At 70.6% G+C, this 56,474-nt stretch carries 51 protein-coding genes (2 of these 51 only partly in view); 31 read left to right on the top strand and 20 right to left on the bottom strand.

All coding sequences use genetic code 11. From position 1 onward, the window contains the following. The 4 genes from Q9R47_RS07510 to rarD form a co-directional block, all read left to right on the top strand. Positions 1-567 carry the final stretch of an AAA family ATPase gene (locus Q9R47_RS07510; protein ID WP_311232583.1) on the top strand. Its footprint begins 639 nt before the window's first position, so the window shows 567 of its 1,206 coding nt (coding positions 640-1,206); the start codon falls outside the window, past its left edge; its stop codon occupies positions 565-567. Then, the gene (locus Q9R47_RS07515; RefSeq protein WP_311232584.1) at positions 564-1,157 is read left to right on the top strand and encodes a DUF4276 family protein; all 594 of its coding nucleotides are present in this window, start codon (positions 564-566) and stop codon (positions 1,155-1,157) included. Before Q9R47_RS07510 ends, Q9R47_RS07515 begins: the two co-directional genes overlap by 4 nt. An 89-nt stretch (positions 1,158-1,246) precedes the next feature. Continuing rightward, complete coding sequence (locus tag Q9R47_RS07520) at positions 1,247-2,347, top strand: HPP family protein (protein WP_311232585.1); 1,101 nt, start codon at positions 1,247-1,249, stop codon at positions 2,345-2,347. A gap of 166 nt (positions 2,348-2,513) precedes the next feature. Beyond that, complete coding sequence (gene rarD, locus Q9R47_RS07525; protein ID WP_311232586.1) at positions 2,514-3,389, top strand: EamA family transporter RarD; 876 nt, start codon at positions 2,514-2,516, stop codon at positions 3,387-3,389. Between the two features lie 106 nt (positions 3,390-3,495). Here the strand turns inward: rarD and Q9R47_RS07530 are convergent, their stop codons facing one another. Then, positions 3,496-3,978, bottom strand: a complete 483-nt coding sequence (locus tag Q9R47_RS07530) for a YqaA family protein (RefSeq protein ID WP_311232587.1) — start codon at positions 3,976-3,978, stop codon at positions 3,496-3,498. Between the two features lie 261 nt (positions 3,979-4,239). Here Q9R47_RS07530 and Q9R47_RS07535 point away from each other — a divergent pair, with 261 nt between their 5' ends. The 4 genes from Q9R47_RS07535 (at position 4,240) to purH (ending at position 8,672) form a co-directional block, all read left to right on the top strand. Continuing rightward, positions 4,240-5,538, top strand: coding sequence for a GGDEF domain-containing protein (locus tag Q9R47_RS07535; RefSeq protein WP_311232588.1), 1,299 nt, complete (start codon positions 4,240-4,242; stop codon positions 5,536-5,538). Between the two features lie 136 nt (positions 5,539-5,674). After that, positions 5,675-6,736: a tRNA dihydrouridine synthase DusB gene (dusB, locus tag Q9R47_RS07540; RefSeq protein ID WP_311232589.1), complete on the top strand. Its 1,062-nt coding sequence runs from the start codon at positions 5,675-5,677 to the stop codon at positions 6,734-6,736. After that, positions 6,733-6,966 (top strand): helix-turn-helix domain-containing protein, encoded by a 234-nt coding sequence (locus tag Q9R47_RS07545; protein WP_311232590.1) that lies wholly within the window; start codon positions 6,733-6,735, stop codon positions 6,964-6,966. The genes dusB and Q9R47_RS07545 overlap by 4 nt, the downstream gene beginning before the upstream one ends. Before the next feature lie 104 nt (positions 6,967-7,070). Next, positions 7,071-8,672 carry a bifunctional phosphoribosylaminoimidazolecarboxamide formyltransferase/IMP cyclohydrolase gene (gene purH, locus Q9R47_RS07550; RefSeq protein ID WP_311232591.1) on the top strand — a complete coding sequence of 534 codons (1,602 nt, stop codon included), beginning with the start codon at positions 7,071-7,073 and terminating at the stop codon, positions 8,670-8,672. An 81-nt stretch (positions 8,673-8,753) separates the two neighbouring features. Here the strand turns inward: purH and hemL are convergent, their stop codons facing one another. Then, the gene (gene hemL / locus Q9R47_RS07555) at positions 8,754-10,067 is read right to left on the bottom strand and encodes a glutamate-1-semialdehyde 2,1-aminomutase (protein WP_311232592.1); all 1,314 of its coding nucleotides are present in this window, start codon (positions 10,065-10,067) and stop codon (positions 8,754-8,756) included. Next, positions 10,051-11,019, bottom strand: coding sequence for a bifunctional hydroxymethylpyrimidine kinase/phosphomethylpyrimidine kinase (locus tag Q9R47_RS07560; RefSeq protein WP_311232593.1), 969 nt, complete (start codon positions 11,017-11,019; stop codon positions 10,051-10,053). The genes hemL and Q9R47_RS07560 overlap by 17 nt, the downstream gene beginning before the upstream one ends. A gap of 94 nt (positions 11,020-11,113) precedes the next feature. Here Q9R47_RS07560 and Q9R47_RS07565 point away from each other — a divergent pair, with 94 nt between their 5' ends. From Q9R47_RS07565 to Q9R47_RS07590, 6 genes are read left to right on the top strand one after another with little or no spacing between them, the layout of a single operon-like run. Next, positions 11,114-11,287: a rubredoxin gene (locus Q9R47_RS07565; RefSeq protein WP_164566641.1), complete on the top strand. Its 174-nt coding sequence runs from the start codon at positions 11,114-11,116 to the stop codon at positions 11,285-11,287. 38 nt (positions 11,288-11,325) lie between these two features. Then, a complete protein-coding gene (locus Q9R47_RS07570) occupies positions 11,326-11,736 on the top strand; it encodes a response regulator (RefSeq protein WP_311232594.1) in 411 nt (136 codons plus the stop codon). Next, positions 11,736-12,101, top strand: a complete 366-nt coding sequence (locus Q9R47_RS07575; protein WP_011794058.1) for a PleD family two-component system response regulator — start codon at positions 11,736-11,738, stop codon at positions 12,099-12,101. Before Q9R47_RS07570 ends, Q9R47_RS07575 begins: the two co-directional genes overlap by 1 nt. 13 nt (positions 12,102-12,114) lie before the next feature. Beyond that, positions 12,115-12,642: a chemotaxis protein CheW gene (locus Q9R47_RS07580; RefSeq protein ID WP_311232595.1), complete on the top strand. Its 528-nt coding sequence runs from the start codon at positions 12,115-12,117 to the stop codon at positions 12,640-12,642. Positions 12,643-12,672: 30 nt separating this feature from the next. Next, positions 12,673-14,901, top strand: coding sequence for a methyl-accepting chemotaxis protein (locus Q9R47_RS07585; protein WP_311232596.1), 2,229 nt, complete (start codon positions 12,673-12,675; stop codon positions 14,899-14,901). 60 nt (positions 14,902-14,961) lie between these two features. Next, positions 14,962-21,801 (top strand): Hpt domain-containing protein, encoded by a 6,840-nt coding sequence (locus tag Q9R47_RS07590; RefSeq protein ID WP_311232597.1) that lies wholly within the window; start codon positions 14,962-14,964, stop codon positions 21,799-21,801. A 79-nt stretch (positions 21,802-21,880) separates the two neighbouring features. Here the strand turns inward: Q9R47_RS07590 and Q9R47_RS07595 are convergent, their stop codons facing one another. Next, positions 21,881-23,392, bottom strand: coding sequence for a deoxyribodipyrimidine photo-lyase (locus Q9R47_RS07595; RefSeq protein ID WP_311232598.1), 1,512 nt, complete (start codon positions 23,390-23,392; stop codon positions 21,881-21,883). 21 nt (positions 23,393-23,413) lie between these two features. Here Q9R47_RS07595 and Q9R47_RS07600 point away from each other — a divergent pair, with 21 nt between their 5' ends. Genes Q9R47_RS07600 through Q9R47_RS07625 form a run of 6 tightly spaced genes read left to right on the top strand, consistent with a single transcriptional unit; the run spans position 23,414 to position 28,045 of the window. Next, a complete protein-coding gene (locus tag Q9R47_RS07600) occupies positions 23,414-24,064 on the top strand; it encodes a YqgE/AlgH family protein (protein WP_311232599.1) in 651 nt (216 codons plus the stop codon). Beyond that, the gene (gene ruvX, locus Q9R47_RS07605; RefSeq protein ID WP_311232600.1) at positions 24,061-24,522 is read left to right on the top strand and encodes a Holliday junction resolvase RuvX; all 462 of its coding nucleotides are present in this window, start codon (positions 24,061-24,063) and stop codon (positions 24,520-24,522) included. The genes Q9R47_RS07600 and ruvX overlap by 4 nt, the downstream gene beginning before the upstream one ends. Continuing rightward, positions 24,519-25,043 (top strand): bifunctional pyr operon transcriptional regulator/uracil phosphoribosyltransferase PyrR, encoded by a 525-nt coding sequence (pyrR, locus tag Q9R47_RS07610; protein WP_311232601.1) that lies wholly within the window; start codon positions 24,519-24,521, stop codon positions 25,041-25,043. Before ruvX ends, pyrR begins: the two co-directional genes overlap by 4 nt. A 4-nt stretch (positions 25,044-25,047) precedes the next feature. Then, complete coding sequence (locus Q9R47_RS07615) at positions 25,048-26,010, top strand: aspartate carbamoyltransferase catalytic subunit (RefSeq protein WP_311232602.1); 963 nt, start codon at positions 25,048-25,050, stop codon at positions 26,008-26,010. Positions 26,011-26,012: 2 nt separating this feature from the next. After that, the gene (locus Q9R47_RS07620) at positions 26,013-27,308 is read left to right on the top strand and encodes a dihydroorotase (protein WP_311232603.1); all 1,296 of its coding nucleotides are present in this window, start codon (positions 26,013-26,015) and stop codon (positions 27,306-27,308) included. Beyond that, complete coding sequence (locus Q9R47_RS07625) at positions 27,308-28,045, top strand: lysophospholipid acyltransferase family protein (RefSeq protein ID WP_311232604.1); 738 nt, start codon at positions 27,308-27,310, stop codon at positions 28,043-28,045. The genes Q9R47_RS07620 and Q9R47_RS07625 overlap by 1 nt, the downstream gene beginning before the upstream one ends. Positions 28,046-28,093: 48 nt before the next feature. Here the strand turns inward: Q9R47_RS07625 and Q9R47_RS07630 are convergent, their stop codons facing one another. Beyond that, positions 28,094-29,158 (bottom strand): ABC transporter ATP-binding protein, encoded by a 1,065-nt coding sequence (locus Q9R47_RS07630; RefSeq protein WP_311232605.1) that lies wholly within the window; start codon positions 29,156-29,158, stop codon positions 28,094-28,096. 132 nt (positions 29,159-29,290) lie between these two features. Here Q9R47_RS07630 and Q9R47_RS07635 point away from each other — a divergent pair, with 132 nt between their 5' ends. Beyond that, positions 29,291-30,922 carry an ABC transporter permease gene (locus Q9R47_RS07635; protein WP_404977115.1) on the top strand — a complete coding sequence of 544 codons (1,632 nt, stop codon included), beginning with the start codon at positions 29,291-29,293 and terminating at the stop codon, positions 30,920-30,922. Positions 30,923-30,983: 61 nt separating this feature from the next. Here the strand turns inward: Q9R47_RS07635 and Q9R47_RS07640 are convergent, their stop codons facing one another. The 10 genes from Q9R47_RS07640 to gspG form a co-directional block, all read right to left on the bottom strand. Next, positions 30,984-32,345: an ATPase, T2SS/T4P/T4SS family gene (locus tag Q9R47_RS07640; protein ID WP_311232607.1), complete on the bottom strand. Its 1,362-nt coding sequence runs from the start codon at positions 32,343-32,345 to the stop codon at positions 30,984-30,986. A gap of 34 nt (positions 32,346-32,379) precedes the next feature. Further along, complete coding sequence (gspD, locus tag Q9R47_RS07645) at positions 32,380-34,827, bottom strand: type II secretion system secretin GspD (protein WP_311232608.1); 2,448 nt, start codon at positions 34,825-34,827, stop codon at positions 32,380-32,382. Between the two features lie 5 nt (positions 34,828-34,832). Continuing rightward, positions 34,833-35,648 (bottom strand): type II secretion system protein N, encoded by an 816-nt coding sequence (gspN, locus tag Q9R47_RS07650; protein ID WP_404977116.1) that lies wholly within the window; start codon positions 35,646-35,648, stop codon positions 34,833-34,835. 69 nt (positions 35,649-35,717) lie between these two features. Continuing rightward, positions 35,718-36,365, bottom strand: a complete 648-nt coding sequence (gene gspM / locus Q9R47_RS07655) for a type II secretion system protein GspM (protein WP_311232609.1) — start codon at positions 36,363-36,365, stop codon at positions 35,718-35,720. Next, entirely contained in the window at positions 36,362-37,639 is a 1,278-nt protein-coding gene (gene gspL, locus Q9R47_RS07660) for a type II secretion system protein GspL (RefSeq protein WP_311232610.1), read from the bottom strand. Before gspL ends, gspM begins: the two co-directional genes overlap by 4 nt. A 64-nt stretch (positions 37,640-37,703) precedes the next feature. Then, the gene (gene gspK / locus Q9R47_RS07665; protein ID WP_311232611.1) at positions 37,704-38,798 is read right to left on the bottom strand and encodes a type II secretion system minor pseudopilin GspK; all 1,095 of its coding nucleotides are present in this window, start codon (positions 38,796-38,798) and stop codon (positions 37,704-37,706) included. Next, on the bottom strand, positions 38,795-39,520 hold the full coding sequence (locus Q9R47_RS07670; protein ID WP_311232721.1) for a prepilin-type N-terminal cleavage/methylation domain-containing protein: 726 nt from the start codon (positions 39,518-39,520) through the stop codon (positions 38,795-38,797). The genes gspK and Q9R47_RS07670 overlap by 4 nt, the downstream gene beginning before the upstream one ends. 2 nt (positions 39,521-39,522) lie before the next feature. Further along, positions 39,523-39,897, bottom strand: a complete 375-nt coding sequence (gspI, locus tag Q9R47_RS07675) for a type II secretion system minor pseudopilin GspI (RefSeq protein ID WP_311232612.1) — start codon at positions 39,895-39,897, stop codon at positions 39,523-39,525. Continuing rightward, the gene (locus Q9R47_RS07680; protein ID WP_311232613.1) at positions 39,894-40,361 is read right to left on the bottom strand and encodes a prepilin-type N-terminal cleavage/methylation domain-containing protein; all 468 of its coding nucleotides are present in this window, start codon (positions 40,359-40,361) and stop codon (positions 39,894-39,896) included. The genes gspI and Q9R47_RS07680 overlap by 4 nt, the downstream gene beginning before the upstream one ends. Beyond that, positions 40,336-40,824 (bottom strand): type II secretion system major pseudopilin GspG, encoded by a 489-nt coding sequence (gene gspG, locus Q9R47_RS07685; protein WP_311232614.1) that lies wholly within the window; start codon positions 40,822-40,824, stop codon positions 40,336-40,338. The genes Q9R47_RS07680 and gspG overlap by 26 nt, the downstream gene beginning before the upstream one ends. Positions 40,825-40,847: 23 nt before the next feature. On the opposite strand from gspG, the gene Q9R47_RS07690 reads away from it, so the two are divergent. Further along, on the top strand, positions 40,848-41,291 hold the full coding sequence (locus Q9R47_RS07690; RefSeq protein WP_311232615.1) for a type II secretion system protein N: 444 nt from the start codon (positions 40,848-40,850) through the stop codon (positions 41,289-41,291). Positions 41,292-41,335: 44 nt separating this feature from the next. Here Q9R47_RS07690 and Q9R47_RS07695 read toward each other — a convergent pair whose 3' ends face one another. The 3 genes from Q9R47_RS07695 to ilvA all read right to left on the bottom strand — a co-directional run bounded on the left by Q9R47_RS07695 (position 41,336) and on the right by ilvA (position 44,413). After that, on the bottom strand, positions 41,336-41,938 hold the full coding sequence (locus Q9R47_RS07695; RefSeq protein WP_311232616.1) for a histidine phosphatase family protein: 603 nt from the start codon (positions 41,936-41,938) through the stop codon (positions 41,336-41,338). Beyond that, entirely contained in the window at positions 41,935-42,747 is an 813-nt protein-coding gene (cobS, locus tag Q9R47_RS07700) for an adenosylcobinamide-GDP ribazoletransferase (protein ID WP_311232617.1), read from the bottom strand. The genes Q9R47_RS07695 and cobS overlap by 4 nt, the downstream gene beginning before the upstream one ends. Positions 42,748-42,820: 73 nt before the next feature. Further along, the gene (gene ilvA, locus Q9R47_RS07705) at positions 42,821-44,413 is read right to left on the bottom strand and encodes a threonine ammonia-lyase, biosynthetic (RefSeq protein WP_311232618.1); all 1,593 of its coding nucleotides are present in this window, start codon (positions 44,411-44,413) and stop codon (positions 42,821-42,823) included. A gap of 343 nt (positions 44,414-44,756) precedes the next feature. Between ilvA and Q9R47_RS07710 the strand changes: the two genes are divergently transcribed. Further along, positions 44,757-45,206, top strand: a complete 450-nt coding sequence (locus tag Q9R47_RS07710) for an OsmC family protein (RefSeq protein WP_311232619.1) — start codon at positions 44,757-44,759, stop codon at positions 45,204-45,206. 75 nt (positions 45,207-45,281) lie between these two features. Here Q9R47_RS07710 and coq7 read toward each other — a convergent pair whose 3' ends face one another. Next, positions 45,282-45,899 carry a 2-polyprenyl-3-methyl-6-methoxy-1,4-benzoquinone monooxygenase gene (coq7, locus tag Q9R47_RS07715; RefSeq protein WP_311232620.1) on the bottom strand — a complete coding sequence of 206 codons (618 nt, stop codon included), beginning with the start codon at positions 45,897-45,899 and terminating at the stop codon, positions 45,282-45,284. A 297-nt stretch (positions 45,900-46,196) separates the two neighbouring features. On the opposite strand from coq7, the gene Q9R47_RS07720 reads away from it, so the two are divergent. The 8 genes from Q9R47_RS07720 to Q9R47_RS07755 all read left to right on the top strand — a co-directional run bounded on the left by Q9R47_RS07720 (position 46,197) and on the right by Q9R47_RS07755 (position 56,087). Beyond that, the gene (locus tag Q9R47_RS07720; RefSeq protein ID WP_311232621.1) at positions 46,197-47,270 is read left to right on the top strand and encodes a porin; all 1,074 of its coding nucleotides are present in this window, start codon (positions 46,197-46,199) and stop codon (positions 47,268-47,270) included. Between the two features lie 191 nt (positions 47,271-47,461). Then, a complete protein-coding gene (locus Q9R47_RS07725; RefSeq protein ID WP_311232622.1) occupies positions 47,462-48,586 on the top strand; it encodes a porin in 1,125 nt (374 codons plus the stop codon). Between the two features lie 206 nt (positions 48,587-48,792). Next, positions 48,793-49,770 (top strand): ABC transporter permease, encoded by a 978-nt coding sequence (locus Q9R47_RS07730; RefSeq protein WP_311232623.1) that lies wholly within the window; start codon positions 48,793-48,795, stop codon positions 49,768-49,770. Between the two features lie 204 nt (positions 49,771-49,974). Then, entirely contained in the window at positions 49,975-51,228 is a 1,254-nt protein-coding gene (locus tag Q9R47_RS07735) for a M20 aminoacylase family protein (protein WP_311232624.1), read from the top strand. A 45-nt stretch (positions 51,229-51,273) separates the two neighbouring features. Further along, positions 51,274-52,857 (top strand): ABC transporter substrate-binding protein, encoded by a 1,584-nt coding sequence (locus Q9R47_RS07740; RefSeq protein ID WP_311232625.1) that lies wholly within the window; start codon positions 51,274-51,276, stop codon positions 52,855-52,857. Positions 52,858-52,924: 67 nt separating this feature from the next. Then, on the top strand, positions 52,925-53,836 hold the full coding sequence (locus tag Q9R47_RS07745; RefSeq protein WP_311232626.1) for an ABC transporter permease: 912 nt from the start codon (positions 52,925-52,927) through the stop codon (positions 53,834-53,836). Between the two features lie 179 nt (positions 53,837-54,015). Then, on the top strand, positions 54,016-55,014 hold the full coding sequence (locus Q9R47_RS07750) for an ABC transporter ATP-binding protein (RefSeq protein WP_311232627.1): 999 nt from the start codon (positions 54,016-54,018) through the stop codon (positions 55,012-55,014). After that, the gene (locus tag Q9R47_RS07755) at positions 55,011-56,087 is read left to right on the top strand and encodes a dipeptide ABC transporter ATP-binding protein (protein ID WP_311232628.1); all 1,077 of its coding nucleotides are present in this window, start codon (positions 55,011-55,013) and stop codon (positions 56,085-56,087) included. Before Q9R47_RS07750 ends, Q9R47_RS07755 begins: the two co-directional genes overlap by 4 nt. Before the next feature lie 4 nt (positions 56,088-56,091). Here Q9R47_RS07755 and Q9R47_RS07760 read toward each other — a convergent pair whose 3' ends face one another. Then, on the bottom strand, positions 56,092-56,474 hold the 3' portion of the coding sequence (locus Q9R47_RS07760; protein WP_311232722.1) for a DoxX family protein. It continues 13 nt past the right edge of the window; only the last 383 of its 396 coding nucleotides appear in the window; its start codon lies beyond the right edge, outside the window; the stop codon is at positions 56,092-56,094.

Below are 56,474 nucleotides of genomic sequence, written 5' to 3' on the forward strand. Positions count from 1 at the left end.
CGTGTAGAAATGATTCGCGAATACCTGCAGTCCGTCGTGCCTATGGTACATGGTATGGAGCGCAAATCTGTCGGTCCTATGGAGACTTTAGAGTTCCGCCAAGATATGGCAGGATCTAAATATCCTTGGAAGTTTTTGGCGCAAAACATGTCCGACGGAACGCTGCGTGCATTGGGCGTTCTCACCGCGTTGTTGCAAAGCAATGTCGACTACTCGCCAACATTAATCGGAATTGAAGAGCCCGAGACGGCGTTGCATCCCGCTGCTAGTGCGGCGCTGCGTGAAGTCCTTACACATGCTGCGCAAACTACGCAGGTCCTGGTAACCAGTCACAGCCCCGACTTGCTCGACCATCGCGGGATCGACGCCAACACTATTCTTGCCGTGATATCTGAAGGTGGTGAAACAAAAATCGCACCATTGGATGAAGCGGCTCGAAGCATGTTGAAGGATCATCTCTTTTCGCCTGGCGAATTGCTTCGCATGAACCAATTGGCGCCGGACCGCACGGTCATCGACAGCCAGGAAACAGAGCAAATTGACCTCTTCGGTGAGACAAGGTCATGATTCCCATTGCCTCAATCGTGGAGGGTGACAGTGAGGTAGTTGCCTTACCCGTCCTTTTAAGACGGCTTGCTGGAGAACTGGTGCCTGCAGTTACTGTGCAGCCTCTTCCCCCCATTCGGGTCCGCCGGGATCGTTTCATCCAGCGCGAGGACGAGTTCCGTAAGCAGTTACTCCTGGCCGCAGCGAAAAGTGGCGAGCAGGGATGGATTCTGATTGTTCTCGATTCCGATGATGACTGCCCGGCGCATCTCGGTCCGCAGTTGCTGGCGCGAGCACAGAAACATGTACCTCACCGCAGGATCTCCGTCGTTCTGGCCAACCGCGAATTCGAAGCCTGGTTCATGGCCGCGGCGCATTCTCTGCAGGGTGCGCGGGGGTTTTCCGTGGCAGTCGATGAACCGATCGACGCGGAAGCTCCGCGCGATGCCAAAGGCTGGATGAGGAAGCATATGGCAGGTGGCGTCTATAGGGAAATACTGGACCAGCCAGCATTCGCTGCTCGTATCGACTTGCAACTGGCCCAGGAAAAAAGTCGCTCATTTCGCAAGCTGTGCAAGGAATGGCAGACCCACGTGCAAATGCGCCAGTGAGCAGTAAGGAGGATGCGGCCTCCGCAAACATTCGGCATTCCATCCGAGACCACCTGCGCCGAGCCGCGCGCGCCCTCCGTCCCGCACCCATGCACGTGGACGGCCGCGAGCGCCTGCGCATGGCCGCGGGCGCGCTGCTCGGCGTGCTGCTGGCCGGTTGGCTGAGCCGCTGGGTGGGCGGCCACTGGGGCATTTCGCCCTGGCTGGTCGCACCGATCGGCGCGAGCGCGGTGCTGGTGTTCGGGGTGCCGGCAAGCCCGCTGGCGCAGCCCTGGCCGGTGGTGGGCGGCAATACCCTGTCCACCCTGGTGGGCGTGGCCTGCGCGGCGCTGGTGCCCGATCCGGCCGTGGCGGGGGCGATGGCCGTGGCGCTGGCGATCGCGCTCATGGTGCCGCTGCGCTGCCTGCACCCGCCGGGCGGTGCGGCCGCGCTGTTCGTGGTGATGGCGCATGGCGCGAAGCCGCAATTCGCGCTGTTCCCGGTGCTCACCAATTCCCTGCTGCTGGTGGCCGCAGGCATGGCGTGGCATGCGGCCACGGGCAAGCGTTATCCGCATGCGCAGCAGGCGCGTGCGTCGGGTGGCGCGGCCCCTGGGGGCAGTGCAACGCGCGCCGCGGGCCGCTTCACGCCCGAGGATCTGGACGCCGCGCTGCTCCACTACAACCAGGTGCTGGACGTGAGCCGCGACGACCTGGAGGCGCTGCTGCACCATGCCGAGGCCGAGGCGTACCGCCGCAATTTCGGGCACCTGCGCTGCGGCGACATCATGTCGCGCGAGCCCGCCACGGTGGCGTTCGGCACCGAACTGCAGGAGGCCTGGGCACTAATGCGCCGCCGCCGTGTCAAGGCGCTGCCGGTGGTGGACCGCGCGCGCCGCATCGTGGGCATCGTCACCACGGCCGATTTCATGCGCCAGATCGATCTCGACGTGCACCAGGGCATCGGCGAGCAGTTGCGCGCCCTGGTGCGCCGCGTGGGCGCGGTGCATTCCACCAAGCCGGAGGTGGTGGGCCAGATCATGACGCGCCAGGTGCGCGTGGTGAGCGAGCAGCGCCCGGCGCTCGATCTCGTGCCGCTGTTTACCGAGGGCGGGCACCACCACATCCCGGTCATCGACGCGGAGCGGCGCCTGGTGGGCATCATCACGCAGTCGGATCTGGTGCGTGCCCTGCACCGGGCCGTCGGCTGAGACGGCGCGCGCCGGGCCCGGCGCCTGCGCGCGTGCCGCACCTGCGATAGCATCGCCGCCAGTCCGCGCAAGCCATTCCCGCTCCACCGGGCGGGCCGCGATAGCGCACCCCCGGCGCTGCAACGCGGCCGTGCGCGCGTCTCCATTCATACATCTATCCGCTCCCATGCAACCCGGCATCCTCTACGCCACGCTCGCCTATGTGGCGTGGGGCGTGTTCCCGCTCTACTTCCACCAGGTGGCCTCGGTGCCGGCGCTGGAGGTGGTCATGCACCGCACGCTCTGGTCGATGGTGCTGCTCGCCGCCGTATTGGTGGCGCGCCGGCAATTGGCCTGGGTGGCGGAACTGCGCCGCCAGCCGCGCGTGGTCGGGGCGTTCCTGCTCTCGGCGCTGCTGCTGTCGGTCAACTGGCTGCTCTACGTCTGGGCCGTGCACCACCAGCACGTGGTGGATGCGAGCCTGGGGTACTTCATCCTGCCGCTCGTGAACGTGGCCATGGGCTTCGTCTTCCTGCACGAGCGCCCCCGGCCGGGCCAGTGGGCCGCGCTGGCCGTGGCGGCCGCGGGGGTGCTCTGGCTCACGGTGCAGGCCGGGCGCCTGCCCTGGATCGCGCTGGTGCTGGCCGTCACGTTCGGCTTCTACGGCCTGCTGCGCAAGACGGCGGTGCTCGGCGCGATGGAAGGGCTGGCGCTGGAGACCGCGCTGCTCGCTCCGCTGGCCGTGGGCGGCCTCGCCTGGCTGGCCTTCACGGGGCAGGCCGCGTGGACGCAGGCGGATGCCGCCACGCTGGGCTGGCTGGTCGCGGCCGGGCCGATCACCGCCATCCCCCTGCTGCTGTTCGCCGCGGGCGCGCGGCGCATTCCGCTGGCGACCATGGGCGTGCTGCAGTACATCTCGCCCAGCCTGCAGTTCGGCCTTGGCGTCTGGCTGTTCGGCGAAGAGGTGCAGCCCGCGCGGCTCGCGGGTTTCATGCTGATCTGGGGAGCGCTGGTGCTCTACACCCTGGAAGGCACCTGGAAGCGCCGTCGCGCGGCGCGGTGAGTGGACACGGCCCAGCGAAGCGGTTCTGGCGAGGCGCCGCACCGCAGGCAGTACGGTAGTACGACAAGAGGCGGCAACGACGCAAGAAGGGTCGTGTTCGCCGCTCTCAGTGCGGCAGGGCGTTGGGCCAGAGGTACATCAGGCTCGCCGTCATCGCGAGGTAGCGCAGGAACTTGCCCACGGCCATGTAGCCCACGCAGGGCCAGAAGGGCAGCTTGAGCCAGCCCGCCACGGCGCACAGCGGATCGCCCACCACGGGCAGCCAGCTCAGCAGGCAGGCCTTCGCACCGAACCGGCGCAGCCAGCCGAGCGCGCGCACGTTGGTGTGCTCGCCGCGGGCCTTGTCCACGGCCTTGTGGGCGCCGAGCCCCATCCACCAGCTGACGGCACCGCCGAGGGTGTTGCCGGCGGTCGCCACCAGAATGGCGGGCCAGAAGAGTTCGGGATTGAGCTGGATGAGCCCGAACACCGCCGGCTCCGAGCCCAGGGGCAGCAGCGTGGCCGAGATGAACGACACCAGGAAGACCGTGCTGAGCCCGTACTGGGGCAGCGCCAGCAGGTCCATGAGGTGTTGCATCCAGATTTCCATAGCTGGGCGGGAGTGTAGGTGCGAGGGCGCCGCCTTCCTTGTAGCCCGGCACGCCGTCGCCCTGTGGCAGCACGTCGCACTCCTGCCGAGCGTTCCGTTAGGCGGATTCGATCGGGTCGCCTTCCGTGTGGTGAAATTGCCATACACCCCTGCCGCGCGTCCATGTAACATTCGGTAAGGCGATTGCGCCGGCCTTGGGCACATTCCAAATAACCAGCGGGTACGGGACAGTCCGGTACCGCGGAGAGGGTATCCGTCGTCATGGGTCTTGCCAAATTGTGGGGTTCGCTGCGCGAGCGCGGACCCGGGCGTTTTTCCAATACAGCGGCCTTTGGTCCGAGCGAGGCCTTCGCTCCCAGCGAAGCCTTCGCCACCAGCGAGGGGTTTTCGGAATTCGACGATTCCGTGCATTTCAAGGGCTCGGACCTGCAGGCGGCCCGCATCCTCGAGCGCCGGCTGGGCCGTCCCCGCAAGCGCCTGGTGCCGGTGCTGCTGGGCGCGCTCTATTTCCTGTGCATGCTGGCGTTCTATGCCATGGGCATCGTCACCGGGCCCCTGGTGCTGATGGTGGCCGCGCTGATCGCCTGCGGCACGGTGCTCGGCGTGGTCTACGTGCGGGTGCGGCAGCAGGAGGAGCGGCGCACGGGCGACCGGCAGTTGCGGCTGCCGGTCGTGATCGGCTCGGTCGTGATCCTGCTGCTGGTCTTCTACATAGAGCCGATCACCCAGATCGCGCTGGCACCCTTCATGTTCCTCTCGATGGCGTACGGGCTGCTCACGCTCTCGCGCCGCACGGCGCTGCTGCTGTGCGGCGGCATCCTGGGGGGCTATGCGCTGGTGGTGTCCGCGCACTACCTGGAGCGGGACGACACCGCGCTGCTGCGCCTGGAGGTACTGCACTTCATGGCGCTGGCGCTGGCCCTGCCCGCCTACGTCCTGCTGATGGGCCGCGTGCGCGTGCTGCACCGGCTGCTGCAGAAGACCAGCCACGAGATGCGCTCCATCGCCGAAAGCGCGCGCCTCGACGTGCTGGGCTGCCTGAACCGCCGTTCCATCCTGGCCGCCCTGGAGGAGCAGAAGCAGCTGGCCGACGAGAGCGGCATCCCGCTGTGCCTGGCGGTGGTGGACCTCGACCACTTCAAGCGCGTCAACGACGAGCTGGGCCACCTGGGCGGCGACGAGGTGCTGCGCACCTTCACGCAACTGGCCCAGCAGACGGTGCGCACCGACGATTTCTTCGGCCGCTACGGCGGCGAGGAATTCCTGCTGATCTTCCCCGCCACGCCGCTGCTGCCGTCGCTCAACAGCTGCGAACGCATCCGCGCGCTGGTGGAGGCGCACCCATGGCAGGAACCGCTGCGGGGACGCGTCACGGTATCGATCGGCGTCACGCAGTACGTGCTGGGCGAATCGGTGCTGGAGTTCTTCTCGCGCGCCGATACCGCGGTGTACCTGGCCAAGCAGGGTGGCCGCAACCAGGTGGTGGTGCAGGAACCGGTGGGTGCCTTCGCTCCGGCGGAGGATGGAGAGCCGCAGGCCCCGGCGCACGGCTACTTCTGAGGAAGGGGCCTGCCTGCCCGGCGCAATGCCCCACGAACGCGGGCCGCGATGCCCGCTTTTCGTTTGCTGAAAATTTGAGCAGGTACAATCCCGCCTCCGTTTTCCTCCGCCTGTTTTTTCAGCACTTCCGCGCGCCATGCAGATCGGCCACATTCCCCTGGCGAACCGCCTCTTCGTCGCGCCCATGGCGGGAGTGACGGACCGGCCGTTCCGCCAGCTCTGCAAGGCGCTCGGCGCGGGGTATGCCGTGAGCGAGATGGTCACCTCGCGCAAGGACCTGTGGAACAGCCTGAAGACCTCGCGCCGCGCCAACCACGACGGCGAGCCCGGACCGATCGCCGTGCAGATCGCCGGCACCGACGCGGCCATGATGGCCGAGGCCGCGCTCTACAACATCGACCGGGGTGCCGAGATCATCGACATCAACATGGGCTGCCCCGCCAAGAAGGTCTGCAACAAATGGGCGGGCTCCGCCCTCATGCAGAACGAGGCGCTGGCGGTGGAGATCGCGCAGGCCGTGGCCGAGGCCTGCGCGCCGCGCAACGTGCCGGTCACCCTCAAGATGCGCACCGGCTGGTGCCAGCAGCACAAGAACGCCGTGCAGCTCGCGCGCGCCTTCGAGGGCGTGGGCATCCGGATGCTGACGGTGCACGGCCGCACGCGCGAGCAGGGCTACAAGGGCCATGCCGAATACGACACCATCGCCGCCGTGAAGGCCGCCGTGCGCGTGCCGGTGGTCGCCAACGGGGACATCGATTCGCCGGAAAAGGCGCGCGACGTGCTCGCGCGCACGGGCGCCGACGCGGTGATGATCGGCCGCGCGGCGCAGGGCCGGCCATGGATCTTCCGCGAGATCGGCCACTTCCTCGCCACGGGCGAGCACCTGGCGCCGCCGCTGGTGGCCGAGGTGCGGCGCCTGCTGCTGGACCACCTGCAGGACCACTATGCGCTCTACGGCGAGCTGACGGGCGTGCGCAGCGCGCGCAAGCACATCGCCTGGTACGTCCGCGCGCTGCCCGGCGGCGAGGCGTTCCGGCAGCACATCAACACCGTGGACGGCTGCGACGAACAGTGGCGGGCCGTCGACCTTTTCTTCGAGGGGCTGGGCCAGCAGATGGACCGCCTCCCCGCCGCGCCGGCCCCGGGGGCCGGCACGGACACCGACGACGCACAAGAACAAGAAGGACTGCCCGCATGAGCAACAAGAACATCGAGGACTGCGTGCGCGAGAGCCTGCAGAGCTATTTCAGCGACCTGGGAGGCGAGACGCCCGACGGCATGTACGACATGCTCGTGCGCCTCGTCGAGAAGCCGCTCCTGGAGGTGGTCATGACCCACGCCGACAACAACCAGTCCCGCGCCGCCGAATGGCTGGGGCTGAACCGCAACACGCTGCGCAAGAAGCTCGTGGACCACAAGCTGCTCTGACCGCCGGCACCGCCGGCGCGCATGCCGGCGTGTGCCTCCCCGTCCCGGCCGCTGGCCGCCGCCCGGCCCGGCCGCACCCGATTCCACAACCTCCCCCCACCGCCATGAACGCACTCCTTTCCGTCTCCGACAAGACCGGCATCGTCGAATTCGCCCGGGCCCTGCATGCCCTGGGCATCCGCCTGCTGTCCACCGGCGGCACCGCCAAGCTGCTGGCCGACCAGGGCCTGCCCGTCACGGAGGTGGCCGAAGTGACGCAGTTCCCCGAGATGCTCGACGGCCGCGTGAAGACGCTGCACCCCAAGGTGCACGGCGGCCTGCTGGCCCGCCGCGAGCTGCCCGAGCACATGGCGGCACTGAAGGAGCACGGCATCGACACCATCGACCTGCTGGTGGTCAACCTCTACCCGTTCGAGGCCACCGTGGCCAAGGCCGGCTGCACGCTGGCCGACGCCATCGAGAACATCGACATCGGCGGCCCGGCCATGGTGCGCAGCGCCGCCAAGAACTGGAAGGATGTGGGCGTGGTCACCTCGGCGGACCAGTACGACGCCGTGCTGGGCGAGCTGAAGGCGGGCGGCAGGCTGTCCGACAGGCTGCGCTTCGCGCTGTCGGTGGCCGCGTTCAACCGCATCGCCCAGTACGACGGCGCGATCAGCGACTACCTCTCTTCCGTCACCTTCGAGGCCGAGAAGCTGTCCGAGGCCTACGTGCCCGAGCGCAACCCCTTCCCGGCCCAGAGCAACGGCCAGTTCGTCAAGCTGCAGGACCTGCGCTATGGCGAGAACAGCCACCAGCAGGCTGCGCTCTACCGCGACCTGCATCCCGCGCCGGGCTCGATCGTCACGGGCGAGCAGCTGCAGGGCAAGGAGCTGTCGTACAACAACATCGCCGACGCCGATGCCGCATGGGAGTGCGTGAAGAGTTTCGACGCCGCCGCCTGCGTGATCGTGAAGCACGCCAACCCCTGCGGCGTGGCCGTGGGCCTGGATGCCGCCGACGCCTACGGCAAGGCCTTCCAGACCGATCCCACCAGCGCGTTCGGCGGCATCATCGCCTTCAACCGCCCGGTGGACGCCGCCGCCGCGCAGCTGGTGGTGAAGCAGTTCGTCGAGGTGCTGATGGCCCCGTCCTTCACGCCCGAAGCGCTGGAGATCTTCAAGCCGAAGGCCAACGTGCGGCTGCTGAAGATCGCGCTGCCGGATTCCAAGGGCGCCCGCGCCTGGGACCGCGGCCGCAATGCCATGGACGCCAAGCGCATCGGCTCCGGCATGCTGCTCCAGACCGCGGACAACCATGAACTCTCGCTGATGGACCTGAAGGTGGTCACGAAGAAGCAGCCCACGCTCGAAGAGATGGAAGACCTGCTGTTCGCTTGGAAGGTCGCCAAGTACGTCAAGAGCAACGCCATCGTGTTCTGCAAGGGCGGCATGACGATGGGCGTCGGCGCGGGCCAGATGAGCCGCCTGGATTCCGCGCGCATCGCCAGCATCAAGGCCGAGCATGCCAAGCTCTCGCTGCAGGGGACGGTGGTGGCGAGCGACGCCTTCTTCCCGTTCCGCGACGGCCTGGACGTGGTGGTGGACGCGGGCGCGACCTGCGTGATCCAGCCCGGTGGTTCCATGCGCGACCAGGAGGTGATCGACGCCGCCGACGAGCGCGGCGTGGCCATGGTGTTCAGCGGCGTGCGCCACTTCAGGCATTGATCCGCGCCTGAGCGGAGGAACGCCGCCGCCCGCTTCCCGCGGGCGCGGCGCGGGCGGAGCGGCTCCGCCCGGGCCCCGGCGTCAGCCGGCGGCGAGCGTGCGGAACACCTCGTGCGCGATGGCGACGGTGTCCTCGATGTCCTGCGCGGTGTGGGCGCTGCTCACGAAGCCCGCTTCGTAGAGCGCGGGCGCGATGTAGACGCCGCGGTCCAGCAGGCCGTGGAAGAGCGCGTTGAACCGCGCGCCGTCCGTGGCCATCACGGTGGGGTAGTTCTGCGGCAGTTCGGGCAGCAGGAAGAAACCGAACATGCCGCCTTCGCTGTCCGCGCTGAACGGGATGCCGGAGGCCGCCGCCGCCTGCGCCAGGCCCTGCGTGAGCGCCTGCGTGTGCGCCGCCAGCGATTCGTAGAAGCCCGGGCGGGCGATCTCGCGCAGCGTGGCGAGGCCGCAGGCCGTGGCCACCGGGTTGCCCGAGAGCGTGCCCGCCTGGTAGACCGGGCCCAGCGGCGCGAGCTGTTCCATCACCGCGCGCGGGCCGCCGAAGGCGGCGAGCGGCATGCCGCCGCCGATCACCTTGCCCAGCACCGTGATGTCCGGCTTGAAGCCGGGAATGTCGCGGGCATAGACGCTCTGCGCACTGCCGAGCGCCACGCGGAAGCCCGTCATGACCTCGTCCAGCACCAGCAGCGCGCCGTGCTGCGTGCACAGCTCGCGGCAGCGGCGCATGAAGGGCACGCTGGCGCGCACGAAGTTCATGTTGCCGGCGATCGGCTCGATCATCAGGCCCGCGATCTCGCTGCCGTGCAGCGCGAAGGCCTCCTCGAGCTGGGCGATGTCGTTGTATTCGAGCACCATCGTGTGCTGCACCACCTCGGCCGGCACGCCGGCGCTGGTGGCATGGCCGAAGGTGGCCAGGCCCGAGCCGGCCTTCACCAGCAGCGCGTCGGCATGGCCGTGGTAGCAGCCGTTGAACTTGATGATCCTGCTGCGGCCCGTGGCGCCCCGCGCGAGGCGGATGGCGCTCATGCCGGCCTCGGTGCCGGAGCTCACCAGCCGGATCATCTCCATGGAGGGCACGTGCCGGAGGATCTCCTCGGCCAGCTCGACCTCGCGCTCGGTCGGCGCGCCGAAGCTGAAGCCGTCGAGCGCGGCCTTCTGCACGGCCTCGAGCACGGCGGGATGGCCGTGGCCCAGGATCATGGGGCCCCAGGAGCCGATGTAGTCGATGAACCGCTGGTTGTTGGCGTCCCAGAAATAGGCGCCCTGCGCGCGCTGCACGAAGCGGGGCGTGCCGCCCACCGCGCGGAAGGCGCGCACGGGCGAATTCACGCCACCGGGGATGAGCGCCTTGGCGCGCTCGAACAGGGGAAGATTGAGGTCAGTGCTGGGTGTCATGGGGAGGCATCACGAAGCCGTCGGTGGAGGTGGGATCGGCCGCCGGGCCGTCGTCGGGGTCTTCGCCGTCGTCATCGTCATCGTCGTCGGGCTGGGCCCAGAACATCCGGTCGGGCAGGAAGTGGCCCATGCCGGGGCGGAAGCCGGCGTCCAGGCAGCGGTCGAGGTAGGTGAGCGCCTCGGTGGAGGCTTCGGCCAGGTCGTTGCCGCTCGCCACGAGCGCGGTGAGTGCGGCCGACAGCGTGTCGCCCGCGCCGGTGAAGGTGGCGTCGAACAGCTCGAACCGGGTCGTGCCCAGCACCGTCTGCGCCGAGGTGAGCACGTTCTCGACGTGCTGCTCGGCCGCCGGCACGCCGGTGACCAGCAGGTAGGGCACGCCCAGCTCCGACGCGGCCATGGCCAGGTCGCGCGCCGAGGGTTTGCGGTCGCTGCTCCAGTCCGGCAGCAGCCAGCGCGACAGCGTGCTGTAGTTGCCCACCAGCACGGAGGTCAGGGGCATCAGCAGTTCCTGGAAGGCATCGAGGTACTGGTCGATGAGGTCGTCGCGCCACCACGACAGGTTGGGCATGTACGCGATCACCGGCACGTCGTCGTAGTCGGACGCGATGGAGGCGATGGCGCTCAGGTTCTCGGGGCTGCCCGCGAAGCCGACCTTGATCGCCTGCACGGTGAGGTCTTCCAGCACGGTGCGGGCCTGTTCGGCCACGGCCTCGTCGTCGAACGCGTAGTGGTCGAACACCTGGGCCGTGTCGCGGACGTAGGCCCCGGTGACCACGGCCACCGCATGGCCGCCCACGGAGGCGATGGTGGCGATGTCGCCCGTGAGGCCGCCGGCGCCGCTCGGGTCGCTGGCGTTGAAGACCATCACGCACACGGGCGCGCTGTCTTCGGCGGCGTCGGCGGGGGTGTCGGGAGGGGAAGGCGGGAGGGAGGAAGGTGAGTCTGTGGTCATTGCGCCGCACCAGCGTAACGGGTGGCGCGGAAGCTGCGTCCCGCGTTCATGTCTAGATACAATCGTTGCATTCTATGTGAAGGCCCCTTAAGCTGTGACAGACCCTAAAACCTGGATGTGCCTGATTTGCGGCTGGATATATGACGAAGCCGCAGGTTCCCCCGAGCACGGAATAGCGCCCGAGACCCGCTGGGAAGATGTGCCCATGAATTGGGCCTGCCCGGAATGCGGAGCCCGCAAGGAGGACTTCGAAATGGTCCAGATCTGAATCTTCCTGCGCAGCGTCGTTTTTTACCATCATCAACGGTGACGAAATTGACCCAGACCCCAGGTGCCACCTTCAAGGTTCTCGTCGTCGACGATAGCAACACCATCCGGCGCAGCGCCGAGATATTCCTCAAGCAGGGCGGCCACGAAGTCATGCTGGCGGACGACGGTTTCGATGCCCTGGCGAAGGTCAACGATTATCAGCCGCAGCTGATTTTCTGCGACATCCTGATGCCGAAACTCGACGGTTACCAGACCTGCGCCATCATCAAGCGCAATGCGCGTTTCGCGGATACGCCGGTCGTCATGCTTTCGTCGAAGGACGGGGTATTCGACAAGGCCCGGGGGCGCATGGTGGGCTGCCAGGAATATCTCACCAAACCATTTACCAAAGACCAGCTGCTGAAAGCTGTACAGCAGTTCGGTAATGCCCAACAAGGAGCCATGTAATGCCCATCCAGAAAGTTCTGGTCGTCGACGACTCGAAGACCGAGTTGATGTTCCTGACCGACTTGCTGCAGAAGAAAGGCATGCAGGTGCGCACCGCGGAAAACGCCGACGAGGCCTTCCGCCGGCTCGCGGAAGAAAAGCCGGACCTGATCCTGATGGACGTGGTCATGCCCGGCCAGAACGGTTTCCAGCTCACGCGCGCCATCAGCCGCGATCCGCAGTACGCCGACGTGCCGATCATCATGTGCACGAGCAAGAACCAGGAGACCGACCGGGTGTGGGGCATGCGCCAGGGAGCGCGCGGCTACATCACCAAGCCGGTGGACCCCGCCGAGCTGCAGGCCAAGATCGACGCGCTGAACTGACCGCCGTCCGTCCATGGCCAATCGTGAAGCGCTCCGAGAGCTCCAGACCCGGCTGGCCGCCCGCTTGCAGGCTGCGCGGTTCGAGGGCTCGTCCGTGTCCTCCTGGCTGGCGGTGGAATCCGCGGGCCGCCGCTTCCTGCTGCCGCTCGGCCAGTCCGGGGAGATCTTCTCGTGGACCGGCGTCCAGCCCGTGCCCTACACGCAGGACTGGTTCCTCGGGGTCGCCAACCTGCGCGGCTCCCTGATCGGCGTCGTGGATCTGGCGGGCCTGCTGGGGCAGCCGGTGGCGCGCACCGAGCAGGCGCTCGGCGAGGCCAGCCTGCTCGCCTTCAACGCCGCCCTCGAAGTGAACGCGGCCCTGCTGGTCGACCGCCTGGCGGGGCTGCGGGGCACCGATGCCTTCGTCGATTCCGCGCCTCCGGGCGCCGACGCGCCGCCGTACTTCGGCACCACCTACCTCGACGCGGACGGTACCCCCTGGCAGGAACTCAACCTGCAGGCCCTCTCCCGGCACCCCGCGTTCCTCAGCATCAGCGCTTGAGCTTTTCCCCTCTCTGAAGGCCGAACCATCATGTCCGTCGTGAACCCGTTTGCAAAACTATTCCATCGGAAGCCCGCGGAAGGCGACGCCGGGCAGGACTCGCTCTCGGCCGCCTCCTACCAGTCGGACGGCATGCAGAGCGTGCAGGGCGATCCGTCGGCGAACCTGCCCGAGGGCGACATCGCGGAGCAGGATCTCGTCACGCTGCCCCTGCTGGGCCGGGCGACCGCGGCCGAGCACCAGCGGCGCCTGCTGACCCTGCTGGCCGTGGGCGTGGTGGTGCTGGCGCTGATCGCCGGCTGGGTGCTGAAGCAGGCGGACCGCTCCGCGCAGCAGCTCGCCGCCACCGGCCAGGCGCTGATGCAGTCGCAGCGGCTCGCGAAGTCGGTGTCGCAGGCGCTGGTGGGCAGTCCGCAGGCCTTCCCCGACGTGGCGGACAGCTCCGGCGTGCTGGCGCGCAACGTGCGCGCGCTGGTGTCCGGCGACGACGAGCTGCGCGTGCAGGCGCTGGGCGAAGGCTACAAGCCGGAACTCGACGCGATCGTGCCCCTGATGGAGCGCGCCGAGCGCAATGCGTCCGTGGTCATGGGCCAGCAGAAGATCCTGACGCAGGTGGGCGACGCGCTGCGCACCATCAACCGCCAGTCGTCCGACCTGCTCGAGATCGCCGAGACCATCTCGTCGCTGAAGCTGCAGCAGAACGCCCCCTCGTCCGACATCTCCGCCGCCGGCCAGCTCGTGATGCTGACGCAGCGCATCGGCAAGTCCGCCAACGAGTTCCAGACCACCGAGGGCGTGAGCCCCGAGGCCGTGTTCCTGCTGGGCAAGGACCTGAACACCTTCCGCGAGATCGCCCAGGGCATGCTCGACGGCAGCACCGACCTGCGCCTGGCCGCCACGCGCGATCCGCAGACCCGCGAGCAGCTCGAGAGCCTCATCAAGGTCTACGACCAGACCCGCACGCAGGCCGGCGCCATCCTCGGCAACCTGCAGGGCCTGGTGTCCGCGCGCGAGGCGCAGTCCGCCATCATCGCCGACAGCGAACCGCTGCGCCGCCAGCTGGAAGGCCTGCAGACCAAGCTGTCCGATCAGACGGGCCTGGGTGCCGGGCAACTGGCCGCCCTGGTGGCCGCCGGCCTGTTCGTGCTGCTGTGCGGCGTGGGCATTTCCCGCGTGCAGCTGATGGACAGCCGCACCCGCCAGGTCGCCGCCGAAATGCAGCAGCGCGATGCCCGCCGCCAGGAGCAGGAGGCCAAGCGCGTCAACGACGCCAACCAGGCCGCCATTCTGCGGCTCATGAACGAACTGCAGTCGGTCGCCGAGGGCGACCTGACCCAGGAAGCCACCGTGACGGAAGACATCACGGGCGCGATCGCCGACTCGGTGAACTACACGGTGGAAGAACTCCGCCAGCTGGTGGGCAGCGTGCAGAACACGGCCACCCGCGTGGCGCAGACGACGGCGCAGGTGGACAGCACCTCCACCGAACTGCTGGCCGCGTCCACCGAGCAGCTGCGCGAGATCCGCGAGACGGGCCGCTCGGTGCTCGACATGGCCACCCGAATCAACGAGGTGTCCGCCCAGGCGCAGGAATCGGCCTCGGTGGCCCGCCAGTCGCTGCAGGCGGCCGACTCCGGCCTGCAGGCCGTGCAGAACGCCATCGGCGGCATGAACTCGATCCGCGACCAGATCCAGGACACGTCCAAGCGGATCAAGCGCCTGGGCGAATCGTCCCAGGAGATCGGTGAAATCACCGAGCTGATCTCCGACATTACCGAGCAGACGAACGTGCTGGCCCTGAACGCCGCCATCCAGGCCGCGTCGGCCGGTGAAGCGGGCCGGGGCTTCTCCGTCGTGGCGGAAGAAGTGCAGCGCCTCGCCGAACGCTCCGCCGACGCCACGCGCCAGATCTCGGCGCTCGTGAAGGCGATTCAGACCGACACGCAGGATGCGGTGGCCGCCATGGAGCGCTCCACGCAGGGCGTGGTCGAAGGGGCGCGGCTGTCCGACTCCGCCGGCACGGCCCTGTCCGAAATCGACCGCGTGTCGCGGCGCCTCGCCGAGCTGATCGAGCAGATCTCCTCGTCCGCGTCGCGCGAGGCCGAACTCGCCAACGGCGTGGCCGACAACATCCAGCACATCTTCGCGGTGACCGAGCAGACTGGCGAAGGCACGCGCACGACGGCCCAGCAGGTGCGGGAGCTGTCGCACATGGCCGAGGAGCTCCGCCAGTCCGTGGCGCGTTTCAAGATCGCCTGACGGGCCGGCGAGCAGCCAGCTAGCATCAACGAAACGGCTCGCGGAGCCGGGGACGAATTCATGTCACCTTTTGACGCCGCAAATGCCTCGGGCGCGGACTGGAGCCAGGGAGAACAGGACCTCGGGCCCCTGGCCTGGGTGCTGGACGAATTGCGCAAGTCGCTCGACGGGGCCGTCAAGGCCATGCGCCGCTTCGTGCGCGACGCCGAGATGGCGCGCGAATCCGACATCGCGGCACTCGATGCCGGGGCGCTGCGCATCGCGCGCCAGCAGCTGCACCAGGCCAGCGGCGCCCTCGAAATGGTGGGCATGGGCCCCCCGGCGCTCGTGCTGCGCTCCATGGAAGAGGCCGTCCAGAAGTTCGTGCAGCGCCCCGAGCTCTGCAGCGACGAGGCCGCCGCCGTCATCGAGCGCGCCAGCTTCGCGCTGGTGGAATACCTGGAGAGCGTGCTGGCGGGCAAGCCGGTGTCGCCGGTGGCGCTGTTCCCCCAGTACCGCGATGCCCAGGCCCTGACGGGCGCCGAGCGCGTGCATCCCGCGGACCTCTGGCCCGTGGAGCGCCGCTTCCGCGAGCCGGATGTCGTCGTCGATGCCGCCCCGCTGGCCTACGGCCCGGAGGCGCGCAGCCGCATGGACAACGCCGTGCTGCGCATCGTCAAGACCGGCGATGCGGCCGCCGCGCGGGACCTGCACAACATCTCCCTGGGCCTCGCCGCGGCGCAGGCCGACCGGCAGGCGCGGTCCTTCTGGAAGATCTGCGCGGGCTTCTTCGAGGCGCTGGCGCTGGGGCATCTCACGCCGGACGTCTACGTGAAGCGCGCGGCCTCGCGCGTGCTCATGCAGTACGCCATGCTGGCCCGGGGCGAGACCACCATCGCCGACCGGCTCGTGCAGGACCTGCTGTTCTTCTGCTCGCAGGCTGCGCGCCCCGCGGGGGCGGCGGCAGCGACAGCGACAGCGGCGGAACCGGACGACCGTTCCGCACTGCGGGCGGTGCGCCAGGCCTTCGGCCTCGAGCGCTTCCGGCCGGTGGACTATTCCACGCCGCGCTTCGGCCTCTACGACCCGGCACTGCTGGCCCAGGCACGCAAGCGCATCGCCGCGGCGACCGAGACCTGGTCCGCCCTGGCGGGCGGCGACCGCAACAAGCTGAAACCCGCCGCCGACCAGTTCAGCCTCGTCTGCGACTCGCTGGCCCGGCTCCAGCCCGGCAGCGAACCGCTGGCCCAGGCCCTGGCGCGGGCCGCGGAGGGCACGGCGCGCTCCGGCGAACCGCCGCAGCCCGCGCTCGCGATGGAGGTCGCCACCGCGGTGCTGTACCTGCAGGCGTCGTTCGAAGAACTCGAATCCGCGCAGGACCACATGGCCGACCGCGCCGCGCGGCTGGCCGAACGGCTGGACAGCGTGGCCGCGGGCGGCGAGCCCGAGCCGCTCGAATCCTGGATGGAGGAGCTCTACCGCCGCGTGAGCGACCACCAGACCATGGGCAGCGTGATGGACGAGCTGCGGGCCACGCTGGGCGAGGCCGAGAAGTCCATGGACCAGTATTTCCGCAACCCGGCGGACCTGGCCGCGCTCGGCAACGTGCCCGGGCGGCTGGCGCAGATGCGGGGCGTGCTTTCCGTGCTGGGGCTGGACCAGGCCTCGCTCGCCGTGCTGCGCATGCGGGAGACCGTCGAACGCCTGCTGCTGGGCGAAGTGCCCGAACAGGAGCGCCCGGCGGTGTTCGAGAAGCTCGGCGGCAACCTGGGCGCGCTGGGCTTCCTGATCGACATGCTGCGCTACCAGCGCACCATGGCGCGCAAGCTGTTCGTCTACGACGCGGACCGCGACGAGCTGCGCATCCTGATGGGCCGCACCCGCACCCGGGCCGGTGACCTGCCGGAAGAGGCGGACATCCACCGGGAGGCGCGCGGCGCGCGTCCGCTGCCCCCGCAGTTGGGCGGAGAGCGCACGCAGCAGCCGCCCGAAGACCGGCACCTGCCCCCGCTCACGGAAGTCGCCGCCCCGGCGGACCTCCCCCTGCCGGCGCCCGCCGCCGAGGTGGGGGAGCCTGCCGGAGCGCCGCAGGCCGGCGCGGAGGTGCCGGTCGAGGCCGAGGCCGCGGCTACCTCTGCCGGCGGTGGCACCGCGCCGCTGGCGCCCGTCGCCGCGCCAGCCTCCGCTCCCGCGTTCGCCGCCACGGACGACGCCGACGATGAAGGCGAACTGCTCGACATCTTCCTGGAAGAGGCCCGCGAGGTCGTCGCCAACGGCCTGGAAGCCGTGGAGGGCCTGCGCGCCGAACCGGGCGACCTGAGCGGCCAGACGACCCTGCGCCGCGCCTTCCACACGCTCAAGGGCAGCTCCCGCATGGTGGGCCTGGGGGCGTTCGGCGAAGCCGCCTGGTCCATGGAGCAGGTGTTCAACGCTTGGCTGGCCGAGCAGAAGCCGATCCAGCCCCCGATGCTGCAGCTCGCGGACGACGCGCTGCGCGCCTTCGGCCGTTGGGCGGACGACATCTCGGCAGGCCATGCGGACGCCTGGACGCCCCAGGGCTTCGCGGAATCCGCCCAGGCCATGCGCGAGCGCGGCGAGTACCTGCCCCTGGCGGATGCCGTGGGTGTCGCGGAGGATGCGGCGCCGATGCTCGCGGAGGACCTGCCGGGCCTGCCGGACTTGGAAGCGATGGATCCTGCGGCGCGTGCCGGTGGCGAAGCCGAAGCCGAAGCCGAGCCGGCGGCTGCAGTCGACGAGCTGCCGCCGCTGCCCGATGCCGCGGCCGGGGCGGAAGCCGCGTGGCGCGCCGGTGACGAAGCGCCGGCCGCACAGGCGCCTGCCGCCGACACCGTGCCGGAGTTCGATCTGGACCTGGATCTGCCGGGCGCCGAGCCCGGCGCCGACACGTCTCCGGCGCCCGCCGCGGACGCCACCGCCGATTTCTCGGACACCTGGCCTTCGCGCAACGGTGCCGAGGCAGGCCGCAGTGCCGAAGCGCCTGCTGCCGTGCCCGCGGCGGAGATGGCCGAGGACATCGATTTCTCCGCCTTCTCCGAAGCGTTCGCCGACGACGGTGCACCGCGCGATGCGCAGGCGCCTGAGAACACCCCGGTTTCCGGAGACCTCGCGCAGGAGACGGGCGCCGCGGACGCCGGCCTGCCTGCGCTGCAGCAGGCCCTGGAACAGCAGGCCCAGGCCTGGCCCGATCTGTCCCTGGACGGCATCGACGGCGTCGACGGCACGACTCCCGCCGACGCCCGCGATGCGGATGCGGATGCGGACGTGCCCGACGTGCCTGCGGAGACCGCGGAGGCTGCCGCGCTACCGCAGGACGCGGACACGCTGCAAGCTCCGGATACCGCGGACACCCCGCCTGCCGCCGATGCCGTGGATGCCGCCGATGCCGCCGATGCCGTGGATGCCGTGGATGCCCCCCTGGGCGGCATTCCAGCGCTTCCCGAAGTACCGGGGATGGTCGACCTCGGCATGTCCCCCGGCGTGCAGCCCGACGCCGAGGCACCGCCCGCTGAGGCCCCGGTGCCCGTCGGCGGGCTGGCGGAGGACACCGATGCCGAGGCAAAGGCCGGGGCAGATTCCCAGGCCGAAACAGAAGCAATGGACGACCGTGCGGAGGCGGCCGACGCCTTGCTCCCGGACGCGCTGGAAGCACTGGACGGCCAGGGCGAACGGGACACGGCGGCCGAGGCTGCCGCCAGCCCGCCGGCGCTGCAGGAATCCGACCCGCCCCATCTGCCGCTGATCGCCGAATCGCCGGAAGAGGCGGTGAAGGTCATCGAGACGCTCCGCATCGGCATCCCGCTCTACAACGTCTACCTCAACGAGGCGGACGAGTGGTCCCGCCGGCTGGTCACCTGCCTGCAGGAATGGTCCCTGGAGCTGCACGAGCCGCTGCCGGACACGGCGGTGGCCCTGGCCCATTCGCTGGCGGGCAGTTCCGCGACGGTGGGATTCCAGGCGCTCTCGGACATGGCGCGCGCGCTGGAGCATGCGCTGCAGCACGTGCAACTGCAGGCGCAGGGCACGCCCGAGCAGGCGCGGGTCTTCATGGCGGCCGCGGACGACATGCGCCGCCTGCTGCACCAGTTCGCGGCCGGCTTCCTGAAGGAGCCCCATCCCCAGATCCTGGCCCAGTTGCGCGAGATCCTCGCCACCGAGGTGGCGCCCGACGCGCCCTACGCCGCCGATGCCGCCGACGCTGCCGCTGAAGAGGCCGGCGACCTGCCGCTGCCGGCGGCCGGCGCCACGGAGCCGGACACGGCCGGTGTGGTGGCGGGTATTCCGGCCGGGATGGAGGCACAGCCCGTGCCCGCCACCGCGCCGGAGGAGCCCGAGCCCGCTGCGGGCAGCCGCGGCCACGTCGCTCCGGCGCTGTCGGTGCCCGTGGCGCCGCAGGGGGCTGCCGCGGATGCCGGCCGCCCGCCGGCCGAGCCCGCGGTCACCGACATCGATGACGATATCGACGCGGTCGACGTGATCGATCCCGACCTGTTCCCGATCTTCGAGGAAGAGGCCATCGAGCTGCTGCCTTCGCTGGGTGCCGCGCTGCGCCAGTGGGCGGCCCGGCCGGAAAACCTGGGGGCCCGCAACGAGGCCCTGCGCGCGCTGCACACCCTGAAGGGCAGCTCGCGGCTCGCGGGTGCGATGCGCCTGGGCGAAATGGCGCACCGGCTGGAATCGGCGGTGGAGCAGGTGGACACGGAGGCGCCGAGCGCCGAGGCGATCGAGCCGCTGCTGGTGGCGTTCGACGGCCTGCAGTCCAACTTCGACGCCCTGCGCACCATCGGCGCGCAGGGGCTGGCCGAGCCCATGGCGGTGTCCCCCGCTGCGGACGCCGCGCCCGAGCCGTCGGCAGCCGCTCCGTCTGCGCCAGCCTCCGACTCCGACCCGGCACCCGCCCAGGCTCCCGCGCCGCGCCCGGCGGTCCGCCTGCCCGGGGCCTCGCAGCTCACGGCCGCTCGGCCGGTGTCGAGCCAGTCGGTGCGCGTGCGCGCCCAGCTGCTCGACCGCCTGGTCAACCAGGCCGGCGAGGTGATGATCGCCCGCTCGCGCCTGGACGCCCGCATGGTGCAGATGAAGGATTCGCTGGCGGACCTCACGGGCAACCTGGAACGCCTGCGCCAGCAGCTGCGCGACATCGAAGTGCAGGCCGAGACGCAGATGCAGTCGCGGCTGGCGCTGTCGAAGGATTCGTCGGCCGATTTCGATCCGCTCGAGTTCGATCGCTTCACGCGCGTGCAGGAGCTGACCCGGATGATGGCCGAGTCGGTGAACGACGTCGCCACCGTACAGCGCAACCTGCAGCGCGCCATGGAAGGCGCGGAAGACGACCTGATCGCCCAGGGGCGGCAGGCGCGCGAGCTGCAGCGCGATCTGCTGCGCACGCGCATGGTGGAGTTCGAGGGCATCTCCGAGCGGCTCTACGCCGTGGTGCGGCAGGCGTCGAAGGAGACGGGCAAGCAGATCAAGCTCGACATCACGGGCGGCTCCATCGAGATGGACCGCGGCGTGCTGGACCGCATGACGCCCGCCTTCGAGCACCTGCTGCGCAACTGCGTGGCGCACGGCATCGAGGCGCCCGAAGTGCGCACGGCGGCGGGCAAGCCGGCCACCGGCTCCATCACCGTGGCGCTGCGGCAGGACGGCAACGACGTGTCCGTGGAGTTCCGCGACGACGGCGCGGGGCTCGATCTGGAGCGCATCCGCGCCAAGGCGGTCAGCCAGGGGCTGATCGCGCCCGAGGCCCCGGTGGGCCCCGCGGAGGCCGCGCAGCTGGTGTTCACGCCGGGCTTCTCCACGGCCACGGAAGTGACGGGGCTGTCCGGCCGCGGCATCGGCATGGACGTGGTGCGCTCGGAGGTGAACGCCCTGGGCGGCCGCATCGAGACCACGACGGAGACCGGCCAGGGCACCTCGTTCCGCATGGTGCTGCCGCTCACGACGGCCGTGACGCAGGTGGTGATGCTGCGCGCGGGCGGGCTCACGCTGGGCGTGCCGGCCAACCTCGTGGAGATCGTGCGCCGCACGACCGCCAGCGAGCTGGACGAGGCCTACCGCCAGGGCGCGTTCGAGGACGGCGTGGAGGCATTGCCCTTCTTCTGGGCGGGCGCGCTGCTGCAGTCGTCGCCGCGCAGCCAGGAGACGTCGGGCCGCACGCGTCCCGTGGTGATCCTGCGCAGCGCCTCGCAGCGCATCGCGCTGCACGTGGACGAAGTGCTGGGCAACCAGGAAGTGGTGGTGAAGAACCTCGGGCCGCAGCTCTCGCGGCTGCCGGGACTGGCGGGCATGTCGGTGCTGGCGTCGGGCGCCGTGGTGCTGATCTACAACCCGGTGGCGCTGTCGACCGTGTATGGCGAGCAGGTGCGGGCCCGGATGGCCGCGCCGTCCGCCGCCGATGCGGATGCCGCGTTGCAGGCCGAGGGCGGTGCGGCGGCGTCCGGCGCCGGTGCCGGTGGTGGCGGTGCGCTCGGGCAGGCCGCCCAGGTGCCGCTGGTGCTGGTGGTGGACGATTCGATCACCGTGCGCCGCGTCACGCAGCGCCTGCTCAAACGCGAGGGCTACCGCGTGGCGCTGGCCGCCGACGGCCTGCAGGCCCTGGAGCGGCTGCAGGAGGAGCGCCCGGCCGTGGTGCTTTCGGACATCGAGATGCCGCGCATGGACGGTTTCGACCTGGCCCGCAACATCCGCGCGGACCGTGGGCTGCACGATCTGCCGATCATCATGATCACCTCGCGGATCGCGCAGAAGCACCGCGAGCATGCGGCCGAGCTCGGCGTCAACCACTACCTGGGCAAGCCGTACTCGGACGAGGAGCTGCTGAGCCTGGTGCATCACTATGCGCAGGCGGCGGCCAGCGCCGTGCAGGGCGAGGCGGCTGCAGCGGCCGAGGTGGTCCCGGGCTGACAGGCCCGGACCGCACGGCGGCAGCGCAAGGCCACGGCCCGGTGTGGGGCCGTGGGCCTTTTTTCCCTGGCCGGGCCGGTCAGTCCGCGCCGGCCTCTGCCGCGGTGGCTGCCGCCGCTCCAGCACCCGCCTTCACGACGGCATAGCGCGCCAAAGTGCGCTGCCGGGCCTCGTCGTGGTCCACGATGAGACGGGGATAGGTGTCGCCCAGCCGCACGCCGGCCGCCTCCAGCTCGAGCGGGCTCGCTTCCCAGGGCGCATGCACGAGCGCATCCGGCAGCGCGGCCAGCTGGGGCAGGTAGGCGCGGATGAATTTTCCCTTGGGGTCGAATTTGCGGCTCTGGCTCAGGGGGTTGAAGATGCGGAAGTAGGGCTGCGCGTCGCAGCCGCTGGAACTCGCCCATTGCCAGCCGCCGTTGTTGGCGGAGAAGTCGAAGTCGTTGAGTTTTTCCGCGAAGTAGCGTTCGCCCAGGCGCCAGTCCACGCCGAGGTCCTTCACGAGGAAGCTGGCCGTCACCATGCGCAGCCGGTTGTGCATGTAGCCCGTGCGGTTGATCTGGGCCATGGCGGCGTCGATCAGCGGGTAGCCGGTGCGCCCTTCGCACCAGGCCGCGAACCGCTCCTCGGCCTCGGGGCCGCCTTCCCAGGCGATGGCGTCGTAGGCGGGCCGGAAGCTCGCGCCGCCGGCCAGCTGGGGATGGTGCGACAGGACCTGGAAATAGAAATCGCGCCAGATCAGCTCGCTCAGCCACGTGGCGGCGCCTTCGCTGCCCTTTTGCGCGCGGGCGTGGGCCTCGCGCGCCGCGCGCCGCGGCGACAGCGTGCCGAAGCGCATGTGCACGCTGAGGTAGCTCGGCCCCTTGACGGCGGGGAAGTCGCGCGCCTTGCCGTAGTCGTCGATGCGCCCGAGGAAATCCTCGAACAGGGCGTTCGCGCCGTCCATGCCGGGCGGCAGGGGCAGGGCGTGCAGGCCCGCGGACTCGAAGCCGATGTCCGCCAGGGTGGGCACGCCGCCGCGCGCCCATTCCGGCCGGGCCGCGAGCCGCCGCGCGTGGCGCTCCACGGGATAGGCGCTCAGGTAGAACGCATCCACCTTGCGCAGCCAGGCGTTCTTGTAGGGTGTGAACACGGTGTAGGGCGAGCCCTGCTGCGTGAGGATTTCCGCGCGCTCGAAGATCGTCTGGTCCTTGGAGGTGTGGAACTGCACGCCGCCCGCGCCCAGCACGTGGCGCACCCGGCCGTCGCGCTCCAGCGCGGCGGGCTCGTCGTCGTGGTTGGCGAACACGGCCTGCACGCCCAGGCGCAGCGCCAGCTCGGGCACCTCCCGCGCCGCGGCGCCGTGGCACACGATCAGGCCCCCGTGCCGGTGGCCCGAAAGCGTGCGCAGCGAGGCATCGAGCGCCACCAGCGACTCGCGGATGAATTCCACGCGCCGGTCCGCGCGCGGCAGCGGATCGAGGATGTCGGTGTCGAACACGAAAACGCAATGGACCTCGCCGCATCGGCGCAGCGCATGGTAGAGCGCCGCATGGTCGTCGCTGCGCAGGTCGCGCCGGAACCAGACCAGGCCTGAAGAAAAAGTGGGTTCCATGATCGTCGTTAAAATTGCGGAATGCCTGCCGATTCTGCGCCCATGAACCTGACGCACCACTTCCTGATCGCCATGCCGGGGCTGGAAGACGAGTCGTTTGCCCGCAGCGTCGTGTATCTCTGCGAACACAGCGAGCGCGGGGCGCTCGGGCTCATCATCAACAAGCCGTCCGACCTGAGCCTCAAGGGCCTGTTCGACAAGGTGGACCTGTCGCTGCGCCGCGACGACCTCTCGAAGGAGCCCGTCTTCCGCGGCGGGCCGGTGCAGACCGAGCGCGGCTTCGTGCTGCACGAGCCCATGAGCCCGCCGCCCTCTCTCGAGAAACCGAAGGCGAAGGACGACGGGGAGGCGGAGGGCGACGAGGATTCCGAGACCGAATCCGCCTACGCGTCCACCATGTCGATCCCCGGCGGCCTGGAGATGACCACCAGCAAGGACGTGCTGGAAGCCCTCTCCACCGGCGCCGGCCCGCGGCGCGTGCTCGTCACCCTCGGCTATGCCTCCTGGGGCGAGGGCCAGCTCGAATCCGAACTCGCCGAGAACAGCTGGCTCACCGTGGGCGCCGATCTGTCGGTGATCTTCGACACCCCCGTCGGCCAGCGCTACGACAAGGCCCTGGGCCTGCTCGGCCTGCAGACCTGGATGCTTTCGCCCGAGGCGGGGCACGCATGAGCGGCACCGTGCCGGAGCCGTCGTCCGCCGCTGCCGATCCCGCCATTTCTGCCGTTCCCGCCGTTCCCGCGCACCTGCAGTCGTTCCTCGCCTTCGATTTCGGCGCCAAGCGCACCGGGGTCGCCGTGGGCACGCGGATGCTGCGCACCGCCACCCCGCAGGCCACGATCCGCGCCGAAGGGGCGGACGCGCGCTTCGCCGGCGTGGCCGAGCGGGTACGCGAGTGGCAGCCCGATGCGCTCGTCGTCGGCGTGCCCTACCACCCCGACGGCGCGCCGCACGAGAACACCGCGCGCGCGCAGAAGTTCGCGCGCCAGCTGCGCGGGCGCTTCGGCCTGCCGGTCTTCGAGGTGGACGAGCGCTACAGCACCACCGAAGCCCATGCGGCCGGCGCGAAGGATGCCGACGCCGCATCGGCCTGCATCATCCTGGAACAGTTCCTGAGGCAACTCCCATGAGTCCCACGTCTTCCACCGCCCCGGCCGGGGCCCTCACCCTCGACGCCGAGGCGCTCTACCGCGAGCTGCTGTCCGGCGTGCGCGCGCTGCGCACCCCGCAGACGCAGCTCGCCGGCATCGCGTCCGGCGGCGCCTGGCTGGCCGAGCGCCTGCAGCAGGACCTGGCGCTGCCCGGCGAGGCCGGCGTGCTCTCTTCCGCGCTGCACCGCGACGATTTCTCCCAGCGTGGCCTCGCCGCCAGTGCGCAGACGCGCCTGGGCTTCGACGTGGACGGCGCGGACATCCTGCTGCTGGACGACGTGCTCTACACCGGCCGCACCATCCGCGCCGTGATCAACGAGCTGTTCGACTACGGCCGCCCGGCACGCGTGCGCCTGGCCGTGCTGGTGGACCGCGGCGGCCGCGAGCTGCCCGTGCAGGCCGACTTCGCCGCGGCGCGGGTGGCGCTGCCGGCGGCCCAGTCCCTGGCGCTCGCCCGCGCGGACGGCGGCGCCTTCCATTTCCACGTCCAGGAGGCCTGACGCCGTGCTCTCCAAGCGCAACCCCCAGCTCAACCGCCACGGCGAGTTGATCCACCTGCTGTCGATCGAGGGCCTGCCCCGCAGCATCGTCACGCACATCCTGGACACTGCGGCCAACTTCGTCTCGGTGAACGACCGGGAGGTGAAGAAGGTGCCGCTTTTGCGCGGCAAGAGCGTGTTCAACCTGTTCTTCGAGAACAGCACGCGCACCCGCACCACCTTCGAGATCGCGGCCAAGCGCCTGTCGGCCGACGTGATCAACCTGGACATCGCGCGCTCCTCGGCCAGCAAGGGCGAGTCGCTGCTCGACACCATCGCCAACCTCTCGGCCATGGCTGCCGACCTGTTCGTGGTGCGGCACAGCGAATCGGGCGCGCCCTACCTGATCGCGCAGCACGTGGCGCCGCACGTGCACGTGATCAACGCGGGCGACGGACGGCATGCGCACCCCACGCAGGGGCTGCTCGACATGTACACCATCCGCCACTACAAGAAGGACTTCTCCAACCTCACGGTGGCCATCGTGGGCGACGTGCTGCATTCGCGCGTGGCGCGCTCGGACATCCACGGCCTCACCACCCTCGGCTGTCCCGAGGTGCGCGTGGTGGGCCCGCGCACGCTGGTGCCCGGCGACCTCTCGCAGATGGGCGTGCGCGTGTGCCACACGCTGGAAGAAGGCATCAAGGACGCCGACGTGGTGATCATGCTGCGCCTGCAGAACGAGCGCATGAGCGGCGCGCTGCTGCCCTCCAGCCAGGAATACTTCAAGAGCTTCGGCCTCACGCCCGAGAAGCTGCAGCTGGCCAAGCCCGACGCCATCGTGATGCACCCCGGCCCGATCAACCGCGGCGTGGAGATCGACTCCGCCGTGGTGGACGGCAAGCAGAGCGTGATCCTGCCGCAGGTGACCTTCGGCATCGCGGTGCGCATGGCCGTGATGTCCATCGTCGCGGGGAATGAGGCTTGACCATGAAGATACTGATCCAGAACGGCCGGGTGCTCGATCCGGCCAGCGGGCTCGACAAGCAGGGCGACGTGGCGGTGGCTGCGGGGCGCGTGATCGCCCTCGGCCGCACGCCGCCGGACTTCCAGCCCGCGCGCACCATCGACGCCACGGGCTGCATCGTGCTGCCGGGGCTGGTGGACCTCGCCGCGCGCCTGCGCGAGCCGGGCCACGAGCACGAAGGCATGCTCGAATCCGAGATGTCCGCGGCCGTGGCCGGCGGCGTGACCAGCCTCGTGTGCCCGCCCGACACCGATCCGGTGCTCGACGAGCCGGGCCTCGTCGAGATGCTCAAGTTCCGCGCCGAGAAGCTGCACCAGGCGCGCCTTTTCCCGCTGGGCGCGCTCACGCGCGGGCTGGCCGGCGAGGTGCTGACCGAGATGGCGGAGCTCACCGAATCGGGCTGCGTCGGCTTCGGCCAGGCCGAGGTGCCGCTCGCCAGCACGCAGGTGCTGCAGCGCGCCCTGCAGTACGCGGCCACCTTCGGCTACACGGTCTGGCTGCGGCCGCAGGAGCTGCACCTGGGCAAGGGCGTAGCCGCCAGCGGGCCGCTCGCCACGCGCCTGGGCCTCTCGGGCATTCCCGTCGCGGCCGAGACCATCGCGCTGCACACCATCTTCGAACTGCTCAAGACCACCGGCGCCCGCGTGCACCTGTGCCGCCTCTCCAGCGCGGCGGGCGTGCAGCTCGTGCGCCAGGCCAAGGCCGAGGGCCTCAAGGTGAGCTGCGACGTGAGCATCAACTCGCTGCTGCTCACCGATACCGACATCGGCTACTTCGACAGCCGTGCGCGCCTCTCGCCGCCGCTGCGCCAGCAGCGCGACCGCGACGCCCTGCTGGCTGCGCTGGCCGACGGCACCATCGACGCGCTGGTCTCCGACCACAACCCGGTGGACGAGGACGCCAAGACGCTGCCCTTCGCCGAGGCGGAGCCGGGCGCGACGGGGCTGGAACTGCTCGCCGGCATCGCGCTCAAGTGGTCGCGCGACCACGGCGTGCCGGTGGACCGGGCCTTCGCCACGGTGACCTCCGAGCCCGCACGCGTGCTGGGCTTCGCGCTCGGCACGTTCGCGGCCAGCGCCGGCCGGCTCGTGGAAGGCGGCGTGGCCGATCTGTGCGTGTTCGATCCTGCCGACGCCTGGACCATCGCTCCCGGCGCGCTGCGCAGCCAGGGCACGCACACGCCGTTCTCCGGCTACGAGCTGCCGGGCCGCGTGCGCTGCACGCTCGTGGGCGGCATCGTCGCGTTCGAGCGCGGTTGATGCGTTCGCTGCGCGCGGTGGCGCGCCTGCTGCGGCTGCTGGTGCACATCCTGGCAGGGCTGGCCACGGTGCTGCTGCGCTTCCCGCGCATGGCGCCGGAGGTTCAGCATGCACGCGTGCAGGTCTGGTCGCGCGAACTGCTGGCGCATGCCGGCATCGCGCTGGAGATCCGCGGTACCCCACTGGCCGCCGGCCCCGCGCTGCTCGTGGCCAACCACCTCTCCTGGCTCGATATCTCCGTGATGCACGCGGCGCGGCACTGTCGCTTCATCTCCAAGTCGGACGTGGAGCGCTGGCCCGTCATCGGCCGCCTCGCCACGGCCGTGGGCACGCTCTACATCGAGCGCAGCACGCGCCGCGACGCCATGCGCATCGTGCGCCTCATGCAGGAGGCCCTGGCGCGCCGCGAGGTGCTGGGCGTGTTCCCGGAGGGCACGACGGCCGACGGCACCGAACTGCTGCCCTTCCACGCCAACCTGCTGCAGGCCGCCGTGCTGGCCGATGCGCCCGTGCAGCCGGTGGGCCTGCGCTTCGTCGACCGCGCCACCGGCCGGCCCAGCGCCGACGCGCTCTACGTGGGCGACGACACGCTGCTGGCGTCGCTCTGGCGCGTGCTGCGGGCCGAACCCATGGTGGCCGTGGTGCATTACGGCCAACCCGAGCGGGCAGCGGGCCGCGACCGGCGCGTGTGGGCGGAGGATCTGCGCCGGGCGGTCGACGCGCTGCGCAAGGCCTGACCCGCGCTGGACGCGGCAACACCGCCAGAAGGGCCGTGTGAGCCGCTCTTATTCCCGCGGGAACGCCACGACGTGGTCCACCTGCGGCCGGATCCCGATCCAGTCGCCGACCGCATGGTCGTGGTGGCTGGGCACGTGGGCCATCACCGTGAGGCCGCCTTCCAGCTGCAGGGTGTAGAGGAACTCCGATCCCCGGAACGACTTGCGCACCACGCGTGCGCGCACGGGCGCGTCGTCGTCGTGCAGCACGTCGTCCGCGCGCAGCAGCACGTCGCAGGCGCCGCCGGGATAGCCAGAGGGCAGGGGGCATTCGGCCAGGTCCGAGAGATCGCCCAGCGGCGTGCGCGCCACCACGGTGTCGCCGCGCTGCTCCAGCGTCGCGGGGGCGAACACGCCGTGGCCGATGAAGTCGGCGACGAAGCGGGTGGCGGGCCGGTGGTAGAGCGCATAGGCGTCGTCCCACTGGTGCAGCGTGCCGCTTTCCATCACGCCGATGCGGTCGCCGATCGCGAAGGCCTCCAGCTGGTCGTGGGTGACGAAGAGCGCCGTGGCGCCCGCCGCCTTGAGGATGCCGCGCACCTCGTGCGCGAGCCGTTCGCGCAGGTCCACGTCCAGGTTGGAGAACGGTTCGTCCAGCAGCATGAGGCGCGGCCGCGGCGCCAGCGCGCGGGCCAGCGCCACCCGCTGCTGCTGCCCGCCGGAGAGCTCGTGCGGATAGCGCGCCGCGCTGCCTTCGAGACCGACGAGGCGCAGCACCTCGTCCACGCGGGCCGCCTGCTCCGCCTTCGGCAGGCGGTGGATGCCGAAGGCCACGTTGCGGCCCACGGTCAGGTGCGGGAAGAGGGCGTAGTCCTGGAACACCATGCCGATGCGCCGCTGCTCGGGCGGCACGCTGCGGCCGGCGCCGCCGACCCGCTCGCCTTCCAGCCGGATCTCGCCGGCCGCCACGGGCTCCAGGCCGGCGACGGTCCGCAGCAGCGTGGTCTTGCCGCAGCCCGACGGGCCGATCAGCACGCCGATCTCGCCCGCCGCGAGGCCGAGGGTGGCGCCACGCACGGCGGGCTGCGCGCGGCCGGGGTAGCGCACGTCCAGTTGGATGACTTCGAGGAACATGCGGGGATTCTAGAAGGGGCAATGCGTAGAATTCGCATTTGCATCCGTTGCGCCGCGGTCCCGCGCATGCAGGGCAGGGGCGCCCGCGCCGGCTCTGCCCCTCCCGCCTCCCTTTTCTTTCTTCGCACCGTCTTGCGTCTCCTCTCCGCCCTGCGCGCCGTTCCGCTGCTGCTGCTCGCCTTTGTGCTCACCCTGCCGGTGCTGGCCGTGTTCGCCTCCTGGCTGCCATGGGGGCATGGCGGCGAGGAGTCGCTCGCCATCCTGCGCGAGATGGCCGCCACGGTGTTGCCGGACTATCTCGCCACCACCGTCTGGCTCGCGATCGCGGTGGGGGCGGGTGCGGCGCTGGTGGGCACCGCCACCGCGGCGGCGGTGACGCTGTTCGACTTCCGCGGCCGGCGCACGCTGGAATGGCTGCTGCTCCTGCCGCTGGCCATGCCGGCCTACGTGACCGCGTATGCCTACACCGATTTCCTGCAATTCAGCGGGCCGCTGCAGGTCTGGCTGCGCGCCACCTACGGTCTGGAGGGCCGGCTGCTGCCCGAGGTGCGCAGCCTGGGCGGCGCGGTGTGGGTGTTCGTCTTCTCGCTCTACCCGTATGTCTACCTGCTCGCGCGCACGGCGCTCGGCGAGCGTGCCGCCCACCTCATGGAGGCCGCGCGCCTGCTCGGTGCGCCGCTCGCTCGCCGCGTGCGCACCGTGGCCCTGCCGCTGGCGCGTCCCGCCGTGGCGGCGGGCGTGGCCCTGGCCTTGATGGAGACGCTGGCGGACTTCGGGGTGGCGAGCTACTTCGGCATCCAGACCTTCACCACCGGCATCTACAAGGCCTGGCTGTCGATGGACAACCGCCTTGCGGCCGCGCAGCTCGCCACGCTGCTGCTGGTGCTGGTGGTGGTGCTGCTGCAGCTGGAGCAGCGCGCGCAGCGGCGCATGCGCTTCGCCCCCAGCGGCGTGGGCCGCGCGGGCTCCGCCGAGGCCCAGCCCCAGCGGCTGGCCGGGTGGCGCTGCGGGGCCGCCTGGGTGGTGTGCGGGCTGCCGGTGGTGATGGGCTTCCTCGCGCCGGTGGCCTTCATGCTGCGGCCGCTGGCCGCGGACTGGTCCGTGCTGCCCTGGGACCGTTTCGTGGAATGGGCCGGCCACAGCGTGCGGCTGGGCGCCATCACCGCGGTGCTGGCCGTGGGCGTGGCGCTTGCCCTCGCCTTCGCCGTGCGGCGCCGTGCGGGGCGCCTGACGCGCGGCGTGGTGCAGCTGGCCAGCGTGGGCTATGCCGTGCCGGGCGCGGTGATCGTCGTCGGCCTGCTGCTGCCCGTGGGCTGGCTGCAGGCCGCGGTGCCGGAGTGGCGCGTGCCGGCGCTGATCACCGCCACGGCGGTGGGCATCGTCTGGGCCTACCTCGTGCGCTTCTGCGCGGTGGCGCTGCAATCGGTGCAGAGCGGCTATGCGCGCATCCCCGCCAGCCTGGATGATTCCGCGCGCATGCTCGGCACGGGCGGCCTGGGGCTGCTGGCCCGCGTGCACTGGCCGCTGCTGCGCCGCTCCACCGCGGCGGCGGCGCTATTGGTGTTCGTGGACGTGATGAAGGAGCTGCCCGCCACCATGGTGCTGCGGCCGTTCAACAGCGACACCCTGGCCGTCGTCGCCTACCAGCTCGCGCGCGACGAGCGGCTGGGCGAGGCGGCCTTGCCGTCGCTCGCGCTCGTGGCCGTGGGGCTGGTGCCCGTCATCCTGCTGAGCCGCACGCTGCGCGCCTCGGGTTCGCGCTGAGCCGCTTCCGGATCGGGAAAGGCCCGCCTCCACGAGGCGCCCGGCCCTCGGCCCGTCCGTATCAATCGCGCGTGACGCGCAGCACTTCCTCGGGGCTCGTGATCCCTGCCCGCACCAGCCGCTCGCCGTCCTCGCGCATGAGCGTCATGCCGCCGGCGATCGCGGTCGCCCGCAATTCCGCCTCGGCGGCCTGGCCGTGGATCTGCGCACGCAGCGTGTCGTCCACCACCAGGAGCTCGAACACGCCCGTGCGGCCGCGGTAGCCGCTGGGCTCGGTCGGGTCGAGCTTGCGCACCAGCCGCTGCGCCAGCACGCCCAGCAGCGAGCTGGAAAGCAGGAACGGTTCCACGCCCATGTCGGTCAGGCGCGTGACGGCGCTGGCCGCGTCGTTGGTGTGCAGCGTGGCGAGCACCAGGTGGCCCGTGAGCGAGGCCTGGATGGCGATCTGCGCGGTCTCGAAATCGCGGATTTCGCCGATCATGATCACGTCCGGGTCCTGGCGCAGGATCGCGCGCAGCGCCTTGGCGAAGGTGAGATCGATCTTGCTGTTGACCTGGGTCTGGCCCACGCCCGGCAGCTCGTATTCGATCGGGTCCTCCACCGTCATGATGTTGCTGCCGGCGGCGTCGAGCCGGCCCAGCGCCGCATACAGCGTGGTCGTCTTGCCAGAGCCCGTGGGCCCGGTCACGAGCACGATGCCGTGCGGCTGGTGGATCAGTCCGTCGAAGCGGCGCAGCGTGTCGCCCTGCATGCCCACGGCCTCCAGGCTCAGCTTGCTCTCGCTCTTGTCCAGCAGGCGCAGCACCGCGCGCTCGCCGTGGGCGCTCGGCAGGGTGGAGACGCGCACGTCGATCGCGCGCGTGCCCAGGCGCAGGCTGATGCGCCCGTCCTGCGGCAGGCGCTTCTCGGAGATGTCCAGGTCCGCCATGATCTTCAGGCGCGAGATCAGCGCCGCATGCAGCGCGCGGTTGGGCTGCACCACCTCGCGCAGCGTGCCGTCCACCCGGAAGCGCACGCTCGAATGGCGCTCGTAGGGCTCGATGTGGATGTCGCTCGCGCCGTCGCGCGCGGCCTGCGTGAGCAGCGCGTTCAGCATGCGGATGATGGGTGCATCGCCCGCGGATTCGAGCAGGTCCTCCACGGCCGGCAGCTCCTGCATCATGCGCGAGAGGTCGGCGTCGGACTCGACCTCGCTCACCACCGTCGCCGCGCTCGACTCGCCCTGCGAATAGGCGGCGCTGATGCGCTGCGCCATGGCGTGCGCGTCCAGCGGCATGAGTTCGCGCACGGCATGCTTGCGCATCACCTCGGAGAGCGCGCCCGCGTCCGGCGCGGGGCCGTGCCAGAGCACGCAGGTGTGGCCGTCGTCCTCCAGCAGCAGCTGCGAGGTGCGCGCGAAGGCATAGGGGAGCGGATGGCGCATGGCGTGGTGGCGGGGGCTGTGGATGAAAGGCCCGTCACTGCGGGTTGTAGGCCCCGGCATCGGCCGGCGCCGGGGCGCGGGTGGGCGCGGGCGGCAGCGGCGGCGGCGCGAGCGGCACCAGCGGCGCCGGCGGGGCGGTGCGCACGGCCGGCGTCGCGGGTACCACGCCCTGCGGCGTGGCGGCGGTGGCAGGTGCCGGCGCGGGCGAGGGCGCGAGCGGCGGCAGGATCGGTGCTTCCGACACCGCGCGCATCACCGTGCTGGGCTCCGGCTGGATGTTCTGCTGCAGCGCGCGGATCGCCTCGTAGCGGTCCACCATGAGCGCATCGCTGGTGGCGGCGTCGCGGATCACCACCGGCCGCAGGAAGACCATCAGGTTGGTCTTGCGGCGCGAGCGGTTCTCGTTGCGGAAGAGGCCGCCCACCACGGGCAGGTCGCCCATCACCGGCACCTTGTCCTGGCCGAGCGCATAGCGGTCCTCCAGCAGGCCGCCGAGCACGATCACGCTGCCGTCGTTCACCAGTACCGTCGATTCGATCGAGCGCTTGCTGGTGGTCGGGCCGTTGGCCTGCGACAGCGTGCTCGCATCCACCTGAGACACCTCCTGGTAGAGCGTGAGCTTCACGGTACCGTTCTCGCTGATCTGCGGGCGCACGCGCAGCATCAGGCCCACGTCCTTGCGCTCCACCGTCGTGAACGGGTTCACGGTGCTGCTGCCGGTGCTGTTGGCGTAGGAGCCGGTCACGAACGGCACGTTGTTGCCGATGATGATCTGCGCCTCTTCGTTGTCCACCGTCATCAGGTTGGGGGTGGAGAGCACGTTGGCGTCGCCCGTGTTTTCCAGGAAGTTGGCGAGCGCGCCCAGGTAGTAGTTGCCGTTGATGCGCGGCGCGATCGCCAGGTTGAGGCCGTTGCCCGGGCGGGCGCCGTTGGCCGCCAGGGCGGAGGTGACGCCGCTCACGCTGCCGCTGGCCGCCGCGAGCGCCAGGTTCAGGATGTTCGCCCCGCCGGACGCGCTGGAATTGGTGCCGATGATGCCGACGGTGCCGCTGCCGTAGTTGCCCATCACCCCCTGCCACTGGATGCCGAAGTCCGCCACCTTGTTGGCCGCGACCTCCACGATCAGGCTCTCCACCAGCACCTGTGCGCGCCGGCCGTCGAGCTGGTCGATCACCGCGCGCAACTGCCGGAACTGCGGCTCCGGCGCCGAGATGATGAGCGAGTTGGTGGACGGGTCGGCCTGGATCTGGCCTCCGGTGGAAGGCTGGTTGCTGTTGGCGCTGTTCAGGCTGCCCGCGTTGCTGCCCAGGCCGCCGCCGCTGGAGCCGCCTCCGCCCACGCCGGTGCCGCCCATGCCGCCGCCGGTGCTGGCCTGCAGGAAGCCCGAACCCCCCGAGAGCCCCGTGGACCCCGAGCTGCCGCCGCCGACCGACGGCGCGGCCGACGACCCGCCGCCGCTGCCGTTGCCCATCGAGGCGGCCAGCGCGGCGCGCAGCGTGGTGGCGAGCTTGGTGGCGTCGGCGTTCTTGAGGTAGACCACGTGGATGTTGCCGGAGGCCGACCCGCTGCCCGCGATCGGCGCCTGGTCCAGCTTCTCGACCAGCGTGCGCACCAGCGCGAGGCGCGCCGGGTTGGCCGCGCGCACGATCAGCGAATTGCTGCGCGGCTCGGGCAGCAGCGTCGTGCGGTAGGCGGTATCGCTCTGCCCCGGCACGGCGCCCGCCGTGCCCGGTGCGGTGCCGCCCGCGCCCGCGGCGCTGCCCGTGCCCTCGACCAGGCGCGACACCAGCGGCGCGAGTTCGCTCGCCACGGCGTTGCGCAGCGGGATCACTTCCACGTCGCTCGCGTTGGAGACGTCCATCGCCGCCACGATGCGCGCGATGCGCTGCAGGTTGTCCGCGTAGTCGGTGATCACCAGCGAGTTGTTGCCGGGGTTCACGTTGATGGTGTTGTTGGGGCTGATCAGCGGCCGCAGCACCGGCACCAGGTTGGCCGCGTTTTCGAAGTTCAGCTTGAAGATCTGGGTGACGATCTGCCCGCCGGCCGGCGCCCGGCCCGAGCCGCCCTGCGTCACGGTCACCCCGCCCGACTGCAGCTTGGCGTCCGCCTCCGGCACCACCTTGTAGAGGCCCCCGGTCTCCACCACCGTGAAGCCCTGCAGCCGCAGCGCGGCGAGGAACTGCTGGAAGGCGGCTGCCGGCGGCACCGCCCGCTCGGTGACCAGGGTGAGCTGGCCCTTCACGCGCGGGTCCACCACCACGTTGCGCCCGGTGATGGTGGCCATGGTGCGCGCCACCGCCTCGATGTCGGCGCCCGCGAAATTGAGCGTCACCGGCTCGCCGGGCCGCACGCTGGAGGGCGCGGCGCCGGTGGCGGGGGCCTGCGCGTGCAGCGGGCCGCAGAGCGTGGCGAGCATCGCCCCGAAGGCGATGGAGTGGAGGGCGAATGCGAACCGCAGGCGCTGCGAAGTCGAGGAGGTCATAGGATTCAACCGACGGTGATGAGGGATCGCGCGCCCGTGCGCCGTCCGATGATGTTGAGAAGGTTGGAGAGCGCGCCTTCGCGCTCCGGCGCGGCCGTGGCCTCGCCCTCGAAGCGCAGGCGCTGCCCGATCCAGCGGCCGCTGCCCGTCAGGCGCAGCGCGCCGTCCAGCGTGGCGAGCGTCAGCGTGGTCGCCTCGCCGCCCTGCAGCGTGAGCCGGTAGCTGCCCATGGGACGCAGCGTCGACAGGCGCGACGACATGCCGAGCGCATCGAGCTGCGCCTGGCCGGACACCACCACCCGCCCGGCCGCGCTGTCCAGCGCCAGGCCCTGCGTGCGCAGCGCCAGCCGGCCCTGGGGCTGCAGCGTGTTGAAGGGGGTTCCGAGCCCGGACAGCACCGCGGCCGGCCACTGGCTCTGGCCGTCGGCCACCGCCACGTGCACGCCGCCCCAGCGCAGCGCGGCACGGGCGGAGATCGGCGCCGGGGTGCAGCAATCGGCCTCCAGCTGCGCCTGCAGGCCGCCCCATGCGGGCCGCAGCCGCCAGTGCAGCCGGCCGGGGAGCGCGGCGCGGTCGGCGCTGCCCTGGCCGCCGGTCAGCACCAGTTGGGCGGAGCCGGTCCAGACCGTGCCGCGCGGCTGCGCGAACAGGACCTGGCCGCCGCTCGCGCGCTCCACGCCCGCGGCCAGCCAGGCGGCCGGCGCGAACAGCAGCAGCACGGGCAGCGCCCCCAGCAGGCAGCCGGCCACGGCCCAGGCGCGGGGAGAGCGCGGCGGGCGTGTGTCGGAGGCGCGGAGGGGGCGGGAAGGGCTGCGGAGCACGGTGGATGGAGGCGGGGAGCCGGGCGGTGGGACGGAAGGAGGACTGCGGGGAGACCGGTGCTGCCGCGCCTACCGCGCGGGCAGCGCCAGCACCAGCGTGCCGTCCCAGCGCGGCATGGAATCGTCGGCGGCGGGCGCCGGGGCCGGTGTGCCGCGTGCGACCGCCGAGCGGGGCGAGATCGCCGGGCCGGTCACCGGGGAGGCCGACGGCGTGGTGGCGGCCGGGGCCGCCGTGCTGCGCGCCAGCCGTGCCTCGACCGGCACGGTGCGGGCGTTGCTTCGGGCCTGCGCCAGCCATTCGGCGAGCCCGTCGGCGGGAGCCGCCTTCAGCGTGACCGTGGCGCGGTCGCCCAGGACCGCGATCTGTGCCTGGGGGCCGAGCCGCTGCGTGAGGGCGGTGCGCAGCGCCTGCGACGGGTCTCCGGGCGGTGCCGCGGGAGCGGCCTGCAACTGCAGCGCCTCGGCCTGCAGGGCCTGCATGCGCTGCAGCTGCGCATCGAGTTCGGCATGGCGCTGCGGTGCTTCGCGCAGCGTGCGCACGGCGGGCGCCAGCAGCACCCACCAGAGCAGCGCCAGCGCGACCAGCGCGGCGGCGGCCAGCACCAGCGACTGCTCGCGCGGTGCCAGCGCCTTCCAGCGGGCGCGCAGCGCCTCGGTGCGGGCACCTGCGCCCGCGGTGGACCGGGCCGGGGCCGGGGTGCGCTGCAGCGGCTTCATGGGCGGGCTCCCTGGCGCACCAGCAGTGCGCCGTCCTGCGGGGCGGCCTGGTAGCCGGCCGCGGCCAGCCGCTCGTTCGCGGTGGCCAGTTCATCGGGTGGCAGCTCGATGCCCCGCAGGCGCAGCTCGCCGGAGGCATAGTCGATCGCCGTGGGCAGGCGCCCGGCGGGCAGGGCGCCGCCCGCGGCGGCCAGCAGCGGTTCCAGGTCGCGCGTGGAGACACCGCCCGCCTGCTGGCGCAGCCGCGCCACCTCGCGCTCCATCTGGACCGGCGCGTCGACCACCACCTGCACCTGCGGGAAGGTCTGCGTGAGCGCGCTGCGGATGCCGGCCTGCTTGGCCGCCAGCGCCTGCCGCTCCTGCCAGGCCCAGGCGTTCAGGCCCACGAGCTGGGCCGCCACGCACACGCCCAGCGCCCAGCGCCCAGCGCGCCACTGCGGGGCGCGCGCGAAGGTGCCGAAGACCGAGCCCGCCTTGCGCAGCGTGCGCGTGCGGCGGTTGCTGGCGAACTCGAACTGCGCCAGATCCCACGGGCCGCGCGCCGCCGCCAGCGCGCGCTGGCTGGCCGTGTGCAGCACGGCGGGGCGGCCGAGCATTCGCTCCGTCACGGTGGTGACGGCCGGCTCGGCCAGCACCTCGGGCAGTGTCCCATCCTGCTGTTCGCCCGTGATGCCCAGGTTGTCCGGGCTGCCGGGGCGCACCGCGCCCGTGAGCTGCAGCGCGGCGGGCGAGAGCGGCAGCACCGCCGGCACGGCATCCGGCCCCTGTCCGGCGGCCACCAGGAACGGGTCTTCGGGCGTGCCGATCACGAAGTAGCCGGAGGGGCCCTCGTCGCCCGTGCCGGGCGCGAACTCCGGCACGATCCGCTGCACGGGGCGGCCCGCGGCCTCCAGGGCCTGCAGCGACGCGCGCAGCCAGGCCCGGTCGCAGACGGCGACCCAGACCGGCACGCCGGGCCGCGCGCCGGGCTCCAGCGCGAAGTGCAATTGCTGCGGATCGTCCAGCAGCCGCTCCTCGAGCAGGCCTTCCAGCACGGCCCGCAGGCGCGGGGCCTGCGCGCCCGCACCCTGCGGCAGCGTGACCCGCTGCCAGGACAATGCGCGGATGGGCACGACGGCCACCACCTCGCCCGCGCGGCCCGGATCGGGCAGCAGCGGGGCGGGGGCGCTGTCATGGCGGGTCGCGGTATGGCCGTCCGTGGTCAGCGCATAGCTGAATTCGGTGGCCGGACCGGGGGCGCTGCCCGGGGGCAGGAAAAGGACGAGGGTGCTCATGGATGGAATTCGCGGGCCATTTTAGGGGCCTCGCATGACGGTCGGCCGGCGGCCCGCGCGCCGCTCAGGTCGCAGGCGCGGTGCTCCTTACGAACGCACCGCGCTCGCGCCACAGCGTGCGCGCCGTCGAGCCCGCCTTGTAGACCAGCGATCGCTCCTCCACCACGGTGTCGCCCAGGCGCAGCCGGCCCCGCACTTCGTAGTATGCGGACATGGTCGAATGCGTCTCGGAGGCGATCTGCAGCGTGCCGCCCAGCTGCCGGCTGGCATCCGACAGCGTCTTGAAATGCTGCGATTCCCGCGCCTGCACCAGCCGCTGCGCGCCGGCCATGTCCAGCCCGTCGATGCTCGCCTGCAGCACCTGCGCGCTCGCGGTGTTGATGTTCACGGGCGTGCGCCGCGGCAGCAGCGTCGCGTAGGGCTCCAGCGCCGCCACGGTCGCGGGCGAGAGCCCCAGCCAGGTGAGTTGCGTGAAGCTGCGCGGCATCAGCGGCACGGACGAGAGATCGGTGGGCGGGGCCGCCGAACCCTGCGCGGCCGCGGTCTGTCCCGCTGCCGGCGTGCCGTCCGGAGCGCCGCCCGGCCCCGTCGCCGCGTTGCCGCCGGACACCGACAGCGTTCTCTGCAGGTTCGCCGCGAGGCCCTGCAGTTCCGGCTGCGGCAGTCCCATCGATTCGAAGAGCCGGGTGAACTGGCGCAGCGCGGTGGCCGAGATTGCCTTGCCCTCGACGAGGTTGTACACATTGAGACGCGATTGCAGGTCGATGATCTGCCCCGAGAGGAACGCGTTGGCGGTGTCCGTGCTCGCATCCGCCTCGGCGGCCGCGCCGTCGGGGCCCGCCGCCAGGAACGTCGACAGCCGCGCCTCCTCCAGCGGCACCGCCCAGGGCTCGGCGAGGTGGTCGGTGCCGTCGCCGCCGCGGGCGAACAGGTCCTCCCGCAGGATCAGCCGCGACCAGTCGAGCGCCCCGACCAGCAGCCAGGCGGACTGCACCCGCGCGCGCTCCGACGTTTCCACCTCGACGGCGCGCCACTGCTGCCACATGGCCGTCGCCGCGAACGTGGCCACCAGGGTGACGGTGAGCATGGCCGCCAGCAGCGCCGCGCCGCGCGCCGCCGCCGGCCGGGGGCGCTGCACAGGGGCCGCCGCGCGCTTCACGACTTGCCTCCGCCGTTGGTCGGGTTGACCCAGTCGCGCGTGACGGTGCCGGCGAGCGCCCGACCGGGCGGCAGCACCAGCTGCAGCCGCACGCCGTCGGGGATCGTGGTGGGCGCGGTGGGGCCCAGGGTCTGCGCGACCGGGGCCGTGGCGCTGCTCGACAGGGCGTTGTACCAGGCGCCGTCGCGGTAATAGAACAGGCGCCAGTCCTGCAGCGGCATCAGCACGGTCTCTCCGCGCTCGGTGGCCGCGCCGCCCGCGCCCCCCGAGCGTGCCCACAGCGCGGCGCGCTGCCACGCGGTATTCCATTCACCCAGCGTGCGCAGCGGCGGCGACTGCCAGCGCAGCCACTGGTCCGTGCCGCCCACGGCACGCCGCGCCCAGGCCACCACGAAAGCGCCTTCGTCGGGCGTGGCGCTGCCGCGGCGCGTCAGGCGCAGCACCTGCCCATCCCAGGCGATCGGCGTGGTCTGGTCGATCGCCTGCACGGCGTCCAGATCGGCCGCCCATTGCGACAGTGCCGCCTGCATCACCAGCAGGTCATCGGAGCGGGCGCGGGTCTGTTCCTGCGCGCGCGCCATGCCGTCCAGGCCGCGCCAGCTCATGATCGCCAGCAGCGCCATGACCGCGATGGCGACCAGCAGTTCGACGAGGGTGAAACCGGCAATCCGGAGGACCGGCGTGCGGGGGGCGCCGTGCAGCACCAGGCGTGCAGGCCTCATCATCAATACCGCCCGACGATCGTGGACAGCCGCAGCACCGGGCCCGCGGCGTCGAACACCTGCGCGTCCACGCGGCGGAACTGCGGATTGGGCGTCGGCCGCACGGCCACCGCCACGTCGTAGCGCAGCCCGGCCTGCTCGCAGGGCACGGTGCTGTCGCCGATGGACGGCATCTGGCGCGACAGCCGCACCTTCACGAGTTCGTTCTCGGCGCACACGTGCGCCAGCATCACGTCGGCCTGCCGCGCGGCATTGCGCGCCAGCGCCGAGGTGGCCTGCGTGCCGGCCGTGAGCGCGATGGCGACGATGGCCAGCGCCACCAGCACCTCCACGAGCGTGAAGCCGGCCTGCGTGCCGGGGCGGCGCCCGGGCGTCACTGCAGCGCCTCCGCGGTGAACGGGCGCAGGCCGTCGGTCGCCACGCGCACCGCCCGGCCCGGGTGGGCCTGGTTCGCGATCACCACCTGCTGCGGCGCGATGAGCGGCTCGGGACCGAGCTGCAGCAGCGCCGGCCCGACCACGTAGGTGGAGGCATCCAGCCAGGCGCCCGGCGCGGGATTTCCCGGCAATCCTTCGAAGCGGAACGTTCCACCCGCGGCGCGCCAGCGCACCGGGGCGCCCGAGGCGCGCGACTGCGCCCTGCCGGCTTCCAGCAGCGCGGCGAGGCGTTCGCCCTCGCGCTGCAGGGCCGTCCTGCCGTCGTCCCGCAGGGCGAACCCCACGCCCGCCGTGGCGATGGCGATCAGCGCCACCACCACCAGCAGCTCCAGCAGCGTGAAGCCCCCGGAGCGGGGACGGGAGCGGCGCGTCCCGCCCTTACTGCCAGCTGCCGACGTCGGCATTCTTGCCCTCGCCGCCCGACTGGCCGTCGGCGCCGAAGGACATCACGTCCACTTCGCCCTTGATGCCCGGATTCAGGTACTGGTAGGGGCGGCCCCAGGGATCGTTGGGCAGCTTCTCCAGGTAGGGGCGCCAGTTGCCCGGCACGGGGCCGTTCGTGGGCTTGGCGATCAGCGCCTGCAGGCCCTGCTCCGCGGTGGGATAGCGCTGGTTGTCCAGGCGGTAGAGCTTCAGGGCCTGGACGATGTTGGTGATGTCGGTGCGGGCGGCCGTCACGCGGGCGTCGTCCGCGCGGTCGATCACGTTGGGCACGATCAGCGCGGCCAGCACGCCGATGATCACGAGCACCACCATCAGCTCGATCAGCGTGAAGCCGCGCGCGATCCGGCGGCGGGCATTCCGTGCGCCCCGTGCGAGGGCGCCTGCGTTGCGGGGAATCACGGTGTTCTGAAATGTGGGAAACATATGCGGTCAATGATAATCGGGACATGATGACAAACACCTCCGCTCCCTGGGGGCTGCGGCTCGGCACGCTCGCGCTGTGGGCCCTCGCGGGGGCCAGCCTCGTCTACTGGGGACTCAAGCTCGCGGTGCGGCCTCCCCTGGTTTCCGCGCCCGTGGCCGCCCCCGCTCCGCCGCTGCCCGACGCCCAGGCGCTCGCTCGCCTGCTGGGCGCGGGCCCGGCACCGGCCGCGCCCGTGGTGGCCACGCCCAGCCGGTTCGTGCTGCAGGGCGTCCTGGCCGGCACGGCGAGCGGCGGCGGCGCGGCCCTCATCGCCATAGACAACCAGCCCGCGCGTCCGTTCCGTCTCGGGGCCGCGGTGACCGACGGCCTCGTCGTGAAATCGCTGGGCCGCCGGCAGGTGCGCCTGGGACCGTCCGAAGGCACCGAAGGCGCGGTCACGCTCGAAGTGCCCGAAAAAGGAGGCTGAGCCACCGGCGCTGCGGCAGGCGAGCAACCTCCGCCGGGCGGATGTCAGCCGCGTTCGCTCACAGGGGCTTCTTGCAGTGCCATGCAGTCCCATTCTCCGAAGGCCGGTGCGGCCACGGGCCACTCGTCGGCCCGCGGCATGCGGCCCGGTGCCTGCAGGCACCAGCGCACGCAGCGCGCCACGCCGGCGTGCGTGATCCACACCATGTCCCCTGCCGCCTGGGCGGCGCATCCGGCCCGCGCTTCGGCGAGCGCGGCCGCCACCCGCTCCAGCATGCGCGCGAGGCTTTCGCCGCCGCCCGGCGCATGGCCCGTGAAGTCCGCTGTCCACGCATCCACCGCATCGCGGCCGATGGCGTTCCATGGCCGGCCCTCCCAGGTACCGAAGTCCATCTCGGCGAGCCGCGCGTCCGGCCGTGCGGCGAGATCCGGCCGCAGCGCCTCCAGGGCCCGGGCCAGCTGCGCGCAGCGCGCCAGCGGCGAGTGCCGCAGCACGGCGCGACCGGGCAGGGCGGCGGCCAGGCGCCGGGCTGCCTCGTGCGTGGCGGCCGGATCGGCGTCCACGTCGAGCGACCCGTAGCAGGTTCCCGCAGCGATGCACGGCGCGGCATGCCGCACCAGCCAGAGGCGCGGCGGCTGCGGCGTCATGCGGGCGATGGCCCGAGCGCCAGCGCCAGGCCCAGGTAGAACGCGATCTCGCACACCTGCTGCGTGGCTCCCAGGCCATCGCCCGTGAAGCCCTGCAGGCGCCGTGCGAACCAGCCGCGCATCACCCAGGCCGCCAGCGCGCTCGCGCCCAGCGCGCCCAGCGCCGCGCCCGGGCCCGGCAGCCACAACAACAGCACGACGGCAGGCACCGTCCAGGCCGCGGCGGCCAGCAGGGCCGGACCGGCGATGCGGTCGGCCAGCGGCTTGCTTTTCGAGGTGGCCGTGTCGCCCACGTGGGGCAGCGTGCGCACCAGCAGCAGCGGCCAGAAGCGCGACACCACATGCGCGCCGGCCAGCGCGCAGGCCGCGGCGGTCCCGCCGTTCCGCCCCAGCAGCGCGAGCAGCGCCAGCTTGGCGGCGAGCGCGAGCACCAGCGCCATCGCACCGAACGCGCCGATCCGCGAATCCTTCATGATCTCCAGCGCCCGCTCGCGCTGCGCGCTGCCGCCCAGTCCGTCCGCCACGTCGGCGAGCCCGTCCTCGTGGAAGCCACCCGTCACCAGCACGGTGGCGGCGGTGCTGAGCGAGGCGCAGGTCAGCGCGGCGAGCGGCCCCGGGCCCAGCCGCGCCTGCAGCAGCACATACACGGCCACCGCCACGCCCGCCACGAGCCAGCCCACGCCCGGAAAATGCGCCGCGCTGGCGCGCAGCATGGCCGGGCTGAAGCCCACCCATTCGGCGCACCGGCCCGTCACCGGAATGCGGGTGAAGAACTGCACGGCCAGCAGGAAATGGCGTACGGCCTGCATGCGGGAAGTCAGGAAGGGCGCACGCGGGAGGGCCGGATCGGGCGGAGTTGCCGCGGCATGGGGCCGGACGCCGTCAGCCCCGGCCCGCGGGCGCCTGCAGGAACAGCCGGTACGCCGGGTTCTGCGTTTCCTCCACGTAGGGATAGCCCAGCGTCTGCAGGAACGCGTCGAAGGCGCCGGCGTCGCTCGCCGGCACCTGCATGCCCACGAGGATGCGGCCGTAGTCCGCGCCCTGGTTGCGGTAATGGAAGAGGCTGATGTTCCAGCTCGGCTGCATCATGCTCAGGAACTTGAACAGCGCGCCGGGCCGCTCGGGGAAGACGATGCGCAGCAGCCGCTCGTCCTGCGCCAGGCCCGAACGTCCGCCCACGAGGTGGCGCAGGTGCTCCTTGGCCAGCTCGTCGTGCGTCAGGTCCAGCGCCTCGAAGCCGTGGCGCTGGAAATTGCGCGCGATCTTCTCCGATTCGCCCTTGCCGTGCGTGGTGAGGCCGACGAACACATGGGCCCGGGCGGCATCGCTGATGCGGTAGTTGAACTCGGTCACGTTGCGCGGCCCGCCCGGCAGCTGCCCCACCACCTCGCAGAAGCGCCGGAAGCTGCCGCGCTCTTCGGGAATCGTCACGGCCAGCAGCGCCTCGCGCTCCTCGCCCACTTCGGCGCGCTCGGCCACGAAGCGCAGCCGGTCGAAATTCATGTTGGCGCCGCACAGGATCGCCGCATAGGTCTCGCCGCGCGTCTTGCGCTCGGCCACGTACTGCTTGATCGCCGCCACGGCGAGCGCGCCGGCCGGCTCGACGATGCTGCGCGTGTCCACGAAGATGTCCTTGATCGCGGCGCACACGGCATCGGTGTCGACCGTGATGAACTCGTCCACGAGCCCGCTCGCCACGCGGAAGGTTTCCTCGCCCACCAGCTTCACGGCCGTGCCGTCGGAGAACAGGCCCACGTCGGACAGGGCCACGCGGCGGCCCGACGCCACCGACTGCGCCATGGCGTCGGAATCGTTCATCTGCACGCCGATGATGCGGATCTCCGGCCGCACGGCCTTGATGTAGTTCGCCACGCCGCTCACCAGGCCGCCGCCGCCGATCGCGACGAACACGGCGTCCAGCCGGTTGCTGCCCAGGCTCTGCAGCTGCCGCAGGATCTCCATCGCGATCGTGCCCTGCCCGGCGATCACGTCGGGATCGTCGAACGGGTGCACGAAGGTCAGGTCCTGCTCCTGCTGCAGCCGGGCCGCGTGCTCGTAGGCGTCGGAATAGCTGTCGCCGTGCAGCACCACCTCGCCGCCGAGCGTCTTCACGGCGTCCACCTTCAGCTGCGGCGTCGTCGTCGGCATCACCACCACCGCGCGCGCGCCCAGGCGCTTGGCGCTCATCGCGACGCCCTGCGCATGGTTGCCGGCGGAGGCGCAGATCACCCCGCGTTGCAGCTGCTCGGGCGAGAGGTGGGCCATCTTGTTGTAGGCGCCCCGCAGCTTGAAGCTGAACACGGGCTGCTGGTCCTCGCGCTTGAGCAGCACCGTGTTGTGCAGCCGGCGGCCCAGGGCGCGCGCGGGCTCCAGCGCGGATTCGACGGCCACGTCGTAGACGCGCGCCGTGAGGATCTTCTTGAGGTAGTCGGCGGGAGCCAGGGCGGGGGAGGGCGGGGTGGTCTTCGTCGTCATGGGTGCGTGGGCGGCGGATGCAAGGCCGGCCCGCCCGCAGGCACCGTGGCGCTGCGGCGGGGCCGACATCATAGGCCGAGCGCGCGGCGGACCCGCGTGCGGCGAAGAGGCGGCCAGGCGCCGAGGCAAAAAAAACGGCCCCGGATCGTGAGACCCGGGGCCGAATCCATCCTTTGAGGAGATGGAGGAGACAATCGGTGCGTCGGCCGGCTCTGGAGCCCCGCCGAGCCCTTTCGGGCAACGCATGGCCTTAGTGTAGCGCAAACGATGCTGCGATGCAGCAAAATCTGCGGCAGTGAGCGGGGAAAATCGTTCCGCCGCCAATTTGATGGGAAAAAACAACATGGAATGCACAGTCACCTGGACCGGCGCCTCGGGCACGCGCTCGGGCATGGGATTCATCGCGGAGACCGGCAGCGGCCACGTGCTGGCGATGGACGGAGCGCCGGATGCCGCCAACCCCGCCAACGGCGGCCAGAACCTCGCTCCCCGGCCGATGGAAACCGTGCTCGCCGGCACCGGCGGTTGCACCGCCTACGACGTGGTGCTGATCCTGCGGCGCGGCCGGCACGACGTGCGGGGCTGCAGCGTGAAGCTCACCTCCGAGCGCGCGGACACCGATCCGAAGGTCTTCACGCGCATCCACATGCAGTTCACCGTCTCCGGCCGGGGGCTGCCGCCGGCCGCGGTCGAACGCGCGATCGCCATGAGCCACGAGAAGTACTGCTCGGCCAGCATCATGCTCGGCAAGACCGCGGAGATCACGACCGGCTTCGACATCGTCGAGGCCTGAGCGCCCGCGCCGGGGGGCTGAAGGGCAGGGCCGCTGCCAGCGGGGTCTTCCCCGCTTCCCGGCGGCCCCGAAACGCTATACATAGTGGGCCGTGGTCGTCATGACCTTGGCGGCCGCGGACATCGCCGCGCGCACGGGCGCCGGCAGTTCCGCGGCACCGGAGGCACGCGCCTGCGCGGCATGGCGTTCCTCGTCGGCCTGCATGCGCGCGATCACCGCCAGCGAGGCGGCATCCTGCCGCGGCATCCGCTTCAGGTGGCCCTGCAGGTGCCGCGACACCTGGTTCTCCGTCTCCACGACGAAGCCCAGGCTGGCCGCATCGCTCACGCGCGCCGCCGCCCAGCCGATCGCGAAGGCGCCGGCGAACCACAGGGGGTTGAGCAGGCTGGGCCGGCTGCCCAGCGCCTCGATGCGCTCCGCCGTCCAGGCCAGGTGGTCGGTTTCCTCGCGCGCGGCTTCCAGCAGGTGCGCGCGCAGCGCCGGATCGCGCGTCACGGAGGCCTGGCCCATGTAGAGTGCCTGGGCGCATACTTCGCCCACATGGTTCACGCGCATGAGCGCGCCCGCCTCGCGCCGCTGCGCGGCCGACAGGTCGCCTTCCGGGAGGCCCTTCGCGGGAGAAGGCTGGGCTGCGCGGGGCTTGGCGAAGAGGGTGCGCAGGGCGTTGTCCGCGGCTATCAGGAGCTGGTCCATGGCAATGAATCTCGATGATCGGGAAGGGTGCGTTGCTGCGAAATGAATAGCACACGGCCCCACAGCCGTCTCGCCCGTTATCCGTTCAGGGGCGCTGCCGGCCGTGTGTTGCGATGCTGCAACGAAAAGGGCCTTTCGCGGCGATTGTGAGGGAATTCCTTTGCGAAACGGAACGGCGTCTGTTGCAATAAGGACAACTTCCCCACCAGGAGGTTGGCCCGGGGTTGGCGGACTGCGCCTGTCGTGCGTACCAGCCCCCCGAACCGGCGCCCTCGTTTAACCTTGGAGTAACTCGCAATGAAAAAATCCCTGATTGCCCTGGCCGTGCTGGCTGCTTCCGGCGCCGCAATGGCTCAATCTTCCGTCACGATGTTCGGTATCGTCGACACGGGCGTGACCTACGTGAACCACGCCAACGCTGCCGGTGACAGCGTGTACGGCCTGACCTCCAGCGGCAACGCTACGAGCCGTCTGGGCTTCCGTGGCACGGAAGACCTGGGTGGCGGCCTGAAGGCTGGCTTCTGGCTCGAAGGCGAGATCTTCGGTGACAACGGCAACGCCAACGGCTTCAACTTCCAACGCCGTTCCACGATCAGCCTGATGGGCAACTTCGGTGAAGTGCGCATGGGCCGCGAACTGACCCCCAGCTACTCCAAGGTCAGCGGCTACGACCTGTTCGGCCAAGCTGGCATCGGCCAATTCAACGGCTGGAACGAATGGCTCGGCGCAAACGGCGCTACCGGCGTGACCGCTGACACGAACAACATCCGCTCCAGCAACATGCTGAGCTACTACACGCCCAACTTCGGCGGCTTCACCGGCGGCCTGGGTTATGGCTTCGACGAGCAGACCACCGGCAAGGCTGGCCGTTACATCGGCGGCTTCGGCGCCTACGACAACGGTCCCCTGAGCGTGACCGTGGCCTACGACCAGCGCAACATCGGCTTCACGCTGGGTGGCCTTTCCACCGCTGGCAAGCACAACATCCTGACGATCGGCGCTTCGTACAACCTGAACGTGGCCAAGCTGATCGCCATCGCTCAGCAATCGAAGTACGAAGGCAACGCCTTCTCCGGCGACGCCAAGTTCAACAACTACGCTCTGGGCGCTTCCATGCCCGTCGGCGCTGGCGAATTCAAGCTGCAATACGCCCTGTACGACCAGAAGGCCATCGACTCCAAGGCACACCAGCTGTCCCTGGGCTATGTCCACAACCTGTCCAAGCGCACCGCTCTGTACGGCACCGTGGCTTACCTGAAGAACAAGGACAACTCCAACCTGGGCCTGCCCACCAAGGGTCTGACCGTTGCAGGTCCTGGCCTGGGCAACAACCAGACCGGCGTGCAAGTCGGTGTCCGCCACGCTTTCTGATGTCCCGCTGGCTTCGCCAGCTTGACCAGCAAGTCGAAAACGCTGCCTTCGGGCAGCGTTTTTTTTTGTCACGAAGGTAACAGGCACTAAGGGAAAACGACTGTGATTCCCACGCGACCGCCGGTTTCGGTGGAAGGCATTGATTTCTAGAATGAAAGTTCCCTCATCCCTTCCGCAGAAAGAGACAACACATGCGTATTTCGTCTGTGAAAAAAACGGTGGCCATGACCACCCTGGCAGCGGTGGCCCCCTTTGCGTTCGCCCAGCAGGCCAGCACCAGCAGTGTGCAGCTGTACGGCATCGTGGACATGGCCTACCGCCACACCAACAATGAAGGGCCCGTGGGCAGCCCGGGCGGGTCGCTGAGCCAGATGGTCGGCGGCGGCATGTCGCAGAGCCGGTGGGGAATCAACGTGTCCGAGGACCTGGGCGGCGGCACCAAGGCCCTGGTCAATCTGGAGAACCGTTTCGGCGCCGACACCGGCACGCCCGCTTCGCCGTACTTCCAGCAGTCCTGGGTCGGCCTGCAGGGCGGTTTCGGCCGCGTGACGGTGGGCCGCCAGTACAACATCCTGTTCGATCTGGTGACCAGCACGTACGCCTCCTATCCGTACTCGCCGTACATGGATGTGTACAAGCCCGAGATCGGCTTCGCGCTCGGCGCACGCGCCGACAACATGATCAAGTACATGGCCGAGGTCGGTCCGTGGCGCGGCGGCCTGCAGTACTCGTTCGACGAGAAGAGCCCCACGGGCGGCAAGACCGCCGGCGGCTACGTGCGCTATGCCGCGGGCGGCCTGGCCGCGGGCCTGGGCTACCAGAACTACGAATTCGCCTCCGGCAAGAAGATCGACGCCTGGACGCTGGGCGGTTCCTACCGCATGGGCAACTGGTACTTCAACGCGGGCTACGGCCAGAACAAGGTCGACGATGGCCTCACCGCCGTCGACCGCGCCGTGCTGGCCGCGATGTGGCAGGGCGGCATCAACGGCGGCTTCGGCGGCCCCGCCTTCCTGGCGGCCAACAAGCGCACGATCTACAAGATCGGTGCGGGCTACCAGATCACGCCGCAGATCAACCTCGGCGCGCACTACTTCCGTGCGGAGCAGAAGGGCAACACCGACCTGGCGAAGGCCAAGGCCGACTTCTTCACCATGGCCCTCGACTACGCCTTCTCCAAGCGGACGGACGCCTACATCGAAGTGGACCACACCAAGCTCAAGGGTGACCAGGTCAGCCTGAACAACGGTGCCGGCCAGGCCAATGGCGCCAAGAGCCGCACCGGCTACACGATCGGCCTGCGCCATCGTTTCTGAACCCGTCGCGAAGAGGTCTTCCTTTTTCCGCCCCCTGGCGGATCGCACCGCAAACGCCGCTGGCCGCACCATGCCGACAGCGGCGTTTGCCTTCGTGGGTTCCCGCAGGCCGCACGGCCAGCGCCCGCCGCCGACCGTATGGTCCGGGTATTGCTTGCCGTGGCTCCGCTCCCTGCTAGCATGCCCGCTTCTCTGCCGCACTTCCGATGCTTGCCTTCATTCTGCGACGCCTTCTCCAGGCCGTGATCGTCATGGTCGCGGTGGCCTTCATCTCCTTCATGCTGTTCCAGTATGTCGGCGATCCCGTCACCTTCCTGCTCGGCCAGGACGCCACCCCGGACCAGATCCGCGAGATGCGTGCCGCCCTGGGGCTGGACAAGCCCTTCGTCGTGCAGTTCTGGCACTTCCTGGTGAACGCGGCGCAGGGCGAGTTCGGCCTGAGCCTGCGCCAGGGCGCGAAGGTGTCGAGCCTGATCGCCGAGCGGTTCCCCGCCACGCTGGAGCTGGCGCTGGTCGCCGCCGTGCTGGCGCTGGTGGTGGGGGTGCCCATGGGCGTCTACGCGGCGCTGCGGCGCGGCACGTTCGCGAGCCAGCTCTTCATGACGCTGTCGCTGCTGGGCGTGTCGCTGCCCACGTTCCTGATCGGCATCCTGCTGATCCTCGTCTTCGCGGTGCAGCTGGGCTGGTTCCCCAGCTTCGGCCGCGGCCCGGTCACGCAGCTCGGCTGGTGGAACACGGGCCTGCTCACCGCCAAGGGCTGGCACCACATCGTGCTGCCGGCGGTGACGCTCGCGATCTTCCAGCTCACGCTCATCATGCGGCTGGTGCGCGCGGAGATGCTGGAGGTGCTGCGCACCGACTACATCAAGTTCGCCCGCGCCCGCGGCCTGTCGGACCGGGCGATCCATTTCGGGCACGCGCTCAAGAACACGCTGGTGCCGGTGATGACGATCACCGGGCTGCAGCTCGGCGGCCTGATCGCTTTCGCCATCATCACCGAGACCGTGTTCCAGTGGCCCGGCATGGGGCTGCTCTTCATCCAGGCCGTGACCTTCGCCGACATCCCGGTGATGGCTGCCTACCTCTGCCTGATCGCGCTGATCTTCGTCGTGATCAACCTGGTCGTGGACCTGCTGTATTTCGCGGTGGATCCGCGGCTGCGGGTGGGCACGTCCGGGCATTGATGGAACACCCCCCTGAGCGGCTGCGCCGCTTCCCCCCGCTCTCGCCATGCTTCGCAAGGCGGGCAGGGGGACGACGCCAGTGGCCCGGCGAAGCCGGTTCCACGGCGTCTGCTGGCTTGGCCTGCTCCGCGGCCATCGGACGGGTGAGGCCGTTGCAGTTTCTAAGAGTGCTGCAGATAGTGCGCATGGGCATGGATGAATGAGATGACAGTTGCAACCACCACCAAACCGGCGTCATCGCAGGCGCCGCGCCTGAAGGCCGGGGGCCGGGCGTTTTCCCAGATCGCGCAGTTCCATCCGGAGCTGACGGCGTTCCGCCGCGATCTGCATGCGCATCCGGAGCTGGGCTTCGAAGAGGTCTACACCGGCTCGCGCGTGAAGGAGGCGCTCAAGGTGTGCGGCGTGGACGAGATCCACGACGGCATCGGCCGCACGGGCATCGTCGCGGTGATCCACGGACAGGGCCGCTCCAGCGGCAGCATGATCGGCCTGCGGGCCGACATGGACGCGCTGCCGATGGCCGAGCAGAACGAGTTCACCTGGAAGTCCTGCAGGCCCGGGCTGATGCACGGCTGCGGGCACGACGGACACACGGCCATGCTGGTGGGCGCCGCGCGCTACCTGGCCGCCACGCGGCAGTTCGACGGCACCGCGGTGCTGATCTTCCAGCCGGGTGAGGAAGGCTTCGGCGGCGCGCGCGTGATGATGGAGGACGGCCTGTTCGACCGCTTCCCCGTGCAGTCGGTCTACGCCATGCACAACTGGCCGGCGATGCGGCCGGGAACCATCGGGCTCAACCCGGGCGCGATGATGGCCTCGGCCGACCGCATCACGATCGAGATCACCGGCCGCGGCGGCCATGGCGCGCATCCCTACCAGACGGTGGACGTGGTGCTCGTGGCCGCGCACATCATCACGGCGGTGCAGGGCATCGTCTCGCGCAACGTGCGGCCGCTCGACAGCGCGGTGATCAGCCTCTGCGCCATGCAGGCGGGCGACCTGGGGGCCTTCAGCGTGCTGCCCGGCACGGCCACGCTGGTGGGCACGGTGCGCACGTTCTCGCCCGCGGTGCAGGAGATGATCGAGCAGCGCCTGAAGGACCTGTGCAGCGCCGTGGCGCTGGGCTTCGGCGCCACGGCCAGCGTGCGCTACGAGCGCATCTACCCCGCGACCATCAACACCGAGAGCGACGCACTGTTCGCGGGCGACGTGGCGGCCTCGCTGGTCGGCGCCGAGAACGTGGTGCGCGACCTGGAGCCGAGCATGGGCGCGGAGGACTTCTCCTTCATGCTGCAGAGCAAGCCCGGCGCCTACCTGCGCATCGGCCAGGGATCGGGGCCCGGCCACAGCGCGCTGCACAACAACCGCTACGACTTCAACGACGAGATCCTGCCGCTGGGGGCCGCGCTGCATGCGAGCCTCGTCGAGCAGGCCATGCCGCTGTCGGCCGTGGCCTGAGACGGCGAACTTTCCATCCGCAACCACCACCCCTACCGGCACACCATGACGACATTTCCACGCAAAGCACTGCGGGCCTTCCTCGGCGCCTCGCTGATCGCGGCGGCCTGTGCGGCCGGAGCGCAGACCATCCGCGTCGCCAACCAGGGCGACGCGCTGTCGATGGACCCGCACTCCCTCAACGAAAGCCTGCAGCTCAGCGTGACCGGCAACGTCTACGAGCCGCTCGTGGGCCGCAACAAGGACCTGAGCCTCGCGCCGGCGCTGGCCACGGGCTGGACGCAGACCTCGCCCACCGTGTGGCGCTTCGAGCTGCGGCGCAACGTGCTCTTCCACGACGGCAGCCCGTTCACGGCGGACGACGTGCTGTTCTCGCTGGCGCGCACGCAGGCCGAGGGCTCGGACATGAAGACGTACACCAACGACTTCAAGGAAGTGCGCAAGATCGACGACCACACCATCGAGATCGAGACCACGTCGCCGTACCCCATCCTGCCGGACGTGCTCACGCTCGTGTACATGATGTCGCGCCCGTGGTGCGAGGCGAACCAGGCGACGGTGCCCGTGGACCGGCGCAAGGGCGTCGAGAACGCGGCCTCCTTCCGCGCGAACGGCACCGGCCCGTTCCGCCTGCGCGAGCGCCAGCCCGGCGTGCGCACCGTGTTCACGCGCAATCCGCAGTACTGGGGCGCCATCGAGGGCAATGTGTCCGAGGTGGTGTTCACGCCCATCGGCAACGACGCCACGCGCGTCGCGGCGCTGCTCTCGGGCCAGGTGGACGTGATGGAGCCCGTGCCGGTGCAGGACATCGAGCGCGTGAACACCAGCCCGCTCACGCGCGCCGTGACGGGCCCCGAGCTGCGCACCATCTTCCTGGGCATGGACCAGAAGCGCGACGAGCTGCTGTATTCCAGCGTGAAGGGCAAGAACCCCTTCAAGGACAAGCGCGTGCGCCAGGCGTTCTACCAGGCGATCGACATCGAAGGCATCCGCAAGAACGTGATGCGCGGCGCCTCCAACCCCTCCGCGCTGCTGGTGGGGCCGGGCGTGAACGGCTTCCAGCCGGACATCAAGCGCCTGCCCTACGACGCGGACGCCGCGAGAAAGCTGCTGGCCGAGGCCGGCTACCCCGGCGGCTTCGAAGTGGGCATGAACTGCCCGAACGACCGCTACGTGAACGACGCGCGCATCTGCCAGGCCGTGGCGGCCAACCTCTCGCGCATCGGCGTGAAGGTGAGGCTGCAGGCCGAGACCAAGGGCACCTACTTCCCCAAGGTGCTCCGCCGCGACACCAGCTTCTACCTGCTCGGCTGGATGCCCGCCACCTACGACGCGCACAACGCGATGAATGCGCTGATGGCCTGCGTGGACGACAAGGGCACGGGCCAGTTCAACCTGGGCGGCTACTGCAACGCGAAGGTGGACCAGCTCACGCGCCAGGTGCAGTCCGAGACCGACAAGGGGCGGCGCGACGCGATGATCCGCGAGGCCTTCGAGATCCATGCCGCCGACGTCGGCCACATTCCGCTGCACCAGCAGGCCCTGGCCTGGGGCGTGTCGCGCAAGGTGGCGCTGGTGCAGATGGCCGACAATTTCATGCCCTTCAAATGGATGAGCATCGCCAAGTGATGCGCTGACCCGTTCCGACCGCGCGGACGGCCGGCGATGCCGGTCCGCGCTCTCCAGAAGCCCCACGATGAAAAAAACGCTTTTCCGATGGTTCGACAGCGATGTCGGCTACAGCTTCCGTACCTCGCCCGTGGCCATCGGTGCCGCGGTGATCGCACTGGTGTGCGTGTTCTGCTCGCTGTTCGCGGGCTGGGTGGCGCCGCACAATCCGTTCGATCTGTCGACGCTCGAGCTGAGCGATGCGCGCCTGCCCCCGGGCTGGAGCGAAGGCGGCTCCTGGAAGTACCCGTTCGGCACCGACGACCAGGGCCGCGACATCCTCTCGGCGCTGATCTACGGCGCGCGCATCTCGCTGATCGTCGGCCTGGCTTCGGTAGCGCTCTCGGTGGTGGTGGGCGTGGCCCTCGGCCTGCTGGCGGGCTTCAAGGGCGGTTGGATCGACGCGGTGCTGATGCGCCTGTGCGACGTGATGCTGTCCTTCCCGGCCATCCTCGTGGCGCTGCTGATCGCGGGCGTGGGCCGGGCGGTGTTCCCGAACGCGCACGAATCGCTGGCCTTCGGGGTGCTGATCCTCTCCATCTCGCTCACGGGCTGGGTGCAGTATGCGCGCACGGTGCGCGGCTCCACGCTGGTGGAACGCAACAAGGAATACGTGCAGGCCGCGCGCGTGACGGGGGTGTCGTCCCTGCGCATCATGCGGCGCCACGTGCTGCCCAACGTGCTCGGGCCGGTGATGGTGCTGGCCACGATCCAGGTGGCGACGGCCATCATCACCGAGGCGACGCTGTCCTTCCTGGGCGTCGGGGCGCCGCCCACCTCGCCCTCGCTCGGCACGCTGATCCGCATCGGCAACGACTACCTGTTCTCGGGCGAGTGGTGGATCACGGTTTTCCCGGGCGTGATGCTGGTGCTGATCGCGCTCTCGGTGAACCTGCTGGGGGACTGGCTGCGCGATGCGCTCAATCCCCGCCTGCGCTAAAAAATGGGACGCAACCCCCTGAGCGGCTGCGCCGCTTCCCCCTTCTCTCGTCGCTGCGCGACGGGAAGGGGGACGCCGCCAGCGCGGCGGGGCGGCCCTTGCGCGGCGGCCCTGGTCTGGGCCGCGCTAATGCCACGCGCCATGCCGAAGCGCAATGCATAACGAATGGATGGTTTGCCATGTCCCTTCTTGAAGTCGAGAACCTCGTCGTCGAATTTCCGGGCCGCCGCGGTACGCTGCGCGCGCTGGACGACATTTCCTTTTCGATCGCGCCCGGAGAGATCCTCGGGGTGGTGGGTGAATCCGGTGCGGGCAAGTCGCTGACCGGCGCGGCCATCATCGGGCTGCTGGAGCCGCCGGGCCGCGTGGCGGGCGGGCGCATCGTGCTGCAGGGCGAGCGCATCGACGACCTGCCGCCGCAGAAGATGCGCCACGTGCGCGGACGGCGCATCGGTGCCATCTTCCAGGACCCGCTCACGTCGCTGAACCCGCTCTACACCGTGGGCCGGCAGCTCACCGAGACCATCCAGACGCACCTGCCGGTGAACGCCGCCGAGGCCCGCCGCCGGGCGATCCAGCTGCTCAAGGACACGGGCATTCCCGCGGCGGAGCAGCGCGTGGACCACTATCCGCACCAGTTCTCGGGCGGCATGCGCCAGCGCGTGGTGATCGCCCTGGCGCTGGCGGCGGAGCCGCAGCTCATCGTGGCCGACGAGCCCACGACGGCGCTGGACGTCTCCATCCAGGCGCAGATCATCCAGCTGCTGAAGAACATCTGCAAATCGCGCGGGGCGGCGGTGATGCTCATCACGCACGACATGGGCGTGATCGCGGAAACCTGCGACCGCGTCGCCGTGCTGTATGCGGGCCGCGTGGCCGAGATCGGGCCGGTGCACGAGGTGATCAACCACCCCGCGCATCCCTACACGGCGGGCCTGATGGCCTCCATTCCCGACATGGATCAGGACCGCGAGCGCCTGAACCAGATCGACGGCGCCATGCCGCGCCTCAACGCCATTCCCCGCGGCTGCGCCTTCAATCCGCGCTGCCCGCATGCCTTCGACCGCTGCCGCGAGGAGCGGCCGGAGCTGCTGTCCGCCGGGCCGACCCGCGCCGCGTGCTGGCTGCACGCCGAGGTGCCGAATGCGTCCGCCGCCATCCAGGAAGCCGTGTCATGAGCGAAACCGCACACACCCCTCCGAAGCAAACCGCCACCGCTGGCGCCACCGCCGCCGCGCCGCTGGTGCAGGCGCACGACCTCGCGAAGACCTTCGACGTCTCCGCGCCATGGCTCAACCGCGTGCTGGAGCGCAAGCCGCGCACGCTGCTGCATGCGGTGGACGGCGTGAGCTTCACCATCGAGCGGGGCCAGACCCTCGCGCTGGTCGGCGAGTCCGGCTGCGGCAAGAGCACCGTGGCGCGCCTGCTCGTCGGCCTGTACGAGCCCACGCGCGGCGGTCTCACCTTCGACGGCCAGGATGCGCACGCCGCCTTCAAGGGCAGGGACGCGCGCGCGATGCGCCAGCGCATCCAGATGATCTTCCAGGACCCATACGCCAGCCTGAACCCGCGCTGGATCGTGGAGGACATCATCGGCGAGCCGCTGCGCGAGCATGGGCTCATCACCGACAAGGCGCAGCTGCGGCAGCGCGTGGGCGAGCTGCTGCAGTCCGTCGGCCTCTCGCCGCTCGACATGGCGAAGTACCCGCACCAGTTCTCGGGCGGGCAGCGGCAGCGCATCTCGATCGCGCGGGCGCTGGCCACCGAGCCGGAGTTCCTCGTCTGCGACGAACCCACGTCGGCGTTGGACGTGTCCGTGCAGGCGCAGGTGCTCAACATCATGAAGGACCTGCAGCGCGAACGGCACCTCACGTACCTGTTCATCAGCCACAACCTCGCGGTGGTGCGCCACGTGAGCGACCAGGTGGGCGTGATGTACCTCGGGCGCCTGGTGGAGCTGGCGGACAAGCGCGAACTCTTCGCCGCGCCGCGCCATCCCTACACCCGCATGCTGCTGGATGCGATCCCGAAAATGCACGACACGGGCCGGGCCCGCACGCCGGTGCAGGGCGAGGTGCCGAATCCGCTCAACCCGCCGACCGGCTGCGCCTTCAACCCGCGCTGCCCCCACGCCAACGACCGCTGCCGCACGGAGCGTCCGCAGCTCATCGACGACGGCGGCACGCGCGTGGCGTGCCACGGGATCGAGGAAGGGCGGATTCCTTCGGCGGTCGCCGCCCTGGCCGACTGACGGGTCAGTTGAACCGGCCGTACGCTCCGCCCAGGCTGTAGCGGCCGGCGCCGAGCAGCATCACGGCCAGCGCGCCGAACAGGTACATGCCCTGCAGCTCCAGCGCCCAGCCGCCCTGCTGCGTCATGCTGGACAGCTGCCCCAGGTGGACGAGGCCGATCGCCACCACCATGTTGACGAAGATGATGGCCGCGCCGGCGCGGGTGAAGAGGCCGGCGATCACGAGCAGCGGCGCCAGCACCTCGCCGACGTACACCAGATAGCCCAGGGCGCCCGGCAGGCCGGCCTTCTCCAGCATGCCGGTGATGAAGCCCGCGCCGTGCTGCAGCTTGAAGATCCCGTGCAGCAGGATCAGCACGCCCAGCGCCAGGCGCAGCACGAGCTTGC

It is taken from the genome of Acidovorax sp. PRC11, from assembly GCF_031844105.1.
In the GTDB taxonomy this organism is placed as follows: Bacteria; Pseudomonadota; Gammaproteobacteria; order Burkholderiales; family Burkholderiaceae_C; genus Paracidovorax.

Coding starts and splice junctions, on each gene's coding strand:
- rarD (WP_311232586.1), top strand. CDS start 2,514: ATGCAACCCGGCATCCTCTACGCCACGCTCGCCTATGTGGCGTGGGGC.
- Q9R47_RS07720 (WP_311232621.1), top strand. CDS start 46,197: ATGAAAAAATCCCTGATTGCCCTGGCCGTGCTGGCTGCTTCCGGCGCC.
- hemL (WP_311232592.1), bottom strand. CDS start 10,067: ATGACACCCAGCACTGACCTCAATCTTCCCCTGTTCGAGCGCGCCAAG.
- Q9R47_RS07725 (WP_311232622.1), top strand. CDS start 47,462: ATGCGTATTTCGTCTGTGAAAAAAACGGTGGCCATGACCACCCTGGCA.
- Q9R47_RS07620 (WP_311232603.1), top strand. CDS start 26,013: ATGAAGATACTGATCCAGAACGGCCGGGTGCTCGATCCGGCCAGCGGG.
- Q9R47_RS07735 (WP_311232624.1), top strand. CDS start 49,975: ATGACAGTTGCAACCACCACCAAACCGGCGTCATCGCAGGCGCCGCGC.
- Q9R47_RS07710 (WP_311232619.1), top strand. CDS start 44,757: ATGGAATGCACAGTCACCTGGACCGGCGCCTCGGGCACGCGCTCGGGC.
- Q9R47_RS07585 (WP_311232596.1), top strand. CDS start 12,673: ATGTCCGTCGTGAACCCGTTTGCAAAACTATTCCATCGGAAGCCCGCG.
- Q9R47_RS07545 (WP_311232590.1), top strand. CDS start 6,733: ATGAGCAACAAGAACATCGAGGACTGCGTGCGCGAGAGCCTGCAGAGC.
- Q9R47_RS07730 (WP_311232623.1), top strand. CDS start 48,793: ATGCTTGCCTTCATTCTGCGACGCCTTCTCCAGGCCGTGATCGTCATG.
- Q9R47_RS07740 (WP_311232625.1), top strand. CDS start 51,274: ATGACGACATTTCCACGCAAAGCACTGCGGGCCTTCCTCGGCGCCTCG.
- Q9R47_RS07595 (WP_311232598.1), bottom strand. CDS start 23,392: ATGGAACCCACTTTTTCTTCAGGCCTGGTCTGGTTCCGGCGCGACCTG.
- gspD (WP_311232608.1), bottom strand. CDS start 34,827: ATGACCTCCTCGACTTCGCAGCGCCTGCGGTTCGCATTCGCCCTCCAC.
- Q9R47_RS07750 (WP_311232627.1), top strand. CDS start 54,016: ATGTCCCTTCTTGAAGTCGAGAACCTCGTCGTCGAATTTCCGGGCCGC.
- dusB (WP_311232589.1), top strand. CDS start 5,675: ATGCAGATCGGCCACATTCCCCTGGCGAACCGCCTCTTCGTCGCGCCC.
- Q9R47_RS07690 (WP_311232615.1), top strand. CDS start 40,848: ATGATGACAAACACCTCCGCTCCCTGGGGGCTGCGGCTCGGCACGCTC.
- gspM (WP_311232609.1), bottom strand. CDS start 36,365: ATGAAGCCGCTGCAGCGCACCCCGGCCCCGGCCCGGTCCACCGCGGGC.
- ilvA (WP_311232618.1), bottom strand. CDS start 44,413: ATGACGACGAAGACCACCCCGCCCTCCCCCGCCCTGGCTCCCGCCGAC.
- pyrR (WP_311232601.1), top strand. CDS start 24,519: ATGAGTCCCACGTCTTCCACCGCCCCGGCCGGGGCCCTCACCCTCGAC.
- gspG (WP_311232614.1), bottom strand. CDS start 40,824: ATGTTTCCCACATTTCAGAACACCGTGATTCCCCGCAACGCAGGCGCC.
- Q9R47_RS07745 (WP_311232626.1), top strand. CDS start 52,925: ATGAAAAAAACGCTTTTCCGATGGTTCGACAGCGATGTCGGCTACAGC.
- gspL (WP_311232610.1), bottom strand. CDS start 37,639: ATGAGCACCCTCGTCCTTTTCCTGCCCCCGGGCAGCGCCCCCGGTCCG.
- purH (WP_311232591.1), top strand. CDS start 7,071: ATGAACGCACTCCTTTCCGTCTCCGACAAGACCGGCATCGTCGAATTC.
- Q9R47_RS07625 (WP_311232604.1), top strand. CDS start 27,308: ATGCGTTCGCTGCGCGCGGTGGCGCGCCTGCTGCGGCTGCTGGTGCAC.
- Q9R47_RS07520 (WP_311232585.1), top strand. CDS start 1,247: ATGCACGTGGACGGCCGCGAGCGCCTGCGCATGGCCGCGGGCGCGCTG.
- cobS (WP_311232617.1), bottom strand. CDS start 42,747: ATGCAGGCCGTACGCCATTTCCTGCTGGCCGTGCAGTTCTTCACCCGC.
- Q9R47_RS07590 (WP_311232597.1), top strand. CDS start 14,962: ATGTCACCTTTTGACGCCGCAAATGCCTCGGGCGCGGACTGGAGCCAG.
- coq7 (WP_311232620.1), bottom strand. CDS start 45,899: ATGGACCAGCTCCTGATAGCCGCGGACAACGCCCTGCGCACCCTCTTC.
- ruvX (WP_311232600.1), top strand. CDS start 24,061: ATGAGCGGCACCGTGCCGGAGCCGTCGTCCGCCGCTGCCGATCCCGCC.
- Q9R47_RS07515 (WP_311232584.1), top strand. CDS start 564: ATGATTCCCATTGCCTCAATCGTGGAGGGTGACAGTGAGGTAGTTGCC.
- Q9R47_RS07575 (WP_011794058.1), top strand. CDS start 11,736: ATGCCCATCCAGAAAGTTCTGGTCGTCGACGACTCGAAGACCGAGTTG.
- Q9R47_RS07640 (WP_311232607.1), bottom strand. CDS start 32,345: ATGCGCCATCCGCTCCCCTATGCCTTCGCGCGCACCTCGCAGCTGCTG.
- Q9R47_RS07630 (WP_311232605.1), bottom strand. CDS start 29,158: ATGTTCCTCGAAGTCATCCAACTGGACGTGCGCTACCCCGGCCGCGCG.
- Q9R47_RS07755 (WP_311232628.1), top strand. CDS start 55,011: ATGAGCGAAACCGCACACACCCCTCCGAAGCAAACCGCCACCGCTGGC.
- Q9R47_RS07530 (WP_311232587.1), bottom strand. CDS start 3,978: ATGGAAATCTGGATGCAACACCTCATGGACCTGCTGGCGCTGCCCCAG.
- Q9R47_RS07535 (WP_311232588.1), top strand. CDS start 4,240: ATGGGTCTTGCCAAATTGTGGGGTTCGCTGCGCGAGCGCGGACCCGGG.
- Q9R47_RS07695 (WP_311232616.1), bottom strand. CDS start 41,938: ATGACGCCGCAGCCGCCGCGCCTCTGGCTGGTGCGGCATGCCGCGCCG.
- Q9R47_RS07580 (WP_311232595.1), top strand. CDS start 12,115: ATGGCCAATCGTGAAGCGCTCCGAGAGCTCCAGACCCGGCTGGCCGCC.
- Q9R47_RS07600 (WP_311232599.1), top strand. CDS start 23,414: ATGCCTGCCGATTCTGCGCCCATGAACCTGACGCACCACTTCCTGATC.
- Q9R47_RS07670 (WP_311232721.1), bottom strand. CDS start 39,520: ATGAGGCCTGCACGCCTGGTGCTGCACGGCGCCCCCCGCACGCCGGTC.
- Q9R47_RS07680 (WP_311232613.1), bottom strand. CDS start 40,361: ATGCCGACGTCGGCAGCTGGCAGTAAGGGCGGGACGCGCCGCTCCCGT.
- Q9R47_RS07560 (WP_311232593.1), bottom strand. CDS start 11,019: ATGACCACAGACTCACCTTCCTCCCTCCCGCCTTCCCCTCCCGACACC.